This is a genomic window from Brevibacterium sp. 1718 (assembly GCF_051131255.1).
Classification (GTDB): domain Bacteria; phylum Actinomycetota; class Actinomycetes; order Actinomycetales; family Brevibacteriaceae; genus Brevibacterium; species Brevibacterium sediminis.
In genome coordinates this window covers 457,988-515,185 of sequence record NZ_CP186550.1, presented here as the reverse complement: position 1 = coordinate 515,185, position 57,198 = coordinate 457,988, and the positions used below count along the sequence as shown (strand labels likewise).

Here is a 57,198-nt window from a genome sequence, read left to right as displayed (position 1 = left end):
CACACCGGGACGCAAGGGACTCGCACATGCGAGTTTCATGAATCGACCTCCGAGAAGGAGACGAGGATGTCACAGTCAACGCTGCGCAGTCTGTTGAGCACCGCCCGCTACGAGGTTCTGCCCACGGCCGGGATCGTCGAACGCATCGAGGAGTACGTGGCACCGGGCCGCGAGATCACGGTGACCGCGTCGACGGGGCTGACCCTCGAGGCGACGCTGTCCACGGCCGAACAGCTCCAGGCCCTGGGCTTCCGCGCCGTGCCCCACCTGGCCGCACGGATGATCCACGGCAGACCCGAGCTCACGGAGATCGTCGATCGCCTCGCCGAGGCGGCTGTGGACCGGATCTTCGTCCCCGCGGGAGACGCCACTCCCCCGGCCGGCGGATACGTCGGTGCGCACGACCTCCTCGTCGATCTCTCATCCATGGCCGCACCGTTCCAGCACATCGGCGTCAGCGCCTATCCGGAATCGCATCCGATCATCCCCGACGATGTGACGATCCAGGCCATGTGGGACAAACGCGATTACGCCACTCACCTGGTGTCGAATCTGTGCTTCGATCCGGCGCTCATCGCGTCCTGGGTGCCCAGAGTTCGCGCACGGGGCGTCGAACTGCCGCTGGTCCTCGGCATCGCCGGGAAGGTGGAGCTGGCCAAACTCGCCCGAGTCGCGACGAAGATCGGGGTGGGTGAGTCCACGCGGTTCCTGCGGAAGAACACGGCGACGTTCACGCGGATGGCCAAGCCCGGCGGATACAACCCGCGGAAGTTTCTCGACAAGATCGGCCCGGTCCTCGACGACCAGGACATGGGCGTCGCCGGTCTGCACATCTATACGTTCAATCAGATCAAGGACACCGAGGTCTGGCGCCGCAGGCAGCTCGCGGCCCTCGGCGGCGCCGAAGAGGTCTCGACTGCGTGGTGAGAGGCGACAGCGCTCAAAAATAGGTCACTATCGGACACGGCCACACGAATCCAGGTCACCATCGGATACTTTCAGCGCCGAAAAGTATCCGAATACGACCTATTTTCGCTCTATCTACCGGTGGGTGACCTTGCGTCTGAGGCTGCGCGAGAGCAGCCCCGCCTCATCGACGAGCAGCGCACCGAGGCGATCGTGGTGTTCGGCGATGCGCATCGTCGGTCCGGAGATTCCCACGGCCGCGACGACGTCTCCGTCGATGCCGAACACCGGTGCGGCCAGAGCGTCGAGTCCGATCTCGAACTCTTCGTGGACGATGGCGAATCCGCGATCGCGAACCGTGTCGAGATCGTCGGTGAGCTCCTTGCGTGAGCCCAAGGTCTTCTCGGTGCGCCGCTCCAGCCTGCCGGTCGGCAGCGGGATGACGTCATAGGCGAACATGACCTTGCCCAGAGCCGAGCAGTGCGGCGGCACCTCGACGTCCGCCCAGTTCGTGGCGCCGAGGACGAACGTCGAATCGACCTGAGCAACCTGGACGACTCCTTTGGGTCCCGGCATGGCGAGGTTCACCGTCTCACCGGTCTCCTCGCTGAGGCGCTGCAGGGTCGAATCGGCCGCGGCGACGAGGTTCTCCACTCGGTCGAAGCGGGAAGCATAGGTCGCGAACAGCGATCCGCCGCGGTAGAGGCCGTCACCGTCGCGTTCGACCAGACCGTTGCGTTCGAGGGCGGAGAGCAGGCGCGAGACCGTCGACCGAGCCAATGCGGTCTCTTCGACCACCTCGGTGTAGGAGATCGGGTCGTCGGACCTCACGACCAACGACAGAATCTCTGCCGCGCGGTCGATCGACTGGGTCCCATTGCTCATCGTGCTCAGCTCCGTCGGGGAAAGGGGGTCGGCGGAATCGAGGCCCACCGACCGCACTCACCCTACCCCACGCCCTCAGACTCTGGCCGGGTTGCGCGTCGTGAGTTACAGTTTCGAAATGAGCAACAAAGATGCGGGCTCGGGCGGCGTCCAATCCGTGGATCGGGCCGTGACGATCCTCGAGATCATCGCCCGCACGGGGCTCGCCGGAATCACCGAGATCGCCGGTGAACTCGGCGTGCACAAGTCGACGGCTTCACGCATCGTCTCCACCCTCGAAGCCCGCGGACTCGTCGAGCAGGACCATCACCGAGGCAGATATCGTCTGGGCCTGTCCATCCTCCGCCTCGCCGGAGCGACGACCGCGCGTCTCGACATCGTCCAGGAAGCCCGCCCGATCACCAAGATGCTCGCCGAGGCGACCGGCGAGACGATCAACGTCGCCGTCCTCTCCGACGGTGCCGCGCTCTACCTCGATCAGGCTTCGTCGACTGCCTCGGTGCACAGCCACAACTGGGTCGGGCAGCGCATTCCGCTGCACGCGACTTCCAACGGCAAGGTCCTGCTCTCCGGCCTGAGCGAGGCCGGCATCCGTGGGACCCTGGGCGCGAAGCTGACCCGCTACACCCCGCACACCGTGACCTCGGTTGCGCAGCTGCTCACCCAGATCGCCGAGGTAGCCGCCACCGGATTCTCGCTCGTCATCGATGAGCTCGAGGTCGGGCTGACCGCAGTGTCCGCTCCCGTGCGCAATGCTCACGGGGACGTCATCGCGTCGATCTCGGCCTCGGGACCGAGCTTCCGCTTCACCGAGGACAAGGTCGCCTCGGCGAAAGACCTGCTCACTTCGGCCGCCGCCGACATCTCAGCCCGCCTCGGGTGGCGCGAACACTGAACCACGCCAAATCGGTACCCCACGAAATCGGCACCTGCGAAGCCGACACCCGCCGAAATCGGCACGGACACGCCGACGTCGGCCCCGCCTCGGCGATGGTGTGATCATCCTCGGTGGGGAGGTGGTCAGTCGAGGATGTACGTGGTGCCGCTGTCGATGCTCTCGACGGCGCGGCGGTAGAGATTGCCCACCGCCTCATCGGAGGCCGGCGGGAACCCGGGGAAGAAGTCGTGGAAATGCGTGGCCGATTCCAGAACGGTCGGGCTGGCGACGTTGATGCGGATGCCGCGCGGCATCTCACCGGCGGCGGCCATGACGAATGATTCGATGGCTCCACTGGCCATCGCGGCCGCCGATCCGGTGGGGATCGCGGCGCGGGCCGTCACCCCGGTCGTCAGGGTGATCGAACCGCCGTCCCTGACATGGGGCAGGCCGATGCGCACCAGATCCAGCTGGGCGAGCGTCTTGCCGTAGAACCCCGACTCGAAGTCCTCCCGGGTCAGTTCCGTGACGGGTTTGAACGGGACGTGTCCGGCCGTGCACACGATGGCATCGACCTCACCGACCTCGTTCAGCAGCGCCTCGATCGTCGCCGGATCGTCGAGATCGACCGCCGGATCCGTGCTCCGACCGACCTGAATGACTTCGTGCTTGCCTTCGAGCGCTCGGACGGCCGCGGTTCCGACGTGTCCCTTGGCTCCGATGATGAGTACCTTCATGGTGTCTCCCTCGTCTCGCTGGTGTGGTGGTCTGCAGCGAGCCTAAGCACGTTCGGAGGCGAAGAGAAATACTTCTGTGCGGATATTCATGTCTGAGACGCATGAAAAGGCTGTCGCTCCGCCAGAACGGCTGGTCCCCCTGGGTGCCTCGGTCTTCCCAAGGACTCCGCCTCTCCGCGCGGCCTGGAGAATCCAGATCGGTCGCTATACGCTGAGCGCATGAGTGTTGAGCTGCGTCATCTCCGCGCCCTGGTCGCCATCGACCAGACCGCGTCGTTCACGGTCGCCGCCGCGCTGCTCGGCACGACTCAGCCGACTCTGTCGCGGACGATTTCGCAGCTGGAGGAGCTTGTGGGGACGACGCTGGTCGAGCGGACCACCCGCAGCGTCGTGCTCACCGAGCGGGGAATGGAGTTCGCTGTCGAGGCCGCGTCCCTCGTCGGCCGGCTCGACCGGCTGCTGGAGCGCTTCGGCGACGATCGCGAACCCCTCCGGCTCGGATGGGCATGGGCGGGACTGGGCAAGCACACGCACGGGCTCATCAGGGAATGGCAGGCCACCTCGCAGACACCGATCGATGCGAGTCGGCCCGACGATCTGGACGCTGCTCTGGCCACGGCCGATATCGACATCGCCATCGTGAAACGAGCCGTCGGTGAACCGCAGGCGCCCGAGGGACGGGAGTGCCGGCCGCTGTTCCGCGAGTCCCTCGTCGCCGCCGTCTCCGTGTCCAACCCGCTCGCGGCCACTCCTCAGCTGAGCCTCGAACAGATCGCCCACAGCACGGTGGCTCTGTGCTCCGTCTCGCCGACGGCGAGTCTGCGACTCTGGGACGACCGCCCTGTCGCGCCTCGTCCGCTGATGGCGGGCAATACAGACGAATGGCTGGTCAACGTCGTCCTCGACAAGGCTGTCGGAGTCACCTCGGCGGCGACCTCATTCACCCACTCCCACCCCGAGGTGGTCTATCGCGAGATCGTCGATTCGCCCGAGGTCGACGTCACGATCGAGTGGAACACCCGCGGCGCCCACTCGGCCTGTCCCCGATTCGCCGAGTTCGCTCAGCGGTATTTCCGAGAGCTTACCGCTCAGCCCTGACGCTGTCGTTCGACGCGATCTTCCGACCGCGCAATGACCGCGCAAGCGACCTCTTGACACTCCCGCCTCGGCGGAGGACGATCATCGTACGCAGTTCCACATAGCGCGCATCGTTGCATAATTCGCAACGATGCTGGTGAAGGCGAAGATGCCTTCAGAGAGGAGCCTGCTCATGGCTTCCGTCCCCGCCCAGGCCAGCGTCGTCGTTGTCGGCGCCGGCATCGTCGGCAACAGCCTCGTCCACCATCTCGCCGAGCTCGGCTGGACCGATATCGTCCAGATCGACAAGGGCCCGCTGCCGAATCCGGGCGGCTCGACCGGGCACGCCTCGAACTTCATCTTCCCCGTCGACCACTCGCGTGAGATCACCGACCTCACCCTCGACAGCATGCGCCAGTACAAGGAACTCGGGGTCTTCACCGAGTCCGGCGGCTTCGAGGTCGCCCGTACCGAAGAGCGCATGGAGGAGCTGCGGCGGCGCATGGCCTCGGCACGCGCATGGGGCATCGAATCCTCCCTCGTCACCCCCGCCGAGGTCGCCGAGAAGGTGCCGTTCGTCGATCCCGAGGCCATCCTCGGTGCCTTCTGGACCCCGACGGTCGGAGTCGTCGATTCGGTCCGTGCGGGCACGATGATGCGCGAATCCGCGGAAGCGAAAGGGGCGCTTACGGTCTCGCCCAACACCGAAGTGACCGGCATCGATGTCAGGGACGGGCAGATCGCAGCCGTGTACACGACGAAGGGCGAGGTCGCGACGAACCGCATCCTCATCGCCTGCGGTGTCTGGTCCCCGCGGATCGCCGCCATGGCCGGTGCGGCCATCCCACTGACTCCGGCGGTCCACCAGATGATCAGCGTCGGGCCCGTCCCGCAGCTGGCCGAACGTCCCGGCGAGATCTCGTTTCCGATCGTGCGGGACATGGACACCTTCTGCTACGAACGTCAGCACGGCTCCGACATGGAGATCGGCTCCTACGCCCACCGGCCGATCCTCCACGACCCCGATGAGATCCCCTCGATCGAGGCGGCGAAGCTCTCCCCGACGGAGATGCCGTTCACCGAGGATGACTTCGACCCGCAGCTCGAACAGGCCGTCGAACTCATGCCCGAGGTGCTGTCGAATCCGGACGTCGAGATCCGCTATGCCATCAACGGACTGCTCTCCCTGACTCCGGACGGGGCGCCCATCCTCGGCGAATCACCCCAGGTGAAGGGCTTGTGGTCGGCGGCGGCCGTGTGGGTGAAGGAAGGTCCTGGCGTCGGGCGGGCGGTGGCCGAGTGGATGACGCACGGACTGCCGGAGATCGACGTGCAGGGTGCCGACATCGCTCGATTCCACTCCCATCAGCGCACCCGCGAACACGTGCGCGCCCGCACCTCGGAGGCATTCAACAAGACCTATGGCATCGTCCACCCCGGCGAGCAGTGGGCCAGCGACCGTGACGTCCGCCGATCCCCGATGTGGCATCGCGAGGCCGATCTCGGGGCCGTGTTCTTCGAAGCCGGCGGGTGGGAGCGGCCGCAGTGGTATCAGTCGAATGCCGGTCTGCTCGAGGAGTTCGGTGACGCGGTCATGGACCGCAGCGCCGAATGGGATTCCCGCTGGTGGTCACCGATCATCAACGCCGAACACCTCGCCATGAGGCAGCGTGCCGGGCTCGTCGACCTCTCGAGCTTCGTCATCTTCGACATCTTCGGTCCGGCTGCTCTCGACGCCGTCCAGCACATTGCCCTGGCTCAGATGGATGTCGCCATTGGCCGGGTCGTCTACACCCCGATCCTCGATGAGAACGGCGGGTTCCGTTCCGACCTGACGATCATGCGACTGGCGCACGACCGGTTCCGCGTCGTCACGGGCGCCGCCCACGGAATGGTCGATCTGAAATGGTTCGCCGACCGACTGCCGGATACGGGGGCGCAGATCGCCGATCTCACGAGTTCGTGGACGACGATCGGCTTGTGGGGACCGCGAGCCCGCGACATCCTCGGCGGTCTCACCAGCTCCGATGTCTCCCATGAGGCGTTCAAGTTCGGCACCGCCCGGACGATTGAGATCGGTTCGCTCGAGGTGCTCGCCTCCCGCATCTCCTATGTCGGTGACCTCGGTTGGGAGCTCTATGTACCGATGGAATCGGGGCTGAAGCTCTGGGATGCGCTCATGGACACAGGCCACGCGCACGGACTGCTCCCCGTCGGACTCGGCGTCTACGGCACCACGGGCCGGATCGAGAAGGGCTACCGCGCATTCGGGACTGAGCTCGATTCCGAACGCAGCGTCGTCGAGGTCGGGATGAGCCGACCGAAGGTGAAGTCCCAGGACTTCGTCGGCAGGGCCGCGCATCTGCGCCACCGCGAGGAGGACCCGAAGACGGTGCTGTGCTCGCTCACCGTCGACGATCACACGAGTGCCGGCGGGGAGAAGCGGTACATGCTCGGCGGGGAACCCATCGTCTCCGCGGACGGCGATCCGCTGATCGACGGGCACGGTCGCCACTCTTATGTCACCTCGGCGGGATCGGCTCCCAGCCTGGGCAAACACGTGCTCATGGCGTTCCTCCCACCCGCCGAGGCGGTGCTGGGCAACCGTCTGCAGGTCGTGTACATGGAGGAGTTCTATCCGGTGACGGTGGCATCGGTCGATTCGACGCCGCTGTTCGACCCTGACAACGAGTGCATCCGGAGGTAGCCGTGAACATCCTCGTCTGCATCAAACGTGTCCCCGATATCGCCGGTTCCGTCACTCTCGACAACGCGGGCACCGGGATCGACGAATCCGGGCTCGGCCACACCATGTCCTCACACGAGGAGTGCGCTGTCGAGCTCGCGATCCAGACCGCGGCCCAGGCCGGTGGGACCGTCACCGTGCTCACTCTCGGTCCCGCCGAGGCGGTCGAGCAGCTGCGTGCGGCCGTGGCGGTGGGAGCGAACGACGGCATCCTCGTCGAGGCGGCCGACCCGTCCGTGTTCGCCCCCGAGGATATTGCGCAGGTCATCGGTGATGTCATCCGTGATCGCGCCGAGGCGGGGCAGACCTTCGATCTCGTCCTCACCGGTGACGATGCCGCCGACACCGGCGATTTCCAGGTCGGGATCCGCCTGGCTTACGACCTCGGGTACCCGGTGCTCACGAATATCCAGACGATCAGTGTCGGCGGGGCGGCTGGAGGCGGCGGCGAGCGCGGCTCCGGGCGCATCGAGGCGCGCGGGATCGGACCGGTGGGAACGGAGATCTTCTCCCTCGATCTGCCCGCGGTCGTGGCCGTCCATGAGGGCGGGGTCGATCCGCGCTATCCCTCGATCACCGGGCGGATGAAGGCGAAGAAGGCCCAGGTCGTCGAATACGACGCGCCCGTTCCGGGGATGGGCAGCCCCCGGCTCCGGCTCGAACTGCCTGAGGTGAAGGCGAGTTCGGTGACCATCCTCGGCGAGGGCCCCGAAGCGGCTCCCGCCCTGGTCGATGTGCTCGAGGAGATCGGAGTGATCCGACCATGACTATGGTTTTCGTCGAAACGGACCCGGCAGGCGAGGTGACACTCACCTCCGCCGAAGCCATCACCTTCGCCCGCAAAAACCCCCAATTACTACCTGACGGGGGCGCAGCAACCTCGCGCGAGGTATCTGGGCCGCCGTCAGGTAGCACGGAGGGGGTGGTGATCGGCCCGCTCAGTGATGCTGCGGTTGAGTCGCTGGGGCGGCTCGGGGTCGGTGTCATCCATCATCTCGACCATCCGGATCTCGCGGAGTATTCTGCGGCGGCCTGGGCGCAGGCGATCGTCGACGTCGCTCCGGAGTCCGGCACACTGTTGGCCTCGGGCACCCCGCGCGGTATGGAGCTCATGGCCCACGCCGCGGTCCGCACCGGCGCCCGCATGGCTGCCAATGTCATCGCCGCCGACGCAGAGGGCCTGCTCCGTCAGGTCCACGGCGGCACCGCCTTCGAACGCCTCCGCCTCGACGGGGATCTGCAGGTGCTCACGATCGCCGGCCACGCCTGCACTCCCGAAGAGACGACCCCAATCACCCCGGAGGTCTACGCCTATGACCTCACCGTCGCCGAGGCGGACCTGACCACCCGTGTCCAGCGCACCGAGGTCGAGGCCGCCGATGATGCGTCCGGACTGACCTCGGCCAGGGCCGTGGTCGGGGCCGGTCGCGGAGTCGGTTCGGAGAACGGATTCGCCGAAGTCCTCGAACTCGTCGACCACCTCGGCGGTGCCCTGGGCGTCTCCCGTGTGGTCACGGGCCTCGGCTGGCGCCCACACGCCGAACAGGTCGGCCAGACCGGCAGCCGCATCTCCCCCGACGTCTACATCGCCTGCGGGATCTCGGGAGCAATCCAGCACATGGCCGGAATCGAGGGGGCGAAGACGCTCGTGGCCATCAACACCGATGAAGAATCGACGATGGTCCAGCGGGCGGACTATGCGATCATCGGCGACCTCCACGAGGTGGTCGGAGCCGTCAACGAGGAGATCGTCCGCCGTCGCGGCTGAGCGCAGTTCGGCCCGGGCTCCGCCAAGGCCGCTCCGGACAGTACCAATGCACTGAGAATTTCCGTTGGCGCTGGGCACCTGATTAACTATGGAACGATCGTTCAGACCTCGTTCCCAATCAGCTCCTGGAGGCAGTCATGGCCACTTTCGAACTCTCACCCGAAGTGCGCTGGTCGGATCAGGACCTGCTCGGCCACGTCAACAACGCACGGATGATCACCCTCATCGAGGAATGCCGCGTGCGCTGGATGCACGAGATCCGGGCCGGACACATCACCGGCGGCGGACTGCTCGTCGCCCGCCAGACCATCGACTACCTCGTGCCCGTCATGTACGGCCCCGAACTGAAGATGACGGTGACGGTGAAGAAGCTCGGCAACTCCTCGTTCACCGTCAACACCCGCGGTGACCAGGACGGACGTCAGGTCTTCGACCACGACTGTGTGCTCGTCCACATCGATCGGGACTCGCAGAAGCCCACTCCGCTGACGCCCGAACTGCGCGCAGTCTTCGAACCCTACCTGCAGGACTGAGGCCCGACGATTGGCGTAGGTGGGAGAAACAGTCACGCGAATCCGCTCCGGGCGTGACCATTCAGCCCACCCAGTATGAGCCTATCGCTCGCCCGACAGCAGCGAGCACCTCCCGGGGGACGCGCGATTATGGCCGATTCGTTCAAGCCGGCACCGCACCCGTCCGCATAGTCTGAAGTCATGAAACTCGACGCGATCTCGATCATCACCGCAGACATGCCCGCCGCCATCACCTTCTACTCCGCTCTCGGTCTCGAACTCGCCGACGGCGGCCCGGACGCCCCACACACCGAGTTCTCCTCCGGATCCCTGCGGATCCTCCTCGACACCGAGGCGGTCGTCCTCGGCATCGATCCCGAATGGACCCGCCCGACCGGCGGAAACAAGATGTCCTTAGCTTTCGACTGCTCCACCGCCGAGGCGGTCGATGCGACATTCGCCAAGCTCACCGGGCGCGGCGACGGGGGAAGCGATCCCGTGGCAGAAATCGTCCACGAACCCTGGGACGCGTTCTGGGGACAGCGCTACGCTGTGGTCTCCGACCCCGACGGCAACACGGTCGACCTCTTCGCCGCCCTCAACTCCTAATTGCTACCCGACGGCGGCTCAGCAACCTGGCGCCAGGTTGCTGGGCCGCCGTCGGGTAGTTCTGGGCGGGGACGAACCTACGGAACGAGCGCCACGAGCGCCCTCACCCGATGAGCACTCGCTCATCCCGCTACCCGATGAGCGAGCGCTCGTCCCGCCGCAGGTGAGCGGCATCGGCATACCCGACCTCGGCCGCTGCCGCTGTCCGCGACCACCCCGCATCGATGAGGTCTCGCGCGGCCTGCCAGCGCAGGATCTTCGCCAGGTGCTTGGGCCCGTAGCCGAACCATTCCGCGCTCAGCCGGCGCAGCTGCCGCGGTGAATACGCGAACTCCGCGGCCGCCTCGGTGACGGTCTGGGCCGGCGAATTCGAGCGCACATCCAAGGCCCGAGCCAAGGCCATCGGACGCGGATCCAGCATGGCTCGGTCCGTCAGACCGCCGGCCGTGTCGAGCAGCACCCGGGCAGCTCCCGTCACCGCGGCGGCCCCGCCCTCTCCTACAGCGCGAACCTCTGTATGCCGGCCGCCGATGACAGCGTCGAGGGGCGTCACCCGATCGGCCAGCTCCCCCGCCGAGGTGGTCAACAGCTGCGCAAGCACGCCGGAGTCGAATCGCAGGCCCACCGTCGGTGCAGCCGAACCGTGGAACATCCGTGCCGTGGAATCGGCGCCGGCGATGAGTATCTGCGAATCGATGACGATGAGATCCATGCACCCGTCGGGAACGATGAGCGATGGAGCCGCGGCAGCTGCGACAGTCGGCCCGGAAGCCAGACCGGCGGCAGTGTTCCCACGATCAGGGTCTGCCGCCTCGACGGAGGAAGCCGCCTCGGCGAGGGAATCGGCCTTGTCGGGAACGGAGACCCACAGGCTCGCCCGCAGGCGCGGAATCCGGGTTTCGCGATACACGGACTCGGCCTCCTGACGCTCTCGGCGGTAAACTCGTCTGTGTTCATCTGGTGCGGGCGGCGCGATCTGCCCCCAGAATAGCGCGCGAATCGCCCCAACAGAGGGCCGCACGACTGAGCTCACGGGAAGGAATGATGGCTGCAGCATCCTCGGCGCCGGTATCGGCGCGCAGGCAGGCTCGCCATGTCACTGTATTCCTCGATGTCGATGGCGTCCTCAACTCCTACCCGGTACCCAAGCTGCGCGGCATGGCCGAGGGGCGAAAGAAGCTGCACGCGTGGCACTACGAACTCCACTACCGGCCGTCCGTCGTCGAATTCTTCGACCGCATCGTCGAGACCCATGAGGTCGACGTCGTCTGGCTGTCGACCTGGTCGCAGCGATGCAAGTCCGAGCTCGAACCGAAATTCGGTCTGCGCAACTCCTTCGACGTCATCGAAATGCCCGATGAGACGCACAACCGCTTCGCCCACGATCCGCAGCAGTGGTGGAAGGCCCGCGCCATGGAGGACTGGCTGGCCACCCACGAACATGGGCGTGCGATCTGGATCGACGACGATCTGGCGTGGCCGGCCACCCGCGAATACTTCCTCAAGCACTACTCGCCCAACCGCCTCAAACTCATCGCCCCGGACTTCGCCCACGGCCTGACGAAAGCCCATCTAAAGGAGATCCGGGAGTTCGCCTACCCCAAGACCGACGATCCGAAGACCGACGAAGCCAAGCCCGGCGGCCCAAAGACCAAGGCATCGACGACATCCGACCTGAAGGGAACTTCATGACGCGCATCGGCCTGCTCGATTCCGGGCTCGGACTCCTCGGCACCGCCGACGCGCTGTTCAACCTCGCCCCCGACGCTGACCTCGTCCTCGCCATGGACCCGGACTTCACCCCGTACGGCAGCCTGAGCACCGAGACCCTCGAACAGCGGGCCCTGCATTCGGCCGGAGTGCTCGCCGAATGGGAACCCGACGCCATCGTCATCGCCTGCAACACCGCCTCGGTGCAGGCCCTCGAAGCCGTTCGCGCCCGCTACGAACCGGCTGTCCCCGTCATCGGCACCGTGCCCGCCGTGAAGATGGCCGCCGGCACCGGGCAGGATTTCGCGATCTGGGCGACACCGGCGACCACGGGCAGTGAGTATCAGCAGAATCTCATCGACTCCTTCGCCGCGGACCTGCACGTGGCCAAGATCGCCTGCCCCGGACTGGCCGAGGCCATCAACGCCGCCGATCTCAACAAGATCGACACCGCCATCGAGGATGCCTTCACCCGGATGGGACCGGGAATGGAGACCGTGGTGCTCGGCTGCACCCACTACGGACTCGTCGCCGACCGCATCATGGCAGCCCGAGCCGGAGCCCTCACCGTCTTCGACTCCCCCATGCCGGTGGCCAAACAGACGCTGCGCCGCATCGGCCTCGAACCCGCCGGAGTCGGCGAGGATCAGCCCGGCACCGGACGCGTGCTCGCAACCTTCGCGTCCGGCCGACGCGTCAGCCTCCCCCAGGCCTTGGATGCCTACCCGGCCGGCAAACGACTGCTCGCCCGAGAGGCCTGAGCACCTCCCCTCCGCGTTCCCTCCGAGCCGGGTCTTTCCGCGCCATACCGGCGTAGAATGGGACGGACAGTCAATCGTCAAAGGAGGCGATTCGACATGTTGGCGCTCAGTATCCTCGCCGCACTTGTCGCACTCGGAGCAATCACGCTGGGAAACAGCCTGAAGATCGTCAAGCAGTATGAGCGCGGGGTGGTCTACCGCCTCGGCAGAGTCAATGCCGAGCCCCGCCCACCCGGAATGACCGCGGTCGTCCCCTTCGTCGACAAACTCGAGAAGGTCAACCTCCAGATTGTGACCATGCCGATCCCCGCGCAGGAGGGCATCACCCGCGACAATGTCACCGTCCGCGTCGACGCCGTCATCTATTTCAAGGTCGTCGACCCGCGCAAGGCCGTCGTCGACGTCGAGGACTACCAGCTCGCCGTCGGTCAGGTCGCGCAGACCTCGCTGCGTTCGATTATCGGCCAGAGCGAACTCGACGACCTGCTCACCAACCGCGAACGCCTCAACCAGGGCCTGGCGATCATGATCGACAGCCCCGCCGTCGACTGGGGCGTCCACATCGATCGCGTCGAGATCAAGGACGTTGCCCTGCCGGAGACGATGAAACGATCCATGTCGCGCCAGGCCGAAGCCGAACGCGAACGCCGATCCCGCGTCATCATCGCCGACGGTGAGCTGCAGGCCTCGAACAAGCTCGCCAAGGCCTCCGAGGCCATGGCCCACACCCCGTCCGCCCTGCAGCTGCGCCTGCTCCAGACCATCGTCGAGGTGGCCGCTGAACGGAATTCGACCTTGGTCCTGCCCTTCCCCGTCGAGCTCCTGCGCTTCCTCGAGAACAACACCCCTGCTGCTCCTCCCACCACCGAGGCGGGCGCGAAGTCGACTACGGAAGCAGGAGTCACACCCACCACGGACACCCCCGCCGAGGCGGCCGACCGATCCGGATCGGACACGACGTCGAGTACCCCGGCTGACCTCGACGCCATCGTTCAAGCCATGTCCGAATCGCTTAAGCTCACCGGGCTGATGCCCGAGCAGGAGCGTGTCACCTCGGACATGCCGGAGCAGGAGCGGATCACCTCGGATTCGGCCGCACGGTCCGACTCCGCCGATCAGGAGGAGCACCTCGGGCACGCCTGAACCGTCGCACCCCGGCCGGCGACCGCCCTGGATCCGCCCACCGACCGCCCCCGGCGCCGTCTTCAGCGTCTGTCCAAACCGGAGGACTAGGCTGTGGGCATGGACCTCAAGCGCACTGGAAGAACAGTCATCGTCAACGGCGTCATCGCCCTCGTGATGGGTGCGCTGATGATGGTCTGGCCAGGCACCTCCGCCGAGGTGGTCGTGCGGATCTTCGCCTGCTGGCTCGCCGTCATCGCCATCTCCTCCCTCGTCTTCGCAGCGCAGGGAGGCCGCACCGGCAGCATGATCACACGCGCGGTCCTGCTCATCCTCCTCGGTGCGCTCATCTTCTTCACCCCGATGCTGTTCGCGTCCATGGTCACCGTGCTGACCGGATTCGCCATCATCTTCTTCAGCTTCCTCGCTCTCACCATGTCCTTCTTCATCCGCCGGATGGGAGTCAGGACCTGGTGGGCACTCACCGTCATCGGCGTCCTCGGCATCATCCTCGGCGGCTTCTTCCTCTTCGCCCCGGGCGCCGGGGTGACCGCGCTGATCTTCACCCTCGCCGGGTTCATCATCCTCGTCGGCATCGCCCTCATCGCTCTGGGCCGTCGACTGCGCAAGGTCGACAGGCAGATGAAGTCCGATCCGCATCGCAATCGTCCTGACGGCGACGGTGGCGGCGATGTCATCCGCGGGGAGATCATCGACTGATTCCGGCCGCCTCGGCGAGCTTTTCCCCTTTCGGCAGAGCCCGGATCCGCACATCTGCGGGTCCGGGTTCTTTCACGTACCCGCTGTTCACCGATTCACGTACCAATGTCGGCCCGAAGTGGTCATTGTCACAACATGACTTTCCGTCTCCGCCACACCCGAGCGCCCGCCTCCCGCAACGACCCGCACATATAGCATCTGACCTGGAACATTGCGTGAACGGAAGGCGAAAAGTACCGAGTGTGCATGAGCATTTCGCACCGCTCGGAATCGGAGTTAACCGTGCATTCATCTTCTCCGTAACCTGGCGGTCATCCGCCCTGCGAATCATGGAGGCAGACAGACACTGCCACATCGACTGAAATTCGCGAGGAGAACGAATGACCCAGGTTCTGGCACCGGAGCGCCACACTCCGCCACCTGTCGTCGGCCGCAGCAACGACCGCCTCTGGCATCTGGCCTTCGGCGGCCTGATGGCGATCACCCTCATCGCCTTCACCCTGTGGTCGCTCGACTTCGTGGGCCGGGACGCACCCCGCATGGTGCTCATCACCACGGTCATCTTCGGCGCCTTCATGGCTTTTAACATCGGCGGCAACGATGTCGCCAACGCCTTCGGCACCTCCGTCGGCGCCGGCACCCTGACGATGAAGCAGGCACTGCTCATCGCCGCGGTCTTCGAGGTCAGCGGCGCGCTTCTGGCCGGCGGTGACGTCACCGATACGATCAAGAGCGGAATCGTCGACCTCAGCGGGGTGGCGATCGACCCGATGGACTTCGCGTTCATCATGATGGCGGCCCTCCTCGGCGCCGCAGTGTGGCTGCTCCTGGCGACGCGGATGGGCTGGCCGGTGTCGACGACGCACGCCATCATCGGCGGCATCATCGGTGCATCATTGACGATCGGATTCGTCACCGGCACCGGCGGATTCGCCATGGTGCAGTGGTCCGAGGTCGGTCAGATCGCGATCTCCTGGGTGCTGTCGCCCGCCCTCGGCGGACTCGCCGCGTTCGTCATCTACGGGCTGATCAAGAAATACGTGCTCGGCAAGTCGCTGTCGCACACGCTGAAGCCGCATATGCTCGCCCCGGTCTCCGCAGCCGAGGGATCCGTCGACGCGCAGATCGACGCCGCCGCCGAGGATGCCCCCGCCGAGGGAGGATCGATCGGCACGCACTCGGCCCTGCAGCGGTGGGTTCCCCTCATCGCCGCCGTCGGCGCCGTCATCATCACCGCAATGCTGCTGTTCAAGGGACTGAAGAACCTCGACATGAGCGTGACCACGGTCGGCGGTCTGCTCATCATGACGATGATCGGCGCGGCCGTGTGGCTGGCAGTGTTCGTCTTCGCCAAGACGCTGCGCAAGCAGACGGTTCCTCGTGCGACCTACATCCTGTTCTCCTGGATGCAGGTGTTCACCGCCTCCGCATTCGCCTTCAGCCACGGCTCGAACGACATCGCCAACGCCGTCGGCCCCTTCGCCGCCGTCCTCGATGTGCTCCGCACCAACAGCATCAGCGGCGAGGCGACCGTGCCGTTCGCAGCCATGCTCACCTGCGGCATCGCCCTCATCGTCGGTCTCTGGTTCATCGGCCGCAAGGTCATCGCAACGGTCGGCACGAACCTCACCGAGATCCACCCGGCCTCCGGATTCGCCGCCGAACTCGCTGCCGCGGGAATCGTCATGGCCGCCTCGGTGAGCGGTCTGCCGGTGTCGTCGACGCACATCCTCATCGGTGCGATCATCGGCGTCGGCCTGGTCAACCGTTCGGCAAACTGGAAGCTCATGAAGCCAATCGCATTGGCCTGGATCATCACCCTTCCGGCCGCCGCAGTCATCGGCTCGGTCGGCGTCATCGCCCTGCGCACCATGATGGGCTGACCCACTGACACGAACGCTCACAGGCGTTCGCCGGACTCCGTTCGACACATCGCTTCGAACGCATCCGCACCTCCGCCCTGCCGACTTCCACACGAGGTCGGCAGGGCGATTTTCGTCCGGACCCTAGTCTCGGCAAAGCTCCCTGTGCTATCTTGTTCCGCATGGGAACATTGAACAGCAGCGCAATGACTGCGCCTTGCTTCTACATTCGTCACCGCAGCGCCTGACAGCGCGCCTGACGAATTCTTCTGCGATCGGCTGACCGACGACAGTCACCCTGATCTGCTCTGCAAGCGCGTTGTCCTCCCGGAGAGCCATCGGCATCCGGGCGATGCGACAATCGGCTGATCCCTTTCCGATTCACTGACCACTTCGATCATCATGATCGACCGGGTCTATACGAATCGATCAGACTCACCATCATTGCGCTGCCTCGGGTGCCTCCATCTTCTTTTTGGAGCACATCCCATTGCGACCCCACACGTCACGACACCATTCGACGCGCAGTCAGACCCGTTCGCGCTCGGCCCCGCGCTCACAGCACGGCGGGCGGCATGAACTCGGCCAGAACTTTCTGCGTTCGCCTTCCACCATCGACACGATTGCGAGCCTGGCTCGTTCCACCTCCGGACCGATCATGGAGATCGGTCCCGGGGATGGGGCAGTCACTTCCGAGCTCTACCGGCTCGGTCGAAAGCTCACACTCGTCGAACTCGACGAAACGAGGTTGGATCACCTTGAAGACACGTACCCGCGGGCCGAGGTCCGGCACGCCGACATCCTGACCACCCGGCTCGACCGGCCGGTCATCGTCGGCAATCTGCCGTTCCACCTCACCACCCCCATCCTCCGCAAACTGCTGCGTTCCGGGCGCTGGCAGCGGGCGATCCTGCTCACCCAATGGGAGGTCGCCCGCAAACGCGCCGGCATCGGCGGATCGACCATGATGACCGCGCAATGGACCCCATGGTTCGATTTCCGCCTCGTCACCCGCGTCCCCGCCGACGCGTTCACCCCGAAGCCCAGCGTCGATGGCGGCATCCTCACCATCGATCGCTGTCCCACCGGATCGATTCCAGACAATGCTCGATCCGAATATCAACAGTTCGTCCGTTCGGTCTTCACCGGTCGCGGGCGAGGAATGAAAGGAATCCTCTCGAAGATGAGCATCACCGATCATCGCACTCTGCAATCGACCATGGACCGCAACGACATCAGAGGAGACACATTGCCCAAAGACCTCACCCCCGCCCAGTGGACCGGACTGTTCACCGAACTGGTCACCGAAACAGATCACAAGGATGCGAAGAAGGGAAAGACCATGCGAAACAGCAAAGCACCCAAACAGAACCCCATCACCGAGGCGGCCCCGCAGACACCGTTGATCACTGGGGAGATGCCCATCGTCGGCGCCAAACCGGCGACCGAGAAGCTGCAGGCTTCCATCCCGGGCACCGATCCGAAGGCGAAGAGCCATGACAAGGGTCATCTGCAGGCCGAACGCGGTTTCATGAATCAGCATCAGAAACCGCACCAGCCCCAGCCGAGGTGGAACCTGCCGCGCAGGTGAGTCTCCGATGCTCCGGTCCGACGTTTCCCCGTCGGACCGGGGCGTTGTCCGGCCCGTGCTCCTCCATGCCGATGCGCCGACGGACCACGACACCGGCGGCTCCTCCGTCTTCTCCGGAAGTTCATCTTCGCCGATTGCCGGCGCTCGTAGACTGAAAACAGCAGGTCCACGCACTGCGCATTCGGTCGAGAGGTCAGCCGGAATGGACAATGAACACGGCACTCACATCAGACGCTTCATCAATGGGTGGTGTCCTGGCTGCGAAGAGAGCAGCAGCCTGACGCCGGGTCGACTCAATACCGACGGGACTATCGAATTCCGCACCTGTGTCGACTGTGGGGAAACCGTCGAGGACCACAATCCTCGATACTGGTCATCGGCCGCCGACGCCGATGAAGAAGGACTTGTCTAGATTCCTCCTCCGCCGGCCACGGAGGTCACCAACGCAAAGGTCGTGTCAGACCCTCCATCTACACTGAAATCACGTTCGCGAGCTGTGGCCATCGGTACCTGGCCGGCCACACGGCAACCCGTCATCGACCGGGTGCCCCAGGGGAAGAACGGGCCCGCGCCGACCGCTCGGGCAAGCTTCGATCCGGGTCAGCGCTGCGCAGGCGCGCCCGAGAAGGGCGGTTTGCCATGTCGGCAGACTTCAACGACTCCGCCGACTCCCACAGCCACTCCGAGAACCGCCGCAGGGCCGCCGAACAGTGGCCGGGCTTCGAACCCGAGGTGGCCCTGCACTGGTCGAAAGTTCTCCTCCACCACTCCCCCGACCCGCAACGCGCCGGCATCAAAGCTCAGATGAGTTCGGCGATCAAACGGGGCATTCCGATTGCCGGACCCGGCTGGGTGAGCACTGCCGATGCTGCTCGCAGTGATGGCTTCACACCGGTGCTCTATCAGACCCTGTTCGACACGCTGCAATCCATTCCCAGAACGGCATTCCGGTCTCACCCGGGGCATCGGCAGAACAGGCACGGAACCTACCTGCCCGGCACCCCGTATGAATCAGAACTCTGGTGCGACTGGCCGAAGCTCTTCCTCGTCGAAGGTTTCGACGCTCACGCAGCCACGACGCTGACCCTGCTGCGCGCTGAACCGAAGTTCCCACGCCCGCGAAGCAACAACTGAGCAGAGGGTCTCTGACCTCACCGAACCCAAACACCACTGCCGGTCGGATCAACAGATCCGACTCGGTCAACTCGCCGAGGAAGCCACGTCCAGATACACGGCCGCGGCGAGCGCGGAGTCGAGCGTCTCCTGCTTCCCTCCGATGTCCACGGTCACGGCTTCATCGGTGCGATCGACGACGTCGAGCGCGACATCGGGCAGCACCCCCGCCTCGGCGAGCTTCCCGAGAACAACAGGATCAGCATCGGAGACCCGCAGCACCTGATAACGACCGGGAGTCGCCTCGGCGAGCAGGGTGGGCGTGTGGGAATCCACGCGCCCGTCCGGTCCCGGGATCGGATCGCCGTGCGGGTCGGACGTCGGGTTGCCGAGGAACGCGTCGATGCGGTCGATGAGCCGATCGGAGGCGGCATGCTCGAGGATCTCGGCCTCGTCATGAACCTCGTCCCAGCTGTAGCCGAGCGACTTCACGAGGAACGTCTCGATGAGCCGGTGCCTGCGCACCATCGACAGGGCGATCGCCGTGCCCTGCTCGGTGAGCACCGGTGGCTTATATGGGACGCGAGTGATGAGACCGAGTTCGTCGAGACGCTTGAGCACCTCGGTGACATTGGCCTTCGTCGTGCCGAATCGGTTCGCAAGTTCGGTAGCCGTCATCGGGTCGCCGCCCCATTCCTGAGCCGACCAGATGGCCTTGAGGTAGTCCTGACTGACCTCGGAGACTTCACCTGCACGCATGCCCCCAGTATCCCATGGACGCATCGCCTCCCGCTCGTCCACTTCACCCGAAGTGGGCGAGCGGACACAGATGTTCCCAAACGATTACGACCGACCCACCCCCGCGCCGAGGCGGCCCTGGAAGAATCACATTCATGACCTCCCATTCCCTCCCCTCCGACTCGGTTCACCCAACCGACAACGCCGACCGCACAGGGTCGGTTCGGCCCGCCATCCCCGACGGCCCCTCCCTCACAGACGGCTGGTCCCCGTTCCGTGCGCTCCGCCGCTGGGCGAAGGCCCGCAAGCCGGCATCTCGACCAACAGCACGGCGAGGGCCGACGACCCCGGACAACCCGCGAGCACGATCAGATGGAATCAACGCAACCGGCCTGTTCCGCCCCGGCGAGATCGAATACGTGCGGCTGCGGAGCCTGCCGCCGTTCGACTCCGATCTGCTCATCCTCACCGACCAACGGATCATGCGGGTGCGCACCGATGTTCAGGGCTCCATCGCCCAGCTCTCGGAGGCGGCCGCTCGGCAGGTCGGCGCCGTTCGAGCAGAGGATTTCCGCGGACGCGCGACCGTGACCGTGGAGCTGCACGTCGGATCGTCGATGCGGCTGGAGGAGACCATCCCCACCGAGGCGCAGCGATTCGTCGACACTCTCACCGAGGTGGCCGCTCGCTCCCGGGGATGATCCCTTCCACCCTTCGGGCCCGTTCGAACCGGCTCCCGTGCCCGGCCCGACTGGACGACCCGGCAGCTTAGTCAACTTCCTGAAAAGAGGGGGTGCTGTCTTTGTGAAAATCCTCCAACCGTAGAATGGATCGGGCCCATTTTCGGGCCCAGTCCACTTTTGTCTACCGGAGGTCGATGCGTGCAGGATCCGAACGAAGAGAAGTTGAAGCGCCCAGTCGTCGAGCGTGAGCGATTCGGCGGTACCGACCGAGCTACGAGAATCAGCAGGGACGTCGACCCCGAGAAGCGCGCTCCGATCGACAGCACGGAGATGAGCAAGGGCCCGGAGGAGCTCTCCGACGAACGCGGCTCCCGGGTCAACTGGCGAGTCTTCATCGTCGCCTCTCTCATCATCCTCGCGTTCTCCGTGTGGGCGATGATGATGCCCGACTCGGCTCAGTCGACCATGAAGACGGCTGTGGACTGGATCGCAGAGAACCTCGGTTGGTTCTATGTCGTCACCGTCACCGTCGTCATCGGCTTCGTCCTCTGGGTGGCACTGTCCAAGGAAGGCGGCGTCAGGCTCGGCCCGGACCACTCCCGCCCGCAGTACAACCTCTTCACTTGGGTCGCGATGCTCTTCGCCGCAGGCGTCGGCATCGACATGCTCTTCTACTCGGTGACCGGACCGATCACCCAGTACCTCCACCCGGTCAATGCCTCCCCCGAATCGGCGGCAGCCGCTCAGGACGCCGTCGTGTGGACGATGTTCCACTACGGCATCGCCGGCTGGTCGATGTATTCGCTGCTCGGCATGGCGATGGGCTACTTTGCCTACCGCTGGGGCATGCCCCTGTCGATCCGTGCGGTCCTCTACCCGCTGCTGGGCAAGCGCGTGCGCGGAACCACCGGTGATGTCATCGACATCTTCGCCCTCGTCGGCACAGTCTTCGGCGTGGCCACCTCGATGGGCATCGGCGTCGTCCTGCTCAACGTCGGGTTCGCCACTCTCTTCGGTCTCGAAACCGGGCTGGCCCTGCAGATCGCGCTCGTCATCGTGGCCGTCGTCATGACCGTCGCCGCCTGCACCTCTGGCGTGGACAAGGGCATCCGCCTCGTCTCCGAGCTCAACCTCTGGTCGTGTGCGGCGATGATGCTCTACATCCTCGTCACCGGCAAGACCGCCTTCCTGCTCAACGCCATGGTCGAGAACATCGGCCGCTTCATCTTCACCCTGCCCGAACGCACGCTGTCGACGTTCGCCTATGTCGACGGCGGCTCCGAATGGATGGGCGGCTGGACCCTGTTCTTCTGGGCCTTCTGGCTCGCCTGGGGTCCTTTCGTCGGGCTGTTCCTCGCCCGCATCTCCCGCGGCCGCACGCTGCGTGAGTTCGTCATCGCTGCGATCACTGCCCCCGTGATCTGCGACTTCATCATCGTCACGATCTTCGGCAACTCGGCCCTGTCCGAGGTCTTCAACGGCAACGACGAGTTCGCGAAGACGGCCATCGCCTCCCCGGAACAGGGCTGGTACGACCTACTCGAGATGTTCCCGGGAGCGACGTTCCTCATCGGCCTGGCCACTCTGTCCGGACTGCTCTTCTACCTCACGAGTGCGAACTCCGGTGCCATGGTGATGTCGAACTTCTCCTCCTCGATTCCGAATCCGGAAGAGGACGGAGCCAAGTGGCTGCGCATCTTCTGGGCCCTGGTCACGGCAGTGCTCACAATCGCCATGCTCGTCGCCGGCGGCGTGACGACGATGGAGTACGCAACGCTGATCTTCGCCCTGCCGGTGACGATCATTGCCTACCTCGTCATGGCCTCGTTCTCGAAGGTGCTGCGCATGGAGCGCGCCGAACGCGAAGGCCGGACCCGTCGTCGCCGCACCACGGCCGCCCACGGTGGACGTGCTCCGGAGAAGACCTGGCGTCAGCGACTGGCGACCCTTCGCTCCTACCCGACGAAGAAGTCCGTCGAACGCTTCGTCGCCGAGGTGGTCGGACCGTCCCTGGAAGCCGTGTCCAAGGAGTTCCGCGAACTCGGCTACACCGTCGAACACATCCAGACCCTCGACGAAGACACCGAGATCACGACGAACACGCTCAATGTCGACATGGGCGAGCAGCGCGACTTCCACTACGAGGCCGCAGCCATCGAGGCGAATGTGCCGTCATTCGGTGCCCGCAACGCCCCACGAGGTGACGACAAGTACTTCCGTATCGAGGTCTTCACGCAGACCGGTTCGGAAGGATACGACCTCATGGGTCTGAGCTCACAGCAGATCATCGATGACGTGCTCGACCGGTACGAGAACCATCTGTCGTTCCTCGCCTACTCGCACGAGCACTCGTTCCAGTCGGTCGTCACTCCACCGACGCCGCCGACCACGGATTCGATTCCGGCGGTGCCCACGGAAGCCGACGATGTCGAGAACATCGAGGAACCGAAGCACTGAGTGAAACCCTCGCCGAGGCGGCCGTGTCCATTCGTGCACAGCCGCCTCGGTGACGGGGTGAGCACAGCGATAGAAGGAGCGGTGACCGATACGGTCACCGCTCCTTACTTATTCGCTGCCACGCAACGGATCCGGAACATCTCAGCGCCCCGGGTTCACAGAGTTCCTGCGAGGATGGAGGCATGACTAGGGACAGTCGCTCCAGGGGCAGTACTACTCTCGTGTTCGGGATCGGGTTCGCCGTTTTCGCCTCGATTGCCTTCTTCCTCGCCAATGCCGGTATCAACCCGATCAGCAATCACCGGTTCCGGGGAATCAACCCGGACCAGGCACCGGGCATCGGGATACTGGTTCTGTTCTTCTTCTCCGCCGTTGCCGCCGTCGTCTTCTACGAGGACAAACCGCCCGCAGGCAGCAGCGCCGCCCGCGCGCAGCAGACCGCCGATCCCCACGGAGTGAAACGCAAACACCCGCCCACTGCCTTCGTCCGGAACCCCTGGCCTCGGGTGTTCGCCGTCGGACCGGTGTGGGCCGTCTGCGGAGTCATCGCCGCCTTCATCTGGCACGCCTTCGCGATGGACACCGGCAATCCCGGCACCGTCTGGGGCGACCTGACCGCATCCCCACTGCCGGCCATCGCTCTGCTGTTCGGGCTGTGGGCCACCGTCAACTTCAGCCTCACCCTCGGAGCGATCGCCGATGCCTTCCACCGCACACTCTGGGCGGTCTTCCTCATCGTCTCTGTGCTCATCGCCATCCTGGCCATCACCATCGGCGTCATGGCCTCGAACATTCTCACGATGTCACCGCCGACAGGGCTGGCAGAGACCGCCGTCTGCCTCATCATCACCACGGCGGCCCTCATCCCCGCCCGCCTGTTCGCCGTCGCCCGAGCCCGCGTCACCAACCGGATCGATGCCGCCCACGAAACTCGACTGCAGTCGCTGCTGACCGCCCTCGCCCCAGGTGAGAACCTCATGCTCCACTTCGCCGACCGGGAGAACCCGGCCGGACAGATCCTCGCCGCCACGAACCAGCGGCTCCTCCTGGCCGCACCCGCCAGCACCGGAACCGGACCCACACGACCGGGGCAGATCCGCATCCTCGACCAGGCCCATCCAGGACAGCTGCGCGGCGCCAGCACAGCGTTTCGCCCGGCCGGGCACACCACCTCGGCGCACTTCCGGGACCGCCCGGACATGGAACTCGTCGGCGGGGACCCGAGCGAGGCAGACAAGTTCGCCGAGGCACTGACCTCTCTGGCCGCGACCGGCCGTCTTCCGCAGGAGGAGGATACTTAAGCCATGGACCTCAGCCAGGTGGTCGCTCTGCTCACCGCCGGCGACTACACGATTTCCCGCGAGATCATCCAACGCGGCTTCGGCGTGCTCTTCCTCATCGCCTTCGCCTCCGCGTTCAACCAGTTCCCGGCTCTCCTCGGCGAACGGGGGCTCACCCCTGCCCCACGCTTCATCGCTCTGACCTCGGCCCGACAGGCGCCGAGCCTCTTCCGCTGGAAGCGGTTTGCGTATTCGGACCAACGACTGCGCCTCATCTGCGTGTTCGGAATGGTCCTGGCCGCCTCGGCGATCATCGGTCTGCCCCAGTCCGGGCCCGCATGGGTGCCCATTCCGGTATTCCTGGCGATGTGGGCGCTGTACTTCTCGATCGTCTCGATCGGGCAGCGCTTCTACGGCTTCGGTTGGGAATCGCTGCTGCTCGAAGCCGGGTTCCTCGTCGGCTTCCTCGGCTCCCACGAGGTGGCACCGGCTCTGCCGATGATCCTGCTGCTGCGCTGGTTCGTCATCCGCATCGAATTCGGTGCCGGAATGATCAAGATGCGCGGGGACGACTCTTGGCGCGACCTCACCGCGATGGACTATCACCACCAGACCCAGCCGATGCCGAACCCGCTGAGCCGGCGCGTCCACCTCATGCCCGGCTGGTGGCACAAGAGTGAGACCTTGGGCAGCCATATCGTCCAACTCGCCGCACCGTGGCTGCTGTTCCTGCCCCAGCCGATCGCCTCCTTCGCAGCTGTCGCCATCATCCTCACCCAGCTCGCACTCGTCGTCAGCGGCAACTATGCGTGGCTGAACTGGGCGACGATCCTGCTCGCCTGCTCCGGCATCAGCGACACGTTCTTCCGGTGGATCGCCGGCGGTCCGTTCCCAGATTGGGGGTGGAATACCGTCATCGGAATATTCACCGATCCCACCACCGCCGAGGCGACCGACCCCGCACCCGCCACCGCGCCGGTCGAGGCGCTGCCGGTCTGGTGGCTGATCATCGTCCTCGTATTCGTCGCGTGGCAGGCCTGGTTGAACGTGCCAGCGCTGCGCAATCTCTTCTCACCGAATCAGCTGATGAACGCGAGCTTCAATCGGCTCGGGCTCGGCAATGCCTACGGCGCTTTCGGATCGATGACCGAGACCCGCAACGAGATCATCATCGAAGGGTGGGACGGCGAGAGCTGGCGCGAGTATCCGTTCAAGGGCAAACCCGGCGACGTTCTTCGTCGCGGGCCTGTCGTCGCGCCCTATCACCTCAGGCTCGACTGGCTCATGTGGTTCGCCGCACTCGGTGACTACCGACAGACGTGGTTCACCGAGCTGCTCCGCGCGATCGGCTCCGGCGATGTGCAGATCCGCAGACTGATGGGCCGCGACCCCTTCGGCGGTGCTGCCCCGGACCTCATCCGTGTCCGCGTCTTCACCTACCGCTATGCCACCCGCGCCGAGCGCCGAGCGGCCGCCGCTGCCGGAGAACCGAAACCGTGGTGGGTGCGCTCGGACCCGCGCATCCTCATCCGACCGATCGACCTGCGCAAGGGCTGACCGACTAGGCGCGCACTGAAGAGCTGACCATCCATGAGCACCCACAAGCGAGCACTGTCCCACGGACTGACCGGAGCTCTCACTCTCAGCGCCGTGGCGATGGTGGTGTTCTTCGTCGTCAACACCGGCTTGGCCCGTGCATCTCCCACCTCCGATAACCTCATGGATGCCGAGGCCGCCGCTCCGTTCACTTTCGCTTTCATCGGCCTGATCACCTTCGTCTCTATCATCTTCTTCACAGGATCCGACCGCGGCGAAGGACTCGAATCCGAGCTGAGCGGAGCCCCACGCGGATCGTTCACCCTCTTCACCAGGGATCCGCTCATCGCCGTCACCGGCATCGGGCCGCTGTTCGGGCTGTGCTTCAGCCTCGCAGCACTGCTGTAGCACACGTTCGCATCCGCACCCGGTGCTCCCGGAACCGTATGGGGTGACTTCACGAACTCGCCCCTGCCCTTCGTCGTTCTGTGCGCCGCAGCCATCGCCTCGACGAACTTCGGTCTGGCAATGGCCGGAGTCACAGTGGCGGTGCGCAGCCGCACCGGCCTGGCACTCTGGCTCGTGGCCGGCAACGTCATCCTCGGCATGGGCGCCGGGGCTCTGTTCGCCTGGCTCTCTTTCGCGAACACCGTCATCGCCGCGGCCATCACCGTGCCGCTGGCAGCGGTCTCCGTCGTCGTTCTGCTCGGAGCCCGCCGGATGGCCGTCACCAGCGTCGGCGAGGAGAAGCTCTCCGCGCGAGCCCGCCGCCGTGGGCCGACCCCGCCGCCCTATGACGCCCTCGACCGAGACGAGTCCGTGTGGCTGAAGATCGGCAACCGCAATCTGCGCGGTGCCGAGTTCCTCCTCATCACACCTTCCCGACTGGTCCACACCCGCCCGACTTCCTCAGGAAGCACGGAGATCATCGACGAGGCGGCACCGAAACAGCTGGTCGGGGCGAGTACTCGAGTCGATCACGGGCGAGCAACCGCCGTTGTGCAGTTCCGGGACCGACCGGCTTTCCGCCTGCACGGCACCGACCGCGAGGAGGCCGCCGAATTCGCGCGCAGGCTCACCGTCCTCGCCCGGTCGGGGATCCTCCCCGACTGAGGCGCCCCCTCGGCGAGGTGAGTCCCCATTCCACAAGGACACGTCGGTGACCTCGGAACTGCGAGCCGCCTCGGCGAAGGTCAGCCTCGGCGCGGGGCCCAACGAGACACGAGGCCCAATGACTTGGCTTTCCTCAGCTCAGAGCATAAAGTTAATGTACATTAACTTTTATTCGGGACCCCCGACGACAAGGAGCCCCTCATGTCTGAGCACAGCCATTCCACCACTGCCGCCGACGCCGCATCTGCACCCGGAAACGCCCCCACGGGGCACCCGATTCCTCGCTCTCGTCGCGGACTCACTGCCGCCCTGGCCGCGGCCCTCCCCCTTGGTCTGGCCGCCTGCGGCAGCGCCGCGACGGCCGAGGACGCCGGCGACAAACCGGTCGTGCTCACGACCTTCACGGTGCTCGCCGACATTGCGGACAATGTCGCGGGCGAGCACCTCGAGGTCGAGTCGATCACGAAGGCCGGGGCCGAGATCCACGGCTACGAACCCACTCCCGGCGACATCCGCAAGGCCGCGAAGGCCGATCTCGTACTCGACAACGGGCTCAACCTCGAGCAGTGGTTCTCTCAGTTCGTCGACGAGGTCGACGTCCCTCACACCGTCGTCAGCGAGGGGGTCGACGAGCTCTCGATCACCGAGAACGCCTACGCCGGCAAACCCAACCCGCACGCCTGGATGAGCCCGCTCAACGTCCAGATCTACGCCGAGAACATGGCCCGCGCCTTCGCCGACCTCGACCCGGACCATGCCGAGGACTTCGCTGCCAACGCGAAGGACTACAGCGAACAGCTGCAGACGGTGCAGGACGACCTCGTCGACGATCTCTCCACGCTGCCGAAGTCCCAGCGGGCACTTGTCACCTGCGAAGGGGCGTTCTCCTACCTCGCACGCGATGCCGGACTGAGGGAGAAGTACATCTGGCCGGTCAATGCCGAATCGCAGGCGACACCGGGCCAGATCACCTCGGCGATCGAGTTCGTCGAGGACAACGATGTGCCCGCAGTCTTCTGCGAATCCACGGTCTCCCAGGCGCCGATGGATCGGGTCGTCGAAGCCACCGAGGCCGAATTCGGCGGCACGCTCTACGTCGATTCGCTGTCGGAGGCCGATGGCCCCGTGCCCACTTACCTCGACCTCATCCGCCACGACGCGCAGGTCATCGCCGAGGCACTGACCGGGAGCGAATCGTGAGTTCCGCAGCTCCCGCTTCCGTGACCGAACAGACGAGCTCCACGGTCGGACCGGCCGGCGATGCACCGCCGGCGATCACCGTCGACGAGGTGACCGTCCACTACGGGGACACGCTCGCTCTCGATCGCGCCTCCCTGACGCTCGAGCGGGGACGCATCTGCGGGCTGATCGGGATGAACGGCTCGGGCAAGTCGACCCTGTTCAAAACGATCATGGGCATCGTCGACCCCGACTCCGGGCGGGTGAGCATCGACGGCGGCCCGACACGGCGGGCCCGCAGGGCCGGAGCACTCGGCTATGTCCCTCAGAGCGAGGACGTCGACTGGGACTTCCCACTCTCGGTCCGCGATGTGGTGATGATGGGTCGCTATGGCCGCATGGGCCCGCTCCGGATGAGCCGGAGAGCCGATCGCGAGGCCGTCGAGAGCGCTCTGGACCGCGTCGAACTCACCGAGTTCGCCGACCGACAGATCGGTCAGCTCTCGGGCGGGCAGAAGAAACGGGCCTTCGTCGCCCGCGGACTCGCGCAGGGGGCGACGATCCTGCTCCTCGATGAGCCTTTCGCCGGCGTCGACAAACGCAGCGAGGCGACGATCACCGGCCTGCTGAAGGAACTCGCCGAGGCGGGGGCGACGGTGCTCGTGTCCACTCACGACCTCAATGCGCTGCCCGCACTCGCCGACGAAGCGATCCTCCTGATGCGCCGCGTCCTTCTCCACGGCTCCCCTGCCGAGGTGCTCCGCCCGGAGAATCTCGCTCTGGCGTTCGGCCTCGACCCGTCCGGTGCGAGCGAAACGCCCCGAGACGGTGAGCGTCCCAACTCGGACCGAGCCGACCGCATCGAAGGAGAGATGGCATGACTCTCATCGACTTCCTGATCGAGCCCTTCGGTTTAGACTTCATGCTTCGCGCCTTGGCGACGACCCTCATCGCCTCGGTCGTGTGCGCCGTTCTCTCCTGTTGGCTGGTGCTCATCGGCTGGTCGCTCATGGGCGATGCCGTCTCGCATGCAGTACTGCCGGGAGTCGTTCTCGCCTATGTCATCGGCGCGCCGTTCGCCCTCGGCGCGGTGGTCTTCGGATTCCTCGCAGTCGGACTCATCGGAGCCGTCCGCGATACCAGCCGAATCAAGGAGGATGCGGCGATCGGCATCGTCTTCACATCGCTCTTCGCCCTGGGCCTCGTCCTCATCTCCGTCACCCCTTCGCACGTCGACCTCAACCACATCATCTTCGGCAACCTCCTCGGCGTCTCGCGTTCCGAACTGGTCCAGGTGGCCGCCCTCGGGGCGATCGCCCTGCTTGTGCTCGCAGCCAAGAACCGCGATTTCACGCTCTACGCCTTCGACCCGACTCATGCACATGCGCTGGGGATCAATCCGCGCCTCCTCGGCGCCACCCTGCTCGGGCTGCTCGCTCTGACCTCCGTGGTCGCACTGCAGGCGGTCGGGGTCGTGCTCGTCGTGGCGATGCTCATCGTGCCCGGTGCGACCGCATACCTGCTCACGGACAGGTTTCAGCGGATGCTGCTCATCGCGCCTGCGATCTCGATTCTGTGCGCGGTGATCGGTCTCTATTCGAGCTACTACCTCGACACTGCTTCCGGAGGGATGGTGGTGCTTTCGCAGGGCGCGGTATTCGCTCTCGTCTACCTCTTCGCTCCTCGACATGGACTCATCGGTCGTCGCTTGGCAGCGATGCGCCGTAAGCGAGCGAATACACGAGTCCGATCCGCATCGACCCAAGCCGGCCGCCCCGCCTCGGCTCAGGTCAGTCGACGCCGAGCGCGAGCAGAACGATGAGGACGACGTTGAGGGCGATGATGAGCGCCGAGGCGGCCACGGCGATGAGCGTGATCCATCGTGCGTTCGCGAATTCGCCCATCACGCGGCGGCTGCTCGTGAGCCTGACCAGGGGGATCATCGCAAACGGGATGCCGAGGCTGAGCACGACCTGGCTGAGCACGAGCGCCCAGGTCGGGTCGACACCGATGGCGAGAACGATGAGCGCGGGGATCATCGTGAACGCGCGCTGCCACACGATCGGGATGTTCACCCGCAGCAGGCCCTGCATGATCGAGGCGCCCGCATAGGATCCGACTGCGCTCGAGGCCAGCCCCGAGGCGAGGAGACCGATGCCGAAGAAGAGGCCGACGACCTCGCCGAGGTTGGCCGTGACGACCGCGTGTGCACCCTCGATGGTGTCGGTGCCGGTCTGGCCGCGCAGCGCTGCGGCGGCCAGGAGCAGCATCGCGATGTTCACGGACCCGGCGACGACGAGGGACAGCACGACGTCCCAGCGGCTGGCGTGCAGCAGCTGCCCGGTCGAGGCAGTCGCGTTATCGCGATGACGATCGACCGACAGCGCCGAGTGGAGGTAGATCGCATGGGGCATGACGGTGGCGCCGAGCATGCTCGCGGCCAGCACCACGGAGTTCGTGCCTTCGAGCCGCGGCATGATTCCACCTGCGGCTTGCCCCCAATTCACGTCCCCGACGAACAGGCCTGCTAGAAAGCCGATGGCGATGACGACCAGGAATCCGATGATGACGAATTCGAAGGGACGCTGACCGCGAGTGGATTGGATCGACAGCAGGAACAGCGACACCACCCCGACAATGACGCCGCCGAGCAGGAGCGGCAAGTCGAAGAGGATCTTCAGTGCGATCGCACCGCCGATGACTTCGGCAAGGTCGGTGGCGATGGCGACGACCTCGGCCTGCCCCCAGTATGCGAGGCGGGACCTCTTCCGAAGGCGATCACCGAGGAGGCTCGACAGCGACTGCCCGGAGACCAGTCCGAGCTTCGAAGACAGATATTGGACGAGAACGGCGATGAGGTTCGCTGCCACGAGCACCCAGACGAGGAGGTATCCGTACTCCGCACCGGCGGTGAGGTTGGCCGCGACGTTGCCCGGATCGACATACGCGATGGCCGCGACGAAGGCCGGGCCGAGGAGCACTGCGGTGGAGATCTTCTTCCGGCCGTGCTTCTTCAGTCCACGTTCGCGGGTGCGCACCGATGCAGAGGGATCGACGTTCATAAAGTTAAGGTACATAAACTTTCCTGTTGAGGGCAACACGACACGTGGTCTGGAAAGTGAACACGGAAGGACCTAAGGTTCGAGCATGGCCAGTGAACACGTTCAGCTGAGGTCCGGCAAGCGCCGACAGACCGAGGACCGGATCATCGGTGCCGCCGCCGAGCTGTTCCTCGACCGCGGCTTCAAAGCCACAACCATTCGGGCGATCGCCAAGGCCGCGGAGGTGTCGGTGGGTCGAGTGATGGCGGTCGGCGACAAGGACGCGATCCTCGTCCGGTGCTTCGATCGGTGGATCGGTCAGCTGCAGGACGGGACCTACACACCACCGCCTCGGCGAGCGAGCCTGTCGGAGCGCGGGAGTCTCTCGGAACGCGGGAGCTCGACGGCCGCAGGTGCGGTCGGGGTGAGAGCCGGCGCTGGGGCAAGCCCCAGGGACACGGGCCCGTCCCGACCATCCTCGGCGGTGCAGCGTCATCTGCTCGAGCTCTTCCTGCCCTTCCTCGAGTTCTTCGCCGAACACGAGGACCTGTCACGGGACTACGCTGCGGCGATGATGCGGGTCAAGGGCGAGCCCGAAGTATTCAACACCCTCGCCGCGGATCTGCAGAGCCGCCTGAGCGAATCGCTGGTCTCGATCGGGATCAACGAGGACCATGCGCGGTCCAGCGCCGCAGCACTCTACGACTCGTACCTGGGCATCCTCTTCCGGTGGGCGGCGACGACGATGAGTCTCGACGACGCCGTCGAGGCGATGCTGGCCAGCATCGTCTTCCACACTCGCATCCGGAGCTCGCTATGAGGGGTTCACGATGATCCTGCTGCCCGATCCGATCTGGCCGACCCTCGTCCTTGCGGTCATCGTCTTCGGCGACGGTCTGCTCACCTTCCGTCCGCCGCGAGCGATTGCCGCCTGCCTCGACGGCGTCGGCTTCCCACGTGATTGGTGGTGGGCACTCGCGGTGGTGAAGTTCCTCGCCGCGACCGGCCTGGTGGCAGGGATCTGGATTCCCGGACTCGGCGCGGCGGCCGCGGCAGGCCTCGTCGTCTACTTCCTCTGCGCCGCGGTCGCTCATCTGCGGGCCGGCTATATCGGCCGGGATTTCTGGCTGAATTGCCTGGGCATGCTCGCCGTCAGCCTCGCGGTGCTCACCTTCTGCTTCGTCGTATAGGCGCCCACTTACTTCACGCCGGAGTCCATGTCTCAGTCCGGAGAATTCTTCGCTACTTCCCGCACCTCGAAACTGTTTTGGCCTAGAGTCGAAGTACGGCACCGGCGCCCCTGCGGCGCTGAGCCGTCCGGCAGAGTTGCAGAACTGCTCGGTGATGGTGCCGAGCCACCCGGCAGAGGAGTGTGGACATGCCCGAATATGCCGACAGCAGTCGCACGCGCGACGAGACTCCCCACGAACGCCACGAGCGATGGGCCTGGATCCACGAGACAGCCTCGATGACAGGGTGGAACTTCTCCCCGCTGGCCGGACGCCTCGTCGCCGATGATCCACCGTGGGACTTCGACCAGATCTGCCTCGACGCAATGGCCGAGTCGAGCAGCTGCCTCGACATGGGCACGGGAGGCGGCGAGCGCCTCAGCGAACTCATCGATCGCCTCGAGGAGGCCCGGCCTCCCGGCGAACCCTCGCCGACGATCTCCGCGACCGAGGGGTGGGAGCCCAACGTCCCCTTGGCCGCCTCGATGCTGGAGGACTACGGCGTCGAGGTCACCCGGTACGACAGCGATCACCACCCGGAGATGCCGTGGAGCGACGGTGAGTTCGACCTTGTGATGAACCGCCACGAAAGCTATGACCTCGCCGAGGTGGCCCGCGTGCTCTCCCCGGGCGGACTGTTCCTCACCCAGCAGGTCGACGGCACGGAGGCTCAGGAGTTCCGCGATCTCTTCGGCGGCGGGGTGGGCGATCTGCGCCAGCAGCTCGAACCGCGCATCAGCGACGTCGAGAGTGAGGGACTGGCGATCGAGGCGGCCCGCAAGTGGCAGGGAACGATGCGCTTCACCGACGTCGAGGCGGTCATCGAGTACCTCGCCTATATCCCGTGGGATGTTCCCGGGTTCACCGTCAGGTCCAACCTCGATGTCCTCAGACGCTTGGCCGAGTCGAGTGAGCCGATCACGGTCACACAGAAGCGGTTCCTCATCGTCGCTCGCAAGCCCTGAACCACAAACTCAGGTCACAAACGGAGGTTCTTCGCGCCCGAAAGTATCCGTTGGTGACCTAGAATCGCGGCAGCCGGTCGGGCCATGCCCGCAGGGAGGTTTTCCCGACCTCGCTCTTGGGATAGCAGGATGGGGCGCAGCCGGTCCTTGTCGATAGCGTCGAAGCATGACTTCGACGGACTTCTCGTACCCTCAGCCCACCGATGATGAGCTCGCGGCACAGCAGCCTCGAGTCCCGACTCCTCCTGCCCAACCCATCTATGCCTCCCCGCGCCCCGACGATCTTGCCGATGCTCATGGCTCCGCTGCCGCCCGAATGGACGGTGCCGCCTCGGCGAAGTCGCCGACGCTGGGCAAGGTGGCCGTGGCGCTCTCGGTCGTCGCCATGGTCCTCAGCCTGGCCGCCTCGGTGATCCTGGGCGCCACCGTCGGGCCTTCGGAGGCAGCATCCGGCTACTATTTCACGGACACCCCGGACTGGTATCAGACCCTGGCGACCGTGCTCGTCGGCGTCCAGGGCCTGTGCACCTGCGCGGGAGTCACAGCCATCATCCTGGGCATCACGGCCGCGGTCACCGGGCGGGGCCGAACACCCGGCGTCATCGCCATCGCAATCGCAGCGATCGCCCCGTTCGTCTCGTTCGGCACCTTCGTCGTCCTCAGCTTCATCGCCGCCTGAGCAACCAGACTCTCCCCTCCCCTGCCTCCGTCGAAGAACGGGCTGAGCGTCGAGAAACGCATGCGCGCCCTCTGTGTCAGGCTGTATTGAGACAGCCTGACACAGTAGGCGGGGAATAGGTGACCACCATGCCCAAGCAACGACGCCCACGCTTAACCATCAATGAGAAACTGGCCATCCTCGACGAATACAACCTTGTTCCACGCGGGCAGCGAGCACTGTTCTGCCGTGAACGAGGACTCTCGATATCTGCAGTCCAGGACTGGCAGAAGAAGCGCCGCGACGGACTCCTGACGCCGACGGACAAGAAGGAGTCGCGAATCGCGCTGACCCGAGCAGAACGCGTCGACTATGAACAACAACGCCAGAAGATCGCTGACTTAGAAGCTCGACTCGAGCAGTCAGAAAACGCGGTCGAGATCCTGGGAAAAGCATCCGCGCTCTTGGAAACATTGACCAAGAGCGCCGCGACCAAACAATCCCGGCCAGCACCAGTCGAGGAACCGGACCCCAACGAGCCGGACCCCGTCTGGGGCAAGCGATTCAACAGGTCCTAGCAGCAAGTATCGACGCACTCGTCGATATCGGGTGGTCGATTCGCACCGGGTGTGAGTGTGTGGGGTATCCGCGTGCCTCGTTTTACCGTCATCACCGCACCACGGCGAAGCCGGCATCTCCACCGATCCCGCAGGCGCTGCGTTTCCAACCGAGTGCGTTGACTGATGACGAACGGGGTCAGATCCTTCACGAGCTGTCCAGGGACGAGTATGCCAATCTCTCCGTCGGACAGGTCTTCTACCGTGCCTGGGACGCTGGGTGTTATATCGCGTCACGCTCATCGTGGTACCGGGTCGCGGCCGACCACGGGCTCGTCGGCGACCGGCGCCGGACGTCGCAGTCACGATCACGGCCGGGCCGGAAGGAGAAACCCGAACTCGTCGCGAATGCTCCCGGCCAGGTCTGGTCGTGGGACATCACGAAACTATCGACCCCGGTCAGGGGTGTGTACTGGCACCTGTATGTCATCGTCGATGTGTATTCCCGATACGTCGTCGCGTGGGAACTCCACGCGTACGAAGACGGTCGGATCGCGACAACGATGATCGAGACGGCGTCGAAGAAGTACGGTCGGCCCGACTATCTGCATTCGGACAACGGGGCCGCGATGGTGTCGAAGCCGGTATCGCGGTTGTCGTCACTGTTGGGCATCGAGTTATCGTTTTCGCGTCCGAGCGTGTCGAATGACAACCCGTATTCGGAAGCACTCTTCAAAACGTGTAAGTACGTGTTGGAGTTTCCCGAGCGGTTCGATGACTTCAGTGATGCTCACACATATTGTGTGTGGTTCTTCGCCATGTATAACACTGAGCACCGTCATTCAGGGATCGGTTACCACACGCCAGTCAATGTTCATTTCCGTCAGACCAGTGCTGTCTCAGCTCAGCGGAGGAGACTGTTGGATCAGGCGTATCGGCGTCATCCCGACCGATACGGGCGACGTCCCAGGCCACCGCGTCTGCCGGGACGCGCCCATATCAACCATCCCATCAAGAAACCCACGGAACTGTCTCAAACAAGTTGACACATACCGCGCGCATGCGTTTCTCGACACTCAGCCCGTTTTTCGGCGATCTGTCCGAATTCCGAACCGCTTATTGACACCGCCCCTCCCTCGATGCACGATTGAACAAATCGATTTGGCCGCTGTATTTCAGGCCGATCACGATGTGCATCGAGGAGCAGTGCCATGCCCGCAACACCCGATCCGGACCACACCGGCAGCACAGTCGGCAACGACGCCGACTCCGCCGCCGACACAACGCCATCCGCGGACGCTACCACTTCCGGCAAGGCCGTCTACCCCGTCGATCAGCTGCGGCCGATCCGCAATCTCGTCCCGTTCGCCATTCAGCACGTGCTCGTCATGGTGGCGACCCCGATCTCGTCGGTGTTCCTCATCGCGACCGCACTGGGGCTGGATGCGCAGACCACCTCGGCGGTGCTGTCGGCGGTCTTCGTCTTCTCCGGTCTCGGGTCGATCCTGCAGTCGGTGGGCGTGTGGAAGATCGGCGTGCGACTGCCGTTCGTCATGCTCCCGGGCGGGGCCGCGACGATCCTGTTCATCACGATCGCGCAGGGCACCGATGTCGAGACCGCGGTCGGAGCAGTGCTGCTCACGGGTGTCTTCTACATCCTCGCGGTGACGCTGTTCGTCAAGGTGCTCAAGTTCTTCCCGCCGCTGGTCATCGGGATCATGGTCATCGTCATCGGCATCAACCTCGTTCAGGTCACCGGCAAACTCATGGTCGGCGAACCGGACTCACCGGACTTCGGCGACCCGCAGAATCTGCTGCTCGGCCTCATCACCATCCTCATCACCATCGTGTGCTTCCGGTTCTTCCGCGGGATGCTCGGCAAACTCTCCGTGGCGGTCGGGCTCGTCGGCGGCACCATCGTCGGCGCGTTCATGGGCTCCACCGACTTCTCCGGTCAGACCGACGGCCCGCTGTTCGCCGTGCCGACCCTCTTCCCGTTCGGTTCGCCGAAGTTCGATCTCATCGCCGCGATCCCCATGCTGCTATGGGCGCTCGCATCTATGGCCGAGGCGACCGGACAGACGATCATCAATGGTGAGATCGTCGGCAAGAAGGTCGAACCCCACCGCGCGGTTCCCCGCCTCATCCGCTCCGACGGCATCATCACCATCCTCGGCGGCCTTTTCGGTACCCCGGCGATGGTCACCAGCGGCGAGAACGTCGGGATCGTGCGCGCCTCCGGTGTGCGCAGCCGCTGCGTCACCGCGATCGCCGGAGTCCTCCTCATCCTCATCGGACTCAGCCCCGTCGCCCGCATCCTCAACGGCGTGCCGTCGGCCGTCGTCGGCGGCACCGCCGTGGTCGTCTTCGCGATCATCGCCGTCCTCGGCATCCAGATGCTCGCGAAGATCGATTTCAACCAGACGGGCAACCTCATCACCGCGACCGTCGGCCTGGCCGCGGGCCTCATGCCGGTGCTCCTACCCGGAATGTACTCGAAGCTGCCGCAGACGGCATCGTCCCTGCTGGGAAGCGGTGTCGCCATGGCCGCGTTCGTCTCGGTGCTGCTCAACCTGCTCTTCCACCACACCGGCAAGCGCAACCGTCACCCGAAGGCCCGGACCCCGATCGCCGATCCGAGCAAGCTCGACCAGAGACCCGCCGACTACCGGATCTGAGGTTCGACGCGGCACCGTACCACTGGCCCGAGAGTCAGGCTCCGTCCTTGCTCCGGTCCGGCGGATGGCCGGCCGTCGATTCCCTGACGACGAGAACCGGACCGGATGAACCCGCCGAGGCGGCCGACCCAGTATCGTCCGCAGCGGCAGGTTTCGCGTCGCCTCCGTCCCGGGCGACGGATTCCGTGCTGCCGTCCAGGACAGCGGTCGCATTCGATGAATGATCACCGTCGAGAACGGTGACGAGCATCTCGACTGCCGCGCCCGAGATCGCCTCGAGCCCGAGGTCGACCGCGGTCAGCGGCGGATGGCTCGTGCGTGCACGCAGACCGTCATAGCGGGTGGCGACGAGCAGGTCCTCGCCGACCGTCCGACCGAATTCCTGAGCGGCCCTCACCGCGCCGGTGGCGAAGGTGTCGATCGGGGCGAACACCGCATCGATGTCCGGGTGCGCGGCCAACAGCTCCTCGGCGGCGGCGAAGGCTCCGTCTTCTCCGGAGGTCTCATCCGCCTCGGCGATCAGCTGTGCGAAACCGCGGGCGACTGCGGTCTCGGCATAGACCTCGCGGGCCGCGATCTGTGCTCCGCGCAGGCTGCGGCTGACCAGCAGCGCCGGCCGCGCGGCTCCCTGGTCGAGGAGATGATTGAGCAGCAACTGAGCAGTCGCCCGGTGGTGGAGGTCGATGCTCCACTTGCTGGCGGCTCCGGTCGAAGCTGTCGATGAACGCGCCGGACCTGCCTCGGCAGCGGCCAGGGCGTCGTCGCCAGCTTTCGAACTCGGTCCGTCGATCGTGACGTAGGGGATGGCACGGTCACGCAGCGCCTCGGCGAGGGGATCATCGACGGTGGGCTCCAGGAGGATCGCACCATCGATGTCGAGCAGATCGACGGGGTCAGCCGCCTCGGTGGGTGGAGCGAGGACGAAGACGTAGCCTTCGAGCAGAGCGGTCCGCGCACATCCCATGGCCAGTTCGGTGAAGAAGCCCAGCTGAGACGGCCCGGCGGACACAGCCGCGGGCATCGAGGACAACAGGGCGAGGGTCTGCGACTTGCCCGAGCGCAGACTGCGGGCACGGGCGCTGGGCCGATAGTTCAGCCGCTCGGCGACCTCTTTGACCTTAGCCCGGGTGGCGGCATTGACCTTGCCCTGACCGCTGAGTGCATGGGACACAGTCGTCCGCGACACTCCTGCCTCACGCGCCACATCGGCGATCGTGACGCGGTGCGCGCGCGGGAAGTCAGACATGGAATCAGCCTACTTCACTGCGTGGCGCCGACGAGGGCACAGCTGCACACGAGGTTCGCTGCCCGAAAATAGGTCGCAACCGGACAATTCTCGCGCTTGAAAGTATCCGATTGCGACCTAGGTTTGCAGCCCAAGATTCCGTTTGCGACCACTCTTCGCCGCACCTGGCACTCGCCGCCCTCACGCCTGAACGATGACGATGATGCCGGAGACGATCGCAAAGCCGAGGACGATATAGCGCAGCACCGGCCCGTCGAGGCGGTGGTGGACATATCGGGAGAGGAACGAACCGACCACGACGAACGGCAGCATCCACGCGGTCGTGACCATCGTGTCCGCCGAGACCTGCCCGCTGAAGGCGAGCACGATGAGGGAGATGATCTCTCCGACGAGGAAGCACACCGCCACCGTCGAGCGCAGCTCCGGGCCGGGACTGTGCTGATAGGCCAGCGCGTAGGGCGGGCCGCCGATGCCCGTCGAGGTCTCCGTGACTCCGGTGACGAGCCCGACCGTCGCGAGCACCGGCTTGTTCGGCGTGAACTTCGGTGCCAGCAGCGCGACGACCGCGGCGATGAGCGTCGACCAGCCGATGAGCAGCGCGAGCTGGTGCAGGTTGACGATGACGAGGATCCACAGACCCGCGAATGTGCCGGCGAACCGACCGACGCTGATCCATTTCACACCGGTCCAGTCGATATTCTCCCGCTCGCGCGCGGCGATGTAGAGATTGAGCGGAATCATCAGCACGAGCAGCATCACCGGAATGAGGCTCGGGTCGATGAACGTCACGACGGGCGCCAGGATCATCGCAAACCCCATCCCTGTCGATCCCTGCACGAACGCAGAGATGAGGACGACCGCGGCGATGATCGCAAAGGCGAGCATCGACATCAGAAGTCATCCCTCGCCGAGGTGGGGCCGCTGTTCCGCGGTGCGTTCGCCGAGGTGGGGCTGCCGTTCCACGGTGCGTTCACCGAGGCGGTCCCACCGTTCCACGGCGTGTTGGCCGGGGCGGTCCCGTGCTCGGCCATCCACCGTGCCCGGTGGTCGGCCGCGTTCGGGTCGATGCGGGTGATCGGGGAGTTCTCCACCACCCGTCGGGAGACGTCTTTCGCACGCTCGAGGAATTCGCGGCCGTCCCAGTCGACGGGCCAACCGTGTTGGAGGCGCAGCATGCCGTCGACGATGACCGCTTCGATCTGGTCGCGGTTGGCCAGGCGGACGAGTTCCCACGGCACATCCCAGGAGGGCACGAATTCCGGAGTGTCGATGTTGAGCACGAGCAGGTCGGCACGGGCACCGGGGGAGATCTCTCCGATCTGACCGCCGAGTCCGACGGCGTCGGCACCGCCGCGCAGGCCCTGTTCGAGCCAGGTCCAGCCTCCGCCGGCAGAGGAGTCGATGACGTCCATTCCGCCGGTGAGTCGCTGCGCGGTCTCGGCGGCGTCGAGGAGGCGGAAGGCATCCGAGCGGGTGCCGTCGGTGCCGAGTCCGATGCGCATTCCGAGTTCGTGCATGAGCAGTGCGGGCGCCACGGCATTGCCCTTCCAGGAGCTAGCGACCGGGTTGTAGGCGATTGCGCCGCCGGAGTCACGGAGCAGTCGGATCTCCCGCGGGGTCAGGAGAGTGGCGTGTGCGGCAAGCAGTTCGGGACCCAGCGCACCGAGGCGGGCCAGTCGTTCGAGCGGACGCTCACCGCCGGAGATGAGGGAGCGCTCGACGGCAACGATGTGCTCGTTGAGGTGGGTCTGAAAGGGCACACCGGCTTCCCGGGCAAGGCGTGTGATCGCCACGAGCGCCTCGTCCGACGCCACCTCGGGGATGGACACGGCCAGGGACGGGTGGACCATGGACTCGGCGTCCCACCTGCTCAGATGGCGTTCTGCGGCGGCGACCACCTCGGCGACGGTCGAGGTGCGCACTCCCCCGCCGAGGTCGTTGCAGATGACCCCGAGCACGCAGCGCAGGCCGACCTCGGTGGTGACGTCGGAGATCGCGGAGACGTCGACGCTCGAGCGGGTGCCGGCGTCGGTGACGGTGGTGAAGCCGCCGCGCAGGGATTCCCAGGCGGCCAGGCGGGTGGCGACGTCGATGGCCTCGGCGTCCATGTTCGACTCCATGGGCACCCAGACGCGCTGGAAGATCTCCGAGGGTTCGCCGAAGACGAGGGACTTGCCGAAGGTCTGGGTGAGGTGGTGGTGGGCGTCGATGAAGCCGGGCATGAGCAGGCGTCCGGGCAGATCGATGCGGACAGGTTCGGCGGGCGTCCGGTCGGCACTCGGACTCGGGTCCGCGGGATTCGCGGTGGCACCGGGAATCGGGTCGGCGGCGTTCGCGTCGGTCAGCAGCGATCGGGCCTGGGCGTCCACCTCGGCGAGGGGGCCGACAGCGAGGATCCGGCCGTCGTCTACGAGCACCGCGTGGCCGGTCTGCGCGCCTTCGGGAAGGAGGACCTTCTCCGGGACGAGCAGTGTCGGGGCTTGGTGGAGGCTGCGCAGCTGAGTCATCTGTTCCTTCGGGCTTCGAGGGCAGAACCAAATCGATTTGGCTACGTTCAGTCTACGGTTGTCGGGCGTACCGGGTCAACGATTTTCCGGGGCCGATCGCCGATTAGAATGAGGGGATGACGACCTTGCCGCTCACCTCCGCCTCGGCGGATCATGGGCACCTGCCCTGCGGGTATTTCGAGCGCGGGGAGTGCCGTTCCTGCGCGCTCATCGAAACACACTACGGGCAGCAGATCACCGACAAGGAAGCTTGGTGCCAGGAAATCCTCGCCGAGGCTGCTCCGCGGGTGTGGCTGCCGACCTTCGCCGGTGGGGCCCGGGACTTCAGGAATCGGGCGAAGCTCGCCGTCGGTGGGTCAGCCGGGAATGTCACCTTGGGCATCCTCGATCAGGAGTTCCACGGTGTCGATCTGCGTGACTGCGGGATTCAGGCCCCGGCGATCCGGGCGGTGCTCCCAGTGCTTGCGGACTTCCTCGATGCCACCGGACTCGAGCCTTATGATGTTGCTGCTCGCCGCGGGGAGTTGAAGTTCGTCCATGTCACGGCGGCACCGTCGGGTGAGCTGATGATTCGTTTCGTCGTCCGCACTCAGCATGGGCTGGACGTGCTGCGATCGCGGAAGGGTCGGCTCTTCGAAGTCATCCCCAATGCGTCCGTGGTGTCGGTGAATCTGCTGCCCGAGCACAAGGCCGTGCTCGAGGGCAGCCGCGAAGAGATGCTGCGCGGCGAATCGCTGCGGATGAACCTCGATCGGGTCGATCTCCATCTGCGGCCGCAGTCCTTCTTCCAGACGAATACCACTGTCGCCATCGGGCTCTACAACCAAGTGGCCGAGTGGGTGGACGCTGTCGAGGCTTCGAGCCTGTGGGATCTGTACTGCGGCGTCGGAGGGTTCGCGCTCTACTGCGCTTCCCCTGCGCGACGGGTCACCGGGGTCGAGGTCAGCGAACAGGCGATCGAGTCGGCGAAGGTCAGCGCCGCCGAACTCGGCATCGAAGCTCGGTTCCTCGCCGGCGATGCCACGGAGTTCGCCGAGGAGAACCTGAGCACGGACGAACGGCCGGACTGCGTGATCGTCAATCCGCCTCGGCGGGGGATTGGTGCACGACTGTCGGCAGCGTTGGAGAACTCCGGTGTCGAGCACATCGTCTACTCGAGCTGCAATCCCGTATCGCTGGCAAAGGATCTCGCGCGGATGCCTGCCTATGAGGTGGCTCAGGCGCGGATCTTCGACATGTTCCCGCACACGAAGCACCTCGAGGTCGCGGTCCTCCTCCAGCGGCGGTGAACAACCGCGTGCCCGCGCCGATCGCTCGGGTTACCGCCGACCGCTCGCCTTGACTCAGTCTGCACTCGCCCACCGCTCGACATACCGCCTGGCGCGCGCCGCATAACTCGGTACAGCGACGGCAGCTCGAGCGGTCGGCGACGTCGGGCGCTCGCGAAAGCTGTTCCGCTTCGACCCCTGGGGTTGTATGCTCGGTGGCGATGACCGGACAGGCGAACAGCCGCTCACGGATCGGTAACCCGGTCGACAGTTGAGCCGCAGAGGTCACGAGCGCTCTGCTCGCGGCCCTCCCCATGACGAAGCCATTTTCCCAATTGTCAGTTCTCCCTGCCCGAAAACGTTCTCGGGCGATCAGCGAACCACCACTCATTCGAAAAGGACTTCATCATGTCAGCAACCTTCAACCACACCATCATCGCCGCAGCGGATCCGGCCGCCTCGGCGCAGTTCTATGTCGATATCCTCGAGGCCGAACACACCGAATCCTGGGGACCGTTCGCCAACATCATGCTCTCCGACGGAGTCATGCTCCAATTCGCCACTCCCCCACCGGGATATGACATTCTGCCCGTGCACATGGCCTTCCTCTGCACTGACGACCATTTCGACCGAGCCGTTGACCTGCTCAAACAGCGCGGCCTCGATTTCTGGGCAGACCCACAGCGCACTCGCCCGCAGGAGACGAACACCGAACACGGGGGTCGCGGAGTGTATTTCCTCGACCCGTCGGGAATGTATCTCGAGCTCATCACTCGCCCCTACCTCTGACTGCCCCTGACACTCACCGACCGCTCGAGTCAGCGCCCACCGCTCGCCGCATAGCTCGGTCCAGCGACGGCAACATGAGCGGTCGCCGTGACCCAGCAGCGTCAATGCTCCACCGCGAGAAGACTCACACTCTGCCGTTTCTGCCCTCACACATGCGGTGATTCGGCGACGAGCGCATAGACTCGTCAGTCGCACGGCCCCACGAACGACCCAGTTCGCGGGGCCTGTTGTGTAATCTGCCGATCCCGACCGACCCGACGATCGCTCATGCCTGCCGCCGAGGCGGCCACGAGCGCGGAGACCACGATGACGATGCTGAACTCACCCTCCCCCGAACCCGCCAGCAGCACTGCAGGCGGTTCCGACCGCTCCACGGCGTCCACCTCCTCGGGCGGGTCGGACGACCCTCCCCCTGCCCCCGGGGCCGGCCCTGCCGCCGGAACCGGACCCGAGGCAGGTACAGAGTCCGAGGCTGCTCCGGGCACCACACAGATGGCATCCGTCGCGGCCCCACGCTCCAACCGGGTCGGGACAGTCTTCATATGCTCGGTCATCGCCGTCATCGCCTTCATGGTGTGGGCAACGATCGCCCCCGATGCCCTGTCGGACATCATGACGCGGGCGATGACGACGGTGTCCACCGGATTCGGCTGGATCTATCTCGTCGTTCCCTTCGCCGCGATCGCGATGCTCGTGTGGTTCGCAGCCAGCCGCTTCGGTCGCCTCCGCCTCGGCTCATCCGATTCCCGCCCCGAATACCGCACGATCACCTGGCTGGCGATGATCCTCGCTGCCGTGATGGGGATCGGCCTGGTCAGCTACGGAGTGGCCGAGCCGATGTCCCACTTCATGACCCCGCCCCACGGACTGGCGGAACCGGAGACCATGGACGCGGCAATTCGCGCGATGCAGTTCTCCTACCTCGACTGGGGCTTCCAAGCCTGGGCGATTTTCGGCGTCTTCGGACTGGCCATCGGCTATTCCACCCACCGAAAGGGCCGGCCAGCACTCGTGTCCACGATGCTGCGCCCCGTCCTCGGCCGCTTCGTTGACGGCTGGGTCGGCAGCTGCATCGACATCCTCACCATCATCGCCACGCTCTTCGGCACGACGACGTCCCTGGGACTCGGTGCCTCGCAGATCGGCGAAGGCCTCAACACCGTCCTCGGCATCGACTCCACCATCATCGGCCAGATCATCGTCATCACCGTGCTCACCCTCCTCTTCACCGGTTCGGCACTGACCGGAGTGAGCCGCGGCATCAAGTACATCTCCCAGATCACGCTGACCATGGCGACCCTGCTCGGGCTCTTCGTCTTCATCACCGGACCCAGCGGTTTCGTCTCCAACCTGTTCGTCCGCTCCATCGGCGCCTTCGCCGGAGACTTCGTCGAGCTCAGCTTCATGACCCCGACCAGTGCCGAGGACAGCGAATGGATGCTCGGCTGGACTTATTTCATGATGGCGTGGTGGCTGTCCTGGAGCGCCTTCGTCGGCATCTTCCTGGCCAAGATCTCGAAGGGCCGCACCATCCGGGAGTTCGTCGCCGGCGTCCTGCTCGTGCCCAGCGCCGTGTTCTTCATCTGGTTCACCGTCATGGGCGGTTCGGCGATCAAGTTCGACATCGATGGGGCCAGGATCGGTGAGGCCACTCAGAACAACCTCGACACCGCTTTCTTCAGCCTCCTCGACCAGCTGCCGCTGTCCATGCTCGCTTCGGTCTTCACGATCGTCATGGTCATCCTGTTCTTCGTCTCCTCCGCGGACTCGAACACCTTCGTCCTCAGCTCGCTGTCCTCACAGGGATCCTTCGCGCCCCGGCGTCCGGTGATCGCGACCTGGGGGTTCCTCACCGGCGGCTGCGCGGTGGTCCTGCTCCTCGTGGGCGGACTGCAGGCCCTGCAGCAGGCGGCGATGCTCTCGGCGGTGCCGTTCACCGTCATCGTGGTCGTCCTCGGCATCGCCCTGATAAAGGAACTGCGCAGCGATCACCAGATCGTCGAGGAGGTCGCGCGCGAGCGACGAGTGCTCGGACTCTGACGCTCGATCCGATCACACCGACCGCTCACGTTACCGTCCACCGCTCACCGCATAACTCAGTACAGCGACGGCAACGCGAGCGGTCGGCGAGGATTGTCAGCTCCGGCAGCCCAAGGAGGTGGCGTGACCAGAACTGAGCACCGTCACCGCAGCTTGGCGGTCACCTCGGCGGCGGCAGCCTTGACCCGGTCGACCACAGGACCGGTGTCCTCGGGCAGGGTCTCGGTGACGAAGGAGAGGCCGATTGCCGCGATCGGGCGACCCAGCACATCGAACACCGGTGCCGCGAGCGTCGAGATCCCCGGCGTGACTTCGCCGTGTTCGATCGCGCTGCCGGTCCGTCGTTCCTGGGCGAGCACGGCGTTGAGCGCCTTCACCGAGGTCGGGCCCTTGCCCGTGCGCGTGACGAACTCGGTTTCGGACTGCAGCATCGCCAGCACCTCGGACTTCGGCAGCTGGGCGAGGATCGCCCGGCCGGTCGCCGTGAGGTAGCTCGGCATGCGCACCCCGGTGGCGGTGATGACCGCGACGGATTTGAGCGACTGCTCCTTGAGCACGTACTCCGTCTCCCAGCCGCGGATGACCGCCAGCTGCGCGGTCGTAGCGGTATCCTCGGCGAGCTGACGGACGATCGGCTGCGCCAACCGCTGCAGGGGATTCGTCCGCAGGTAGGACGCCCCGAGCTCGTGCACACCGGCTCCGAGCACATACCCGGATTCGGTGCGCGCCACGAGCCCGAGCTCCTCGAGCACGGCGAGGATGTCATATGCGCTCGACCGCGGAATCTCCAGCGACCTGACCAGAGCACCGGCCGTGATCGACCGATTCGACGAGGCCATATGCCGCAGGATCGCGATCGCCCGCCGCAGTGCCGGAACCTCAGCCACGACTCAGCCCTCCATCTCCAAGACCGCGAAGGCCCGAGAGTAGAGCTCGGCGATTTCGCCGAGTTCGGTGTGCACTCCGTCGCGCACGCGGACTTGGCCGCCGCTGACGGTCAGATGCACGTCGCTCGAGCTGGCCGTGAGGATGATCTGCTCGTCCAGGGAGCCCATGGTGCGCATGCTGTCGGTGCGCAGAGCCAAGAAGTCGCAGGCCTTCCCGACCTCGAGCGCGCCGACGGGAAGGTCGAGGCTGCGTGCCCCGCCCTCGGTGAGTGCGGTGATGAGCTCGGCCGGGGAGAACCGTCCGCGCTGACCCGACCGCAGCCGCTCCCCCGCCTCGAGCCCCTGGGTCTCGCGCAGGGCGTCGAGGACGACGTGCTGGTCGGAGCCGAGGGAGATCACCGCTCCGGCGTCGGCGAGTTCACGGGCCGGTCCGATGCCGTCGGCGAGGTCCGCCTCGGTGCAGGGGCACATGACGATCGTCGATCGGGGTCCGCCGAGGATCGCGATGTCCTCCTCGCTCAGGTGGGTGGCGTGGACGGCCGAGAGCCGGTCGTCGACGACGCCCGAGCGGGCGAGCACCTCGGTCGGGCTGGCTCCGTAAGCCGCTTGTGAGGCGTCATTTTCGGCCGGCTGCTCGGACAGGTGCACGTGCACGGGGCCGGACAGTTCGGCGAAGCGAGGCAGGTTTGCGGCTGGGACCGCGCGGATCGAATGGATCGCCGCACCCACGTGAACGAAGCTCTCACCTGGAGCCTTGACGGGGAACTCGTCGGAAAACGTGTCGATCAGGTCGGTGTGCCGGTCCATGTATCCGTCGATCGTGCCGTCGCCGAACCGGGCCTGTTCGGCCGAGAGCTCGGAGTCGATGGCGCCGGTGAGGTAGCAGGTGTCGAGCAGTCGGATGCGGATCCCCGCCGAGGCGGCCGCTCGTGCCAGCGCTCGTTCCATCGCGTGGGCGCGCCGTTCGTCATCGTCGTTCGCGTCGCTCGCGTCCCCGCGGGGACGTTCGGTGTGTTCGTCCGCCTCGGCGACCGGATCCGCCGCGTCCCCGCGGGGACGATCGGCGCCGTAGGGTGTTCCGTCCTGAGCGTGGTGGACGTAGTGGAACTCCCCCACCGAGGTGTAGCCGCCGGCGAGCATCTCTGCGAAGACAGCGCGGGCCACGGTCTCGTAGGACTGGGGGTCGAGTTTCGCGGCGACGGAGTACATGACTTCCCGCCAGGTCCAGAAGGTGCCGCCGTCGCCGTGGGTGCGACCGCGCAGCATCCGGTGGAAGGCATGCGAGTGCGCGTTGACTCCACCGGGCAGGACAAACCCGTGCACCGCCTCGGCGTCGGAGGGGGCGGCGTCGATTCCGGTCTCGACCGCGGTGAGCGTTCCGGTGTCATCGGCGCTCAGCAGCACCCCGTGGGCGACGGCTCCGTCAACCCATGCGGATTCGCACCAGTAACGGGTGCTCATCGTGCACCTCCTGCCGTTGGGCCTCCGGTACTGCTGTCGGCAAGGGCGTGTTCGATGCCGAGTTCGCGGGCGAGAACCTTGACGAGCGCGTCGACTCCGGCCCTCTGGTCGTCGACCTCGCAGGCCTCTTCGGGAGCGTGGGAGACACCGGTCGGGTTGCGGACGTAGAGCATCGCCGCCGGCACATGGGGTGCGAGGATTCCGGCATCATGTCCGGCGCCCGAGGGCAGCAGCGGAGCGTCCGGCAGCACCGAGGTCAAGCGCGAGTTGAGGTCGGCGGTGAAGTGGGTCGTCGGCGAGTAGGACTCCTGCGAGACGGTCACCTCGACACCGGAATCGGCGCCGTGGTCCTTCGCACGTCGGCTGATCGCTTCGAGCACCTGTTTGACGACGGCATCGTCAGGATGGCGGATGTCGAGCCAGAAGCTCATGGTCGAAGCAATGACGTTCGTCCCGCCCGGATGGATGAGGGTACGGCCCACGGTCGCCACGGCGCTCGCGTCAGTGGCGGCCGCTAGGGTCGGGATATCCCCGATCACACGGGAGGCCGCGACCACCGGGTCGGCGCGATGACTCATCGGAGTCGTGCCGGCATGGTTGCCCTGACCGGAGAAGGCGAAGTGCCAGCGCCCGTGACCGATGATCGAGGAGCCGATGGCGACGGCCTGATCGGTGTTGATCAGACCGACGCCCTGTTCGACATGGAGTTCGATGAAGGAACCGATTCCGGCCAGCCGAGACTGGTCACGCCCGATCCGATCCGGGTCGAGGCCATAGCCACGGGCGACGTCGGCGAAGGTGTCACCGGCGGCGTCCTTGAGGCCGAGCGCGCGGTCAACGTCGATGGCGCCGGTGAGCAGCCGCGAGCCGAGGCAGGCGACACCGAAGCGTGAGCCTTCCTCTTCGGGGAACACGGCTAGCGCAAGAGGCCGGGTGGACTGGTCGAGTGCGCCGGAGGTCTTGAGCACGTCGAATGCCGCCAGCGCCGAGGCGACGCCGAGGGGGCCGTCGAACTCGCCGCCGCCGGGCACGGAGTCGAGGTGGGAACCGGTGACGACGGCGTTCGCACCCTGCGGGGTGGCCCATGCCCACGTGATTCCGTTGGCGTCGATCTCTGTGTCGAGGCCGCGGCGGTCCGCCTCGGCGAGGAACCACTCACGCAGCTCCCGTTCGGTGGCCGAGAATCCGGGCCGCTGGTAGCCCGGCCCGCGGGTGTCGCGGCCGGTGTCCTCGATCTGGCTCAGCAGCGAGACGACATCGCTCATTGTCAGTTCACTCCGTTCGAAATCGGTCGGGTCCGGTGATGTGTCGGAGCCGTGGTCAGCCTGCCCTGGCATCAGGGGCCCGACGGTCGGGTCCGGTGCGGACGAGCCGCGGGGCGGGACGGACCACACGCAGGTTCCGCCCCGGCCCGGCGTCAGTCCTGGTGGGTGGTGGCTGCGGAGATGCCCGAAGCCTCGGCGGCGGCTTCGAGGTTGCCCAGCGCAGTGAACTCGGGATCGTTGACGGCCGGTCCGCCGTCTTCCGGTTGCCAGGTTCCGGCAGCAGCGGTGACGGTGTGGGTCAGCGGTGCGACCGACTCGGCGGCGGCGACGAGCGAGCCGTCCTTGACCTTCGCAATGGTCTCGGCGAGTTCGGGCGAGAGGAACCGGTCGGGTCCGGGCCCCGGCACCGTCTCACGGATCGCCGCGATCACGGCTCCGGTCACCGGTGCCGGTGCGGCGTCGCGCATATCGCAGGCTCGGGAGGCGGCATAGAGTTCGATGCCGACGACGGAGGCGAGGTTGTCGACGACCTTACGCAGCTTGCGTGCGGCCGACCACCCCATGGACACGTGGTCTTCCTGCATGGCCGAGGACGGGATCGAGTCGACCGAGGCCGGAGTGGCGCCGCGTTTGGCCTCGGAGACCATGGCCGCCTGCGTGTAGTGGGCGATCATCAGGCCGGAGTCGACGCCGGCGTCATCGGCGAGGAACGGGGTGAGGTTCTGGTTGCGGGCGACATCCATCATCCGGTCGGTGCGGCGTTCGGACATCGAGGCGACGTCGGCGGCGACGATGGCCAGGAAGTCCAAGGCATGGGCCAGCGGTGCACCGTGGAAGTTGCCGTTCGAGGACACCATTCCATTGGTGAGCACGACGGGGTTGTCGATGGCGGCCCGCAGTTCGCGTTCGGCCACCTGGGTGGCGAAGGCGACGGCGTCGCGGGCGGCGCCGTTGACCTGCGGGGCGCAGCGCATCGAGTACGCGTCCTGGACGAGGTGGGTGGAGTCGCGGTGGCTAGCAGTGATGCCGGAGTCGGCGAGCGCGGCGAGCATGTTCGCGGCCGAGGCGGCCTGGCCGTCGTGCGGGCGCAGCGCGTAGTGGAGTTCAGGGGCGAAGACGGCGTCGGTGCCGAAGAGTCCTTCAATGCTCATGGCCGCGGACACATCGACGGCGGTGAGCAGGTTCTCCAGGTCGGTCAGGGCCATGATGAGCATGCCGAGCATGCCGTCGGTGCCGTTGACGAGCGCCAGGCCTTCCTTCTCGGCCAGGGTGACCGGGGTGATTCCGGCCTTCGCGAGGATCTCATCGGCGGGCCCTGCCACTCCGTCGGGTCCTTCGGCCACGCCTTCGCCCATGACGACGAGGGCGCATGCCGACAGTGGTGCGAGGTCACCGGAACAGCCGAGTGAGCCGTACTCGTGGACGACCGGGGTGATTCCGGCGTTGAGCAGGTCTACGTAGGTCTGGAGGACTTCGGCGCGGACGCCGGCCCGACCGGTGGCCAGGGTCCGGGCGCGCAGCAGCATGAGGGCGCGCACGACTTCGCGTTCGACGGGTTCGCCGACGCCGGCGGCGTGGGAGCGGATGAGGGATTTCTGCAGTTGGGTGCGCAGTTCCGCGGGGATGTGACGCTGGGCGAGCGCACCGAATCCGGTCGAGACTCCGTAGACGGGCTTCTCCGCCTGAGCGAGGGCGTCGATGGCCTCGCGGTACTTGTTCACCCGGGCCAGGGTGGCATCGGACAGGGAAACCTTCGCGTCGCGGCGGGCGACGTCGACCACCTCGGCGAAGGTCAGCGTATCGGGGTCGAGATCGATGAATGTGGTCATCGTGTGCCTTTCTGTGAGTGCGTCAGTGTGATGTCTGAGTCGTGGGTGAAGTTCTCATACGTCGACGCCGAGGTGGTTCCTCGCCGTCGACGCACCGTGCTGATGGGTAGGTGGTTCAGTCGCGGGGTCGATTGTCGACGATGAGCTCACCGCCGGAGTAGACGCGTTCGACCAGCTGCACACCGGGCCGGTAAGCCAGGTGCCGGTAGCTGGGTGCGTCGAGGATGGCCAGGTCGGCGCGGGCCCCCACTCCGAGGTGGCCGACGTCGGTGCGCTGCAGGGCGTTGGCCCCGCCGGCTGTCGCTGCCCACACCGCTTGCTCGACGGTGAAGTGCATGTCCCGGACGCCGATGGCGATGACGAACGGCATGCTGTTAGAGAACCCTGACCCGGGATTGCAGTCGCTGGCGATCGCCAGCGATACTCCCGCGTCGGCGTAGCGGCGGGCGTCGGGGTAGGGCTGGCGGGTGGAGAATTCGATGCTCGGCAACAGGGTGACGACGGTGCCCGCCTCGGCGAGGACGGCGAGGTCCTCATCGGAAGCGAAGGTCGCATGGTCGACCGACACGCAGCCGAGTTCCGCGCCGAGCTTGAGCGCCCCGCCCTCGGTGAGCTGATTGGCGTGCAGCCGCGGTTTCATTCCGACGGTCTTGCCGGCTTCGATGATCCGCCGGGTCTGGACCTCGGTGAAGGCACCGGTTTCGCAGAACACGTCGATCCACTTCGCTTTGCCTTCGGCCGCCGGGATGATCTCGTCGATAACGAGGTCGACGTAGCGTTCCGGCTCGTCCTTGAACTCCGGCGGGACGACGTGCGCGGCGATGAGGGTCGATTCCTCGGTGTGCCGGTTGATGATGTCGAGGGCCTGGATCTCGTCGGGCACGGTCAGCCCGTAACCGGACTTGATCTCGAACGTCGTCGTTCCCTGCCGCTTCGCCTGCTCGAGCAGGTGGACGAGGTTGGCCTCGAGTTCGGATTCCGTGGCTGCGCGGGTGGCGGCCACGGTGGTGGCGATGCCCCCGGCCGAGTACTTCTGTCCGGCCATCCGGGCCGCGAATTCCTCGGACCGATCACCGGCGAAGATGAGGTGGTTGTGGCTGTCGACGAAGCCGGGGATGACGGCTTTGCCACCGAGGTCGATCGTCTCGAGTCCGCCGAGGTCATTCGCCGAGGTGACTTCCCCGTTTGCGATGTCATCGTCGTTCAGGCCTTTTCCGACGCTCTCACCGAGGCGGCTCGACACCGCCGTGTCCGCCTCAGCGGACGGTCCCGACCAGATGATCCGACCGTCGTCGATGAGCAGCGCGGCATCGGTGATGATGCCCAGCTCGCCGAGGGTGTCGAGGTCGTTGACGACGAGTTCGCTGATGCCGGTGATGAGCTGCATGGCGAGTCGGGCCTTTCCGATCGAGAATGATTCCCTCTCAGTATGGACCGCTCGGTGGCGGGGCAGAACCTCTCCCGCAGATATTTGTCCGATATTTCGGACGGCCGAGTGATGGGGGTCTGGTGAACCCGCCCGCCGGCTCGGTCGGGAACTCCCCGCGGCCCAGAAAAAGGTGAGTAGCCCAAGTTTGAAACCGGGCTACTCACCTTTTTCTGAGCTATTCAGCGACCGCGCCGTCGACGCAACGCCGCTGACTGCTTACTGTGCGGCGGATTCCTCGTCGCGCTTGTCGAGCTCGGGGATCATCGGCACGCGCTGACCGCGCTCTTCGGCCACCTCGGAGGCGCGATCGTAACCGGCGTCGACGTGGCGGATGACGCCCATGCCCGGGTCGTTCGTGAGCAGGCGTGCCAGCTTCTTCGCGGCCAGCTCGGTGCCGTCGGCCACGGAGACCTGTCCGGCGTGGATGGAGCGGCCGATGCCGACGCCACCGCCGTGGTGGATCGACACCCAGGTCGCACCCGAAGAGGTGTTGACCAGGGCGTTGAGCAGCGGCCAGTCGGCAACGGCGTCCGTACCGTCGAGCATGGATTCGGTTTCGCGGTAGGGGCTGGCGACGGAACCGGAGTCGAGGTGGTCACGGCCGATGACGATCGGGGCCGAGATCTTGCCTTCCGCGACGAGCTGGTTGAACAGCAGACCGGCCTGGTGGCGTTCCTTGTAGCCGAGCCAGCAGATGCGTGCCGGCAAGCCTTCGAACTCGACGTATTCATTGGCGGCGTCGAGCCAGGTGTGGAGGTGTTCGTTCTCGGGGAAGAGCTCCTTGAGAGCCTGATCGGTGACCTCGATGTCCTTCGGGTCGCCGGACAGCGCGACCCAGCGGAAGGGTCCGAGGCCTTCGCAGAAGAGGGGGCGGATATAGGCGGGGACGAAACCGGGGAATTCGAAGGCACGGTCATAGCCGGCCTTGCGGGCTTCGTCGCGGATCGAGTTGCCGTAATCGAAGACCTCGGCGCCGCGGTCCTGGAATTCGACCATGGCCTTCACATGCTTGGCCATGGACTCCTCGGCGCGAATGGTGAACTTCTCGGCATCCTGCTCGGCCTCTTCGTGCCAGTCGTCGACGCTCACGCCCACCGGCAGGTAGGACAGCGGGTCGTGGGCCGAGGTCTGGTCGGTGACGATGTCGACTTCAGCAGCCTCGGGGCGATCGAGGATGAGCGGGAGGATCTCGGCGGCGTTGCCGACGAGTCCGACGGACAGGGCCTGCTTGTTCTTCTTCGCTTCGATGACCTTGGCCAGTGCGGTGTCGAGGTCGGTTTCGACTTCGTCGAGGTAGCGCTTGCCCTTGCGGCGATCGAGGCGGGTCTTGTCGACGTCGATGATGAGGCAGGCGCCGCCGTTGAGGGTCACGGACAGCGGCTGGGCTCCGCCCATTCCGCCGCAGCCGGCGGTGATGGTCAGGGTTCCGGCGAGGGTGCCGTCGAAGCGCTTGCGGGCGATGGCGCCGAAGGTCTCGTAGGTGCCCTGGAGGATGCCCTGGGTGGCGATGTAGATCCAGGACCCGGCGGTCATCTGGCCGTACATCATGAGGCCTTCGGCCTCGAGTTCGCGGAAGTGCTCCCAGTTGGCCCAGTCGCCGACGAGGTTGGAGTTCGCAATAAGCACGCGCGGGGCCCATTCATGGGTGCGCATGACACCGACGGGCTTGCCCGACTGGATGAGCAGGGTCTCGTCGTCCTCGAGGTCATCGAGGGTGCGCACGATCGCATCGTAGGCTTCCCAGGAGCGGGCGGCGCGACCGGTGCCGCCGTAGACGACGAGGTCCTCGGGACGTTCGGCGACCTCGGGGTCGAGGTTGTTCATGAGCATGCGCTTGGGTGCTTCGGTCTGCCAGGACTTCGCGGTGATCTCGGTTCCGCGGTCGGCACGGATGACGCGGGACGGGTCGTGCTGGGTGAACGACGGCTTGGTGGTCATGGGATTCTCCTTGTCGCTGTGTCCGACGAGGCGGATGCTTGGCTGCCGCTTCGCCGTCGCGCCGAGGTGTGGACTCCCCTGCGCTGTCGGCTCTGACTACACCATCCATTCTGACGACTGGAGCAGAATGCGGAAGTGGCCCGCATCAAGTTCCGTCCGACATTTCGGACACAGATGAATCGACGCCGGGTTCGCCGTTCCCCGAGACTCACGCAGCACTGGTCGGTTCCACGCGCCACCCACACAGATTTCCCACCGAGGCAGCCCCGGCAGTTTCGTTCAGATCCTCGCCGACTCCTCGACAGCCGCGTACACCCGACCGTCGACCTCCGCGCCATACTGCCTTTCGCCATCTTCCTCGCCGGAAACCTCTGCCACCCGCTGCACCGGCGAGATCCGGTAGCTGGCCGGAGTCCGGGCGAGCTTGATCGGCGAGGCCACCCCGCGGTAGCCGTCGCCCATCTCCACGACCATCTCCCGGTGCGCGGTATGCGGATGCTCGACCACCTCGGCGGCGTCGAGGATCGGACCGGCGGGAACGCCGATGCTCATGAGCTCCTCGGACAGCGCCTCTGCCGACGTCGAGACCATGAGCGCTTCGAGTTCGGTCCGCAGCGCATCCCTGTTGCCCAGACGCGCAGCATTGTCGACGAACCGCGGGTCCCGGGCGAGCCCCGGAGCACCGAGGTGGTCGACGAGCTTGGCGAACTGCCCGTCGTTTCCGGCAGTGATGAATACCTGCCCGGCCCCGGTCGCGAACGCCGAATACGGGGCGATGTTCGGATGGTCGTTGCCGGACAGCTTCGGCACGGCCCCACCGCCGAAGAAGTTCGGCAGGTGCGGATGCATGACGGAGATTCCGCAGTCGAAGAGCGTCGTCTCGACCCGCTGACCGCGTCCGCTGGTCACCCGCTCCTGCAGCGCCATGAGCACGCCGATGGCCGCGTTGAGCCCGGTGACCATGTCGACGGCGGGCATGCCGATGCGCATCGGCCCGGTCGACTCATCCCCGTTGACCGACATCAGTCCCGACATCGCCTGGATGATCGCGTCGTATCCGGGCCGCCCACCCAGCGGACCGTCATCGCCGAAGCCGGTGATGGACGCGTGCACGAGGTGCGGGTAGCGGTCCGGAATGTCCGACACCGGGTCAAGCCCCCACTTCGCCAGGGTCCCGGTCTTGAAATTCTCGACGAGCACATCGGCCCCGGCCAGCAGCCCGTGCAGCGCCTCCTGTCCCTCCTCGGTGCGCAGGTCGAGGGTGATCATCCGCTTGTTCCGGTTGATCCCGGCGAAGTAGCTCGACACTTCCGGCGCCACGAACGGCGGCCCCCAGCTGCGCGTATCATCGCCGGCCGGAGGTTCGACCTTGATAACCTCGGCACCGTGATCGGCCAGGATCTGCGTGCAATAGGGCCCGCCGAGGATGCGCGAGAGATCGATGACCGTGATCCCGGCGAGTGCTCCCGCGCTCACTGCCCGCTCCCTCCGGAACGCGCAGTTCCATCCTCGGCGGACTGAGCTGCTCCACCTTCGCCGAGGATCTCCTCGACAGCCGCGAACGCTTCGTCCCGGCCCATACCGACACCGTCGATGAGGGCGTCGAGTACGGCGTCGTCTTCGACGACCGGGACGAGCGGGTTCTGCGGCATCAGCTTGTGGCGCAGTACCAGTGCGGCGATGACGATGCGCGACCAGTCGCCGCGGCTGTCTCCGATCCGCGCGCCTTCCGAGGCCATGATGGACGCGCACACGAGGTTGTAGGTCGCGGTCGCGAGCTGACGCACCCGTGCCTGCTCAACACCTTCGGGCGTGGACTCGAGCGCGTGCAGCAGCGTCGAGCTCAGCGATTGGATCTGGCTGCGGAACGCGGCCGGGAGGTCGGCCGCCTCGGCGATGAGCGTCTCCAGGTGCAGGAACAGCGGTTTGAGTGTGCCCGCCCGGTGGGCGGCGCGGATGACGTCGAGGGCGACGATGTTTGAGGTGCCCTCCCAGATCGATCCGAGCTGGGAATCGCGGAAGACGCGGGCGTCGCCGTATTCCTCGATGTAGCCGACTCCGCCGCGGATCTCCATCGCGTCCGCGGTGACCTTGCGGGCGTCGCGGGTGGCGCGGAACTTGATGAGCGGGGTGAGGATGCGCAGAACCGAGGCGGCTTCGGCGTCACCGGCATCGGCCCGGGCGAAGACGTCCGCCGTGTGCAGGGAGATCGACAGCGCCTGTTCCGTGGTCGTCATGATCTTCGCGAGCTGGCGACGCTGCAGGGGCAGCTTGCTCAACGTCGAACCGAAGGCTTCGCGATTGCGGCAGATGAACTTCGACTCGCCGAAGGCCCGCCGCATGAGGCCAGCCGCGCGCACGGCGTTGGACAGGCGGGAGGAGTTGACCATATCGGCCATCTGCACGAATCCGCGTCCGATATCGCCGACGAGGTAGGCCGTCGCTCCCTGCAGGCTCATCTCGCCGCTGGGCATCGACCGGGTGCCGAGCTTGTCCTTGAGGCGGACGATGCGCATGGAGTTCGGCGAACCGTCCTCAAGAGTGCGCGGTAAGAGGAAGAGTCCGATGCCTTTGATACCGGGCTGTGCACCCTCGGGGCGGGCGAGGACCATGGCGAGTTCGGCGTCGGCGTTCGAGCAGAACCACTTCTCACCGGTCAGCGCCCAGGTACCGTCGCCGTTGTCGACGGCCGTGGTCGTCGCCCGGCCGACGTCGGAGCCGGCGTCCTGTTCGGTCATGAACATCGCGCCCTGGGTCAGGGTGTCGACATCGGTGCTCGTCAGTCCGCCGATGAAGCGCTCGACGAGTTCGGGTGAACCGTACTTGCGCAGGGTGCGGGTGAGCGAGTCGGTCATGTTCACCGGGCACAGCAGCCCGAATTCCGCCTGCGTGAACAGGTAGACGAGGAGGTATTTGACGATCGGCGGCATCGGTTCGTCCCAATCGAGGACACCGGGCCGGTGGCTCATTGCGGCCAGTCCGAGTTCGCCGAAGGCGACTTCCTGCAGGCGCCGGTAGGCCGGATGGATTTCGATCGACTGCTGATCGGCGCCGTTGCGGGTGCGGTGCTTGAGCACCGGAGGGTTGACGTCGGCATCGTGAGCGAGGTCGTCGAGCTCTCCGCCGAGGCGGGGCCCGAGGTCCTCGAACACTGGCCGGAGGTGCGCGAGCAGCTTCTCGTCTAGGTAGAGCGGCAGGAGGTCCTTCAGCGACCGGTCGTCGGCGAAGCGGTCGATGCCGTAGCTGTCCGGCACGGGGGTCATGGTCGCATCGGGCGACGAAGCAGTCTCACGCAAGATAATCTCCTTTGATGGTTTCTTCGACCGTATGCCCGAGAACCTGGGGCTGACAAAGACATTTCTCTTATCCCTGATAATCTTCGGTTATGGCTGAACCGAGTCTCAAGCGCCTCCAGTACTTCATCGCCTT

51 protein-coding genes, 1 pseudogene and 1 riboswitch (1 of these 53 running past the window's edge) are annotated in these 57,198 nt (G+C 65.8%); of the genes and pseudogenes, 36 read left to right on the top strand and 16 right to left on the bottom strand.

The features are described 5' to 3' along the window. Window positions 1–66 precede the first annotated feature (66 nt). Window positions 67–927 carry a methylenetetrahydrofolate reductase gene (locus ACOZ9V_RS02275; RefSeq protein ID WP_434593233.1) on the top strand — a complete coding sequence of 287 codons (861 nt, stop codon included), beginning with the start codon at window positions 67–69 and terminating at the stop codon, window positions 925–927. A 114-nt stretch (window positions 928–1,041) separates the two neighbouring features. Here ACOZ9V_RS02275 and ACOZ9V_RS02270 read toward each other — a convergent pair whose 3' ends face one another. Then, window positions 1,042–1,791, bottom strand: a complete 750-nt coding sequence (locus tag ACOZ9V_RS02270) for an IclR family transcriptional regulator (RefSeq protein WP_434593231.1) — start codon at window positions 1,789–1,791, stop codon at window positions 1,042–1,044. A 118-nt stretch (window positions 1,792–1,909) separates the two neighbouring features. On the opposite strand from ACOZ9V_RS02270, the gene ACOZ9V_RS02265 reads away from it, so the two are divergent. Beyond that, window positions 1,910–2,686: an IclR family transcriptional regulator gene (locus ACOZ9V_RS02265; protein ID WP_434593228.1), complete on the top strand. Its 777-nt coding sequence runs from the start codon at window positions 1,910–1,912 to the stop codon at window positions 2,684–2,686. A gap of 125 nt (window positions 2,687–2,811) precedes the next feature. Here the strand turns inward: ACOZ9V_RS02265 and ACOZ9V_RS02260 are convergent, their stop codons facing one another. After that, window positions 2,812–3,405 carry a short chain dehydrogenase gene (locus ACOZ9V_RS02260; protein WP_139469412.1) on the bottom strand — a complete coding sequence of 198 codons (594 nt, stop codon included), beginning with the start codon at window positions 3,403–3,405 and terminating at the stop codon, window positions 2,812–2,814. A gap of 219 nt (window positions 3,406–3,624) precedes the next feature. Here ACOZ9V_RS02260 and ACOZ9V_RS02255 point away from each other — a divergent pair, with 219 nt between their 5' ends. The 6 genes from ACOZ9V_RS02255 (at window position 3,625) to ACOZ9V_RS02230 (ending at window position 10,117) form a co-directional block, all read left to right on the top strand. Next, window positions 3,625–4,503, top strand: a complete 879-nt coding sequence (locus ACOZ9V_RS02255; RefSeq protein ID WP_181271276.1) for a LysR family transcriptional regulator — start codon at window positions 3,625–3,627, stop codon at window positions 4,501–4,503. Between the two features lie 172 nt (window positions 4,504–4,675). Next, window positions 4,676–7,189, top strand: a complete 2,514-nt coding sequence (locus tag ACOZ9V_RS02250; RefSeq protein WP_181271277.1) for a GcvT family protein — start codon at window positions 4,676–4,678, stop codon at window positions 7,187–7,189. Window positions 7,190–7,191: 2 nt separating this feature from the next. Further along, a complete protein-coding gene (locus ACOZ9V_RS02245; protein ID WP_434593223.1) occupies window positions 7,192–7,995 on the top strand; it encodes an electron transfer flavoprotein subunit beta/FixA family protein in 804 nt (267 codons plus the stop codon). Continuing rightward, window positions 7,992–8,996: an electron transfer flavoprotein subunit alpha/FixB family protein gene (locus ACOZ9V_RS02240; RefSeq protein ID WP_434593220.1), complete on the top strand. Its 1,005-nt coding sequence runs from the start codon at window positions 7,992–7,994 to the stop codon at window positions 8,994–8,996. Before ACOZ9V_RS02245 ends, ACOZ9V_RS02240 begins: the two co-directional genes overlap by 4 nt. Window positions 8,997–9,133: 137 nt before the next feature. Continuing rightward, window positions 9,134–9,529, top strand: coding sequence for an acyl-CoA thioesterase (locus ACOZ9V_RS02235; RefSeq protein WP_062860664.1), 396 nt, complete (start codon window positions 9,134–9,136; stop codon window positions 9,527–9,529). Between the two features lie 180 nt (window positions 9,530–9,709). Beyond that, window positions 9,710–10,117 carry a VOC family protein gene (locus tag ACOZ9V_RS02230; protein WP_181271280.1) on the top strand — a complete coding sequence of 136 codons (408 nt, stop codon included), beginning with the start codon at window positions 9,710–9,712 and terminating at the stop codon, window positions 10,115–10,117. Between the two features lie 130 nt (window positions 10,118–10,247). Here ACOZ9V_RS02230 and ACOZ9V_RS02225 read toward each other — a convergent pair whose 3' ends face one another. Further along, the gene (locus ACOZ9V_RS02225; protein ID WP_181271281.1) at window positions 10,248–11,027 is read right to left on the bottom strand and encodes a helix-turn-helix domain-containing protein; all 780 of its coding nucleotides are present in this window, start codon (window positions 11,025–11,027) and stop codon (window positions 10,248–10,250) included. Between the two features lie 134 nt (window positions 11,028–11,161). Between ACOZ9V_RS02225 and ACOZ9V_RS02220 the strand changes: the two genes are divergently transcribed. From ACOZ9V_RS02220 to ACOZ9V_RS02185, 8 genes and pseudogenes are all read left to right on the top strand, one after another. Beyond that, window positions 11,162–11,809: an HAD domain-containing protein gene (locus tag ACOZ9V_RS02220; RefSeq protein WP_181271282.1), complete on the top strand. Its 648-nt coding sequence runs from the start codon at window positions 11,162–11,164 to the stop codon at window positions 11,807–11,809. Then, window positions 11,806–12,588 (top strand): glutamate racemase, encoded by a 783-nt coding sequence (locus tag ACOZ9V_RS02215; RefSeq protein ID WP_181271283.1) that lies wholly within the window; start codon window positions 11,806–11,808, stop codon window positions 12,586–12,588. Before ACOZ9V_RS02220 ends, ACOZ9V_RS02215 begins: the two co-directional genes overlap by 4 nt. Before the next feature lie 96 nt (window positions 12,589–12,684). Beyond that, complete coding sequence (locus ACOZ9V_RS02210; protein WP_181271284.1) at window positions 12,685–13,731, top strand: slipin family protein; 1,047 nt, start codon at window positions 12,685–12,687, stop codon at window positions 13,729–13,731. Between the two features lie 99 nt (window positions 13,732–13,830). Continuing rightward, entirely contained in the window at window positions 13,831–14,430 is a 600-nt protein-coding gene (locus ACOZ9V_RS02205; RefSeq protein ID WP_181271285.1) for an HdeD family acid-resistance protein, read from the top strand. Window positions 14,431–14,810: 380 nt separating this feature from the next. Further along, on the top strand, window positions 14,811–16,313 hold the full coding sequence (locus tag ACOZ9V_RS02200; RefSeq protein WP_181271286.1) for an inorganic phosphate transporter: 1,503 nt from the start codon (window positions 14,811–14,813) through the stop codon (window positions 16,311–16,313). Window positions 16,314–16,887: 574 nt separating this feature from the next. Further along, window positions 16,888–17,698 (top strand): annotated as a pseudogene (gene erm / locus ACOZ9V_RS02195) (23S ribosomal RNA methyltransferase Erm). Then, on the top strand, window positions 17,635–17,883 hold the full coding sequence (locus ACOZ9V_RS02190) for a hypothetical protein (RefSeq protein WP_434593212.1): 249 nt from the start codon (window positions 17,635–17,637) through the stop codon (window positions 17,881–17,883). The pseudogene erm and the gene ACOZ9V_RS02190 overlap by 64 nt, the downstream one beginning before the upstream one ends. Before the next feature lie 485 nt (window positions 17,884–18,368). After that, a riboswitch (SAM riboswitch) is annotated at window positions 18,369–18,479 on the top strand. A gap of 43 nt (window positions 18,480–18,522) precedes the next feature. Then, the gene (locus ACOZ9V_RS02185; RefSeq protein WP_181271288.1) at window positions 18,523–19,017 is read left to right on the top strand and encodes a hypothetical protein; all 495 of its coding nucleotides are present in this window, start codon (window positions 18,523–18,525) and stop codon (window positions 19,015–19,017) included. 66 nt (window positions 19,018–19,083) lie between these two features. Here ACOZ9V_RS02185 and ACOZ9V_RS02180 read toward each other — a convergent pair whose 3' ends face one another. Continuing rightward, window positions 19,084–19,755, bottom strand: a complete 672-nt coding sequence (locus ACOZ9V_RS02180; protein WP_181271289.1) for a metal-dependent transcriptional regulator — start codon at window positions 19,753–19,755, stop codon at window positions 19,084–19,086. Between the two features lie 134 nt (window positions 19,756–19,889). On the opposite strand from ACOZ9V_RS02180, the gene ACOZ9V_RS02175 reads away from it, so the two are divergent. The 9 genes from ACOZ9V_RS02175 (at window position 19,890) to ACOZ9V_RS02135 (ending at window position 29,804) form a co-directional block, all read left to right on the top strand. Then, window positions 19,890–20,435, top strand: a complete 546-nt coding sequence (locus ACOZ9V_RS02175) for a hypothetical protein (protein WP_181271290.1) — start codon at window positions 19,890–19,892, stop codon at window positions 20,433–20,435. A 180-nt stretch (window positions 20,436–20,615) separates the two neighbouring features. Continuing rightward, complete coding sequence (gene betT / locus ACOZ9V_RS02170; RefSeq protein WP_172172503.1) at window positions 20,616–22,874, top strand: choline BCCT transporter BetT; 2,259 nt, start codon at window positions 20,616–20,618, stop codon at window positions 22,872–22,874. 182 nt (window positions 22,875–23,056) lie between these two features. Continuing rightward, window positions 23,057–24,175 (top strand): hypothetical protein, encoded by a 1,119-nt coding sequence (locus ACOZ9V_RS02165; protein ID WP_434593208.1) that lies wholly within the window; start codon window positions 23,057–23,059, stop codon window positions 24,173–24,175. 3 nt (window positions 24,176–24,178) lie between these two features. Beyond that, window positions 24,179–25,711 carry a lipase maturation factor family protein gene (locus ACOZ9V_RS02160; RefSeq protein WP_181271293.1) on the top strand — a complete coding sequence of 511 codons (1,533 nt, stop codon included), beginning with the start codon at window positions 24,179–24,181 and terminating at the stop codon, window positions 25,709–25,711. A 33-nt stretch (window positions 25,712–25,744) separates the two neighbouring features. Beyond that, window positions 25,745–26,098: a hypothetical protein gene (locus ACOZ9V_RS02155; protein WP_181271294.1), complete on the top strand. Its 354-nt coding sequence runs from the start codon at window positions 25,745–25,747 to the stop codon at window positions 26,096–26,098. Between the two features lie 120 nt (window positions 26,099–26,218). Then, a complete protein-coding gene (locus ACOZ9V_RS02150) occupies window positions 26,219–26,803 on the top strand; it encodes a hypothetical protein (protein ID WP_181271295.1) in 585 nt (194 codons plus the stop codon). 201 nt (window positions 26,804–27,004) lie between these two features. After that, entirely contained in the window at window positions 27,005–28,003 is a 999-nt protein-coding gene (locus ACOZ9V_RS02145) for a metal ABC transporter substrate-binding protein (protein ID WP_181271296.1), read from the top strand. Window positions 28,004–28,023: 20 nt separating this feature from the next. Further along, window positions 28,024–28,863, top strand: a complete 840-nt coding sequence (locus tag ACOZ9V_RS02140) for a metal ABC transporter ATP-binding protein (RefSeq protein ID WP_181271435.1) — start codon at window positions 28,024–28,026, stop codon at window positions 28,861–28,863. Then, window positions 28,860–29,804, top strand: coding sequence for a metal ABC transporter permease (locus tag ACOZ9V_RS02135; protein WP_181271297.1), 945 nt, complete (start codon window positions 28,860–28,862; stop codon window positions 29,802–29,804). The genes ACOZ9V_RS02140 and ACOZ9V_RS02135 overlap by 4 nt, the downstream gene beginning before the upstream one ends. Here the strand turns inward: ACOZ9V_RS02135 and ACOZ9V_RS02130 are convergent. Then, window positions 29,773–31,044 carry an Nramp family divalent metal transporter gene (locus ACOZ9V_RS02130; RefSeq protein ID WP_229664046.1) on the bottom strand — a complete coding sequence of 424 codons (1,272 nt, stop codon included), beginning with the start codon at window positions 31,042–31,044 and terminating at the stop codon, window positions 29,773–29,775. The two genes, ACOZ9V_RS02135 and ACOZ9V_RS02130, sit on opposite strands and share 32 nt — an antisense overlap. 85 nt (window positions 31,045–31,129) lie before the next feature. On the opposite strand from ACOZ9V_RS02130, the gene ACOZ9V_RS02125 reads away from it, so the two are divergent. From ACOZ9V_RS02125 to ACOZ9V_RS02095, 7 genes are all read left to right on the top strand, one after another. After that, on the top strand, window positions 31,130–31,843 hold the full coding sequence (locus ACOZ9V_RS02125; protein ID WP_181271299.1) for a TetR/AcrR family transcriptional regulator: 714 nt from the start codon (window positions 31,130–31,132) through the stop codon (window positions 31,841–31,843). A gap of 10 nt (window positions 31,844–31,853) precedes the next feature. Next, the gene (locus tag ACOZ9V_RS02120; RefSeq protein WP_181271300.1) at window positions 31,854–32,213 is read left to right on the top strand and encodes a DoxX family protein; all 360 of its coding nucleotides are present in this window, start codon (window positions 31,854–31,856) and stop codon (window positions 32,211–32,213) included. A gap of 188 nt (window positions 32,214–32,401) precedes the next feature. Then, window positions 32,402–33,217, top strand: a complete 816-nt coding sequence (locus ACOZ9V_RS02115; protein WP_434593200.1) for a class I SAM-dependent methyltransferase — start codon at window positions 32,402–32,404, stop codon at window positions 33,215–33,217. Between the two features lie 166 nt (window positions 33,218–33,383). Further along, window positions 33,384–33,896, top strand: coding sequence for a hypothetical protein (locus ACOZ9V_RS02110; protein ID WP_434593197.1), 513 nt, complete (start codon window positions 33,384–33,386; stop codon window positions 33,894–33,896). Between the two features lie 128 nt (window positions 33,897–34,024). Further along, entirely contained in the window at window positions 34,025–34,453 is a 429-nt protein-coding gene (locus tag ACOZ9V_RS02105) for a hypothetical protein (RefSeq protein WP_434593194.1), read from the top strand. Then, on the top strand, window positions 34,348–35,478 hold the full coding sequence (locus ACOZ9V_RS02100; protein WP_434595464.1) for an IS3 family transposase: 1,131 nt from the start codon (window positions 34,348–34,350) through the stop codon (window positions 35,476–35,478). Before ACOZ9V_RS02105 ends, ACOZ9V_RS02100 begins: the two co-directional genes overlap by 106 nt. A 165-nt stretch (window positions 35,479–35,643) precedes the next feature. Beyond that, window positions 35,644–37,110, top strand: a complete 1,467-nt coding sequence (locus tag ACOZ9V_RS02095) for a uracil-xanthine permease family protein (protein ID WP_434593191.1) — start codon at window positions 35,644–35,646, stop codon at window positions 37,108–37,110. A gap of 34 nt (window positions 37,111–37,144) precedes the next feature. Here ACOZ9V_RS02095 and ACOZ9V_RS02090 read toward each other — a convergent pair whose 3' ends face one another. From ACOZ9V_RS02090 to ACOZ9V_RS02080, 3 genes are all read right to left on the bottom strand, one after another. Continuing rightward, window positions 37,145–38,356 (bottom strand): LacI family DNA-binding transcriptional regulator, encoded by a 1,212-nt coding sequence (locus tag ACOZ9V_RS02090; protein ID WP_181271304.1) that lies wholly within the window; start codon window positions 38,354–38,356, stop codon window positions 37,145–37,147. Window positions 38,357–38,536: 180 nt separating this feature from the next. Beyond that, on the bottom strand, window positions 38,537–39,247 hold the full coding sequence (locus ACOZ9V_RS02085) for a sulfite exporter TauE/SafE family protein (protein WP_181271305.1): 711 nt from the start codon (window positions 39,245–39,247) through the stop codon (window positions 38,537–38,539). Continuing rightward, window positions 39,247–40,863: an amidohydrolase family protein gene (locus ACOZ9V_RS02080; protein WP_434593186.1), complete on the bottom strand. Its 1,617-nt coding sequence runs from the start codon at window positions 40,861–40,863 to the stop codon at window positions 39,247–39,249. Before ACOZ9V_RS02080 ends, ACOZ9V_RS02085 begins: the two co-directional genes overlap by 1 nt. Window positions 40,864–40,979: 116 nt before the next feature. Between ACOZ9V_RS02080 and ACOZ9V_RS02075 the strand changes: the two genes are divergently transcribed. The 3 genes from ACOZ9V_RS02075 to ACOZ9V_RS02065 all read left to right on the top strand — a co-directional run bounded on the left by ACOZ9V_RS02075 (window position 40,980) and on the right by ACOZ9V_RS02065 (window position 44,960). Further along, on the top strand, window positions 40,980–42,152 hold the full coding sequence (locus ACOZ9V_RS02075) for a methyltransferase domain-containing protein (RefSeq protein WP_181271307.1): 1,173 nt from the start codon (window positions 40,980–40,982) through the stop codon (window positions 42,150–42,152). A gap of 387 nt (window positions 42,153–42,539) precedes the next feature. Beyond that, entirely contained in the window at window positions 42,540–42,920 is a 381-nt protein-coding gene (locus ACOZ9V_RS02070; protein ID WP_181271308.1) for a VOC family protein, read from the top strand. Between the two features lie 267 nt (window positions 42,921–43,187). Then, window positions 43,188–44,960, top strand: a complete 1,773-nt coding sequence (locus ACOZ9V_RS02065) for a BCCT family transporter (protein WP_229664047.1) — start codon at window positions 43,188–43,190, stop codon at window positions 44,958–44,960. 143 nt (window positions 44,961–45,103) lie between these two features. On the opposite strand, the gene ACOZ9V_RS02060 is transcribed toward ACOZ9V_RS02065, so the two are convergent. The 8 genes from ACOZ9V_RS02060 to ACOZ9V_RS02025 all read right to left on the bottom strand — a co-directional run bounded on the left by ACOZ9V_RS02060 (window position 45,104) and on the right by ACOZ9V_RS02025 (window position 57,065). Next, a complete protein-coding gene (locus ACOZ9V_RS02060) occupies window positions 45,104–45,847 on the bottom strand; it encodes an IclR family transcriptional regulator (RefSeq protein WP_139469441.1) in 744 nt (247 codons plus the stop codon). Window positions 45,848–45,850: 3 nt separating this feature from the next. Next, window positions 45,851–47,308, bottom strand: coding sequence for an amidohydrolase family protein (locus ACOZ9V_RS02055; protein ID WP_181271309.1), 1,458 nt, complete (start codon window positions 47,306–47,308; stop codon window positions 45,851–45,853). Continuing rightward, window positions 47,305–48,573 (bottom strand): allantoate amidohydrolase, encoded by a 1,269-nt coding sequence (locus ACOZ9V_RS02050; RefSeq protein ID WP_181271310.1) that lies wholly within the window; start codon window positions 48,571–48,573, stop codon window positions 47,305–47,307. The genes ACOZ9V_RS02055 and ACOZ9V_RS02050 overlap by 4 nt, the downstream gene beginning before the upstream one ends. A 152-nt stretch (window positions 48,574–48,725) precedes the next feature. Further along, window positions 48,726–50,402 carry a histidine ammonia-lyase gene (gene hutH / locus ACOZ9V_RS02045; protein WP_434593180.1) on the bottom strand — a complete coding sequence of 559 codons (1,677 nt, stop codon included), beginning with the start codon at window positions 50,400–50,402 and terminating at the stop codon, window positions 48,726–48,728. 115 nt (window positions 50,403–50,517) lie between these two features. Then, window positions 50,518–51,789, bottom strand: a complete 1,272-nt coding sequence (gene hutI, locus ACOZ9V_RS02040; protein ID WP_181271312.1) for an imidazolonepropionase — start codon at window positions 51,787–51,789, stop codon at window positions 50,518–50,520. A 258-nt stretch (window positions 51,790–52,047) separates the two neighbouring features. Further along, window positions 52,048–53,769, bottom strand: coding sequence for a urocanate hydratase (hutU, locus tag ACOZ9V_RS02035; RefSeq protein ID WP_181271313.1), 1,722 nt, complete (start codon window positions 53,767–53,769; stop codon window positions 52,048–52,050). Window positions 53,770–54,048: 279 nt separating this feature from the next. After that, window positions 54,049–55,245 carry a CaiB/BaiF CoA transferase family protein gene (locus ACOZ9V_RS02030; RefSeq protein WP_434593175.1) on the bottom strand — a complete coding sequence of 399 codons (1,197 nt, stop codon included), beginning with the start codon at window positions 55,243–55,245 and terminating at the stop codon, window positions 54,049–54,051. Then, the gene (locus ACOZ9V_RS02025) at window positions 55,242–57,065 is read right to left on the bottom strand and encodes an acyl-CoA dehydrogenase family protein (protein WP_434593172.1); all 1,824 of its coding nucleotides are present in this window, start codon (window positions 57,063–57,065) and stop codon (window positions 55,242–55,244) included. Before ACOZ9V_RS02025 ends, ACOZ9V_RS02030 begins: the two co-directional genes overlap by 4 nt. 89 nt (window positions 57,066–57,154) lie before the next feature. Between ACOZ9V_RS02025 and ACOZ9V_RS02020 the strand changes: the two genes are divergently transcribed. After that, window positions 57,155–57,198, top strand: partial view of a LysR family transcriptional regulator gene (locus ACOZ9V_RS02020; protein ID WP_434593169.1) — the start only. Its footprint extends 859 nt past the window's final position; only the first 44 of its 903 coding nucleotides appear in the window; it begins with the start codon at window positions 57,155–57,157; the stop codon falls past the right edge of the window.

Bases quoted from the DNA above. Each gene is read 5' to 3' on its own strand.
- ACOZ9V_RS02275 (WP_434593233.1), top strand. From the start codon at position 67: ATGTCACAGTCAACGCTGCGCAGTCTGTTGAGCACCGCCCGCTACGAG.
- ACOZ9V_RS02270 (WP_434593231.1), bottom strand. From the start codon at position 1,791: ATGAGCAATGGGACCCAGTCGATCGACCGCGCGGCAGAGATTCTGTCG.
- ACOZ9V_RS02265 (WP_434593228.1), top strand. From the start codon at position 1,910: ATGAGCAACAAAGATGCGGGCTCGGGCGGCGTCCAATCCGTGGATCGG.
- ACOZ9V_RS02260 (WP_139469412.1), bottom strand. From the start codon at position 3,405: ATGAAGGTACTCATCATCGGAGCCAAGGGACACGTCGGAACCGCGGCC.
- ACOZ9V_RS02255 (WP_181271276.1), top strand. From the start codon at position 3,625: ATGAGTGTTGAGCTGCGTCATCTCCGCGCCCTGGTCGCCATCGACCAG.
- ACOZ9V_RS02250 (WP_181271277.1), top strand. From the start codon at position 4,676: ATGGCTTCCGTCCCCGCCCAGGCCAGCGTCGTCGTTGTCGGCGCCGGC.
- ACOZ9V_RS02240 (WP_434593220.1), top strand. From the start codon at position 7,992: ATGACTATGGTTTTCGTCGAAACGGACCCGGCAGGCGAGGTGACACTC.
- ACOZ9V_RS02235 (WP_062860664.1), top strand. From the start codon at position 9,134: ATGGCCACTTTCGAACTCTCACCCGAAGTGCGCTGGTCGGATCAGGAC.
- ACOZ9V_RS02230 (WP_181271280.1), top strand. From the start codon at position 9,710: ATGAAACTCGACGCGATCTCGATCATCACCGCAGACATGCCCGCCGCC.
- ACOZ9V_RS02220 (WP_181271282.1), top strand. From the start codon at position 11,162: ATGGCTGCAGCATCCTCGGCGCCGGTATCGGCGCGCAGGCAGGCTCGC.
- ACOZ9V_RS02215 (WP_181271283.1), top strand. From the start codon at position 11,806: ATGACGCGCATCGGCCTGCTCGATTCCGGGCTCGGACTCCTCGGCACC.
- ACOZ9V_RS02210 (WP_181271284.1), top strand. From the start codon at position 12,685: ATGTTGGCGCTCAGTATCCTCGCCGCACTTGTCGCACTCGGAGCAATC.
- ACOZ9V_RS02205 (WP_181271285.1), top strand. From the start codon at position 13,831: ATGGACCTCAAGCGCACTGGAAGAACAGTCATCGTCAACGGCGTCATC.
- ACOZ9V_RS02200 (WP_181271286.1), top strand. From the start codon at position 14,811: ATGACCCAGGTTCTGGCACCGGAGCGCCACACTCCGCCACCTGTCGTC.
- ACOZ9V_RS02190 (WP_434593212.1), top strand. From the start codon at position 17,635: ATGCGAAACAGCAAAGCACCCAAACAGAACCCCATCACCGAGGCGGCC.
- ACOZ9V_RS02185 (WP_181271288.1), top strand. From the start codon at position 18,523: ATGTCGGCAGACTTCAACGACTCCGCCGACTCCCACAGCCACTCCGAG.
- ACOZ9V_RS02180 (WP_181271289.1), bottom strand. From the start codon at position 19,755: ATGCGTGCAGGTGAAGTCTCCGAGGTCAGTCAGGACTACCTCAAGGCC.
- ACOZ9V_RS02175 (WP_181271290.1), top strand. From the start codon at position 19,890: ATGACCTCCCATTCCCTCCCCTCCGACTCGGTTCACCCAACCGACAAC.
- ACOZ9V_RS02165 (WP_434593208.1), top strand. From the start codon at position 23,057: ATGACTAGGGACAGTCGCTCCAGGGGCAGTACTACTCTCGTGTTCGGG.
- ACOZ9V_RS02160 (WP_181271293.1), top strand. From the start codon at position 24,179: ATGGACCTCAGCCAGGTGGTCGCTCTGCTCACCGCCGGCGACTACACG.
- ACOZ9V_RS02155 (WP_181271294.1), top strand. From the start codon at position 25,745: ATGAGCACCCACAAGCGAGCACTGTCCCACGGACTGACCGGAGCTCTC.
- ACOZ9V_RS02150 (WP_181271295.1), top strand. From the start codon at position 26,219: ATGGCCGGAGTCACAGTGGCGGTGCGCAGCCGCACCGGCCTGGCACTC.
- ACOZ9V_RS02145 (WP_181271296.1), top strand. From the start codon at position 27,005: ATGTCTGAGCACAGCCATTCCACCACTGCCGCCGACGCCGCATCTGCA.
- ACOZ9V_RS02135 (WP_181271297.1), top strand. From the start codon at position 28,860: ATGACTCTCATCGACTTCCTGATCGAGCCCTTCGGTTTAGACTTCATG.
- ACOZ9V_RS02130 (WP_229664046.1), bottom strand. From the start codon at position 31,044: ATGAACGTCGATCCCTCTGCATCGGTGCGCACCCGCGAACGTGGACTG.
- ACOZ9V_RS02125 (WP_181271299.1), top strand. From the start codon at position 31,130: ATGGCCAGTGAACACGTTCAGCTGAGGTCCGGCAAGCGCCGACAGACC.
- ACOZ9V_RS02120 (WP_181271300.1), top strand. From the start codon at position 31,854: ATGATCCTGCTGCCCGATCCGATCTGGCCGACCCTCGTCCTTGCGGTC.
- ACOZ9V_RS02115 (WP_434593200.1), top strand. From the start codon at position 32,402: ATGCCCGAATATGCCGACAGCAGTCGCACGCGCGACGAGACTCCCCAC.
- ACOZ9V_RS02110 (WP_434593197.1), top strand. From the start codon at position 33,384: ATGACTTCGACGGACTTCTCGTACCCTCAGCCCACCGATGATGAGCTC.
- ACOZ9V_RS02105 (WP_434593194.1), top strand. From the start codon at position 34,025: ATGCCCAAGCAACGACGCCCACGCTTAACCATCAATGAGAAACTGGCC.
- ACOZ9V_RS02095 (WP_434593191.1), top strand. From the start codon at position 35,644: ATGCCCGCAACACCCGATCCGGACCACACCGGCAGCACAGTCGGCAAC.
- ACOZ9V_RS02090 (WP_181271304.1), bottom strand. From the start codon at position 38,356: ATGTCTGACTTCCCGCGCGCGCACCGCGTCACGATCGCCGATGTGGCG.
- ACOZ9V_RS02085 (WP_181271305.1), bottom strand. From the start codon at position 39,247: ATGTCGATGCTCGCCTTTGCGATCATCGCCGCGGTCGTCCTCATCTCT.
- ACOZ9V_RS02080 (WP_434593186.1), bottom strand. From the start codon at position 40,863: ATGACTCAGCTGCGCAGCCTCCACCAAGCCCCGACACTGCTCGTCCCG.
- ACOZ9V_RS02075 (WP_181271307.1), top strand. From the start codon at position 40,980: ATGACGACCTTGCCGCTCACCTCCGCCTCGGCGGATCATGGGCACCTG.
- ACOZ9V_RS02070 (WP_181271308.1), top strand. From the start codon at position 42,540: ATGTCAGCAACCTTCAACCACACCATCATCGCCGCAGCGGATCCGGCC.
- ACOZ9V_RS02065 (WP_229664047.1), top strand. From the start codon at position 43,188: ATGCCTGCCGCCGAGGCGGCCACGAGCGCGGAGACCACGATGACGATG.
- ACOZ9V_RS02055 (WP_181271309.1), bottom strand. From the start codon at position 47,308: ATGAGCACCCGTTACTGGTGCGAATCCGCATGGGTTGACGGAGCCGTC.
- ACOZ9V_RS02050 (WP_181271310.1), bottom strand. From the start codon at position 48,573: ATGAGCGATGTCGTCTCGCTGCTGAGCCAGATCGAGGACACCGGCCGC.
- hutH (WP_434593180.1), bottom strand. From the start codon at position 50,402: ATGACCACATTCATCGATCTCGACCCCGATACGCTGACCTTCGCCGAG.
- hutI (WP_181271312.1), bottom strand. From the start codon at position 51,789: ATGCAGCTCATCACCGGCATCAGCGAACTCGTCGTCAACGACCTCGAC.
- hutU (WP_181271313.1), bottom strand. From the start codon at position 53,769: ATGACCACCAAGCCGTCGTTCACCCAGCACGACCCGTCCCGCGTCATC.